At 60.2% G+C, this 57,671-nt stretch carries 52 protein-coding genes and 1 tRNA gene (1 of these 53 cut by a window edge); 31 read left to right on the top strand and 22 right to left on the bottom strand.

Annotated elements, in window-relative coordinates:
• Positions 1-1,279: 1,279 nt before the first annotated feature.
• On the bottom strand, positions 1,280-3,067 hold the full coding sequence (locus MPN23_RS07740) for a dipeptidase (RefSeq protein ID WP_243547121.1): 1,788 nt from the start codon (positions 3,065-3,067) through the stop codon (positions 1,280-1,282).
• 146 nt (positions 3,068-3,213) lie between these two features.
• Here MPN23_RS07740 and mnmA point away from each other — a divergent pair, with 146 nt between their 5' ends.
• The gene (gene mnmA, locus MPN23_RS07735; RefSeq protein ID WP_243547120.1) at positions 3,214-4,245 is read left to right on the top strand and encodes a tRNA 2-thiouridine(34) synthase MnmA; all 1,032 of its coding nucleotides are present in this window, start codon (positions 3,214-3,216) and stop codon (positions 4,243-4,245) included.
• 133 nt (positions 4,246-4,378) lie between these two features.
• On the opposite strand, the gene MPN23_RS07730 is transcribed toward mnmA, so the two are convergent.
• Both MPN23_RS07730 and MPN23_RS07725 read right to left on the bottom strand, forming a co-directional pair.
• On the bottom strand, positions 4,379-4,900 hold the full coding sequence (locus MPN23_RS07730; RefSeq protein ID WP_243547119.1) for a tetratricopeptide repeat protein: 522 nt from the start codon (positions 4,898-4,900) through the stop codon (positions 4,379-4,381).
• 54 nt (positions 4,901-4,954) lie between these two features.
• Positions 4,955-5,458: a tetratricopeptide repeat protein gene (locus MPN23_RS07725; RefSeq protein WP_243547118.1), complete on the bottom strand. Its 504-nt coding sequence runs from the start codon at positions 5,456-5,458 to the stop codon at positions 4,955-4,957.
• 58 nt (positions 5,459-5,516) lie between these two features.
• Here MPN23_RS07725 and MPN23_RS07720 point away from each other — a divergent pair, with 58 nt between their 5' ends.
• From MPN23_RS07720 to MPN23_RS07625, 20 genes are all read left to right on the top strand, one after another.
• A complete protein-coding gene (locus MPN23_RS07720; protein WP_243547117.1) occupies positions 5,517-6,818 on the top strand; it encodes a MiaB/RimO family radical SAM methylthiotransferase in 1,302 nt (433 codons plus the stop codon).
• Entirely contained in the window at positions 6,815-7,351 is a 537-nt protein-coding gene (locus tag MPN23_RS07715) for a DUF4416 family protein (protein WP_243547116.1), read from the top strand. Before MPN23_RS07720 ends, MPN23_RS07715 begins: the two co-directional genes overlap by 4 nt.
• A 3-nt stretch (positions 7,352-7,354) precedes the next feature.
• Positions 7,355-8,236 carry a YicC/YloC family endoribonuclease gene (locus tag MPN23_RS07710; RefSeq protein WP_243547115.1) on the top strand — a complete coding sequence of 294 codons (882 nt, stop codon included), beginning with the start codon at positions 7,355-7,357 and terminating at the stop codon, positions 8,234-8,236.
• 58 nt (positions 8,237-8,294) lie between these two features.
• Positions 8,295-8,561 (top strand): DUF370 domain-containing protein, encoded by a 267-nt coding sequence (locus tag MPN23_RS07705; protein ID WP_243547114.1) that lies wholly within the window; start codon positions 8,295-8,297, stop codon positions 8,559-8,561.
• A 35-nt stretch (positions 8,562-8,596) separates the two neighbouring features.
• A complete protein-coding gene (gene gmk, locus MPN23_RS07700) occupies positions 8,597-9,205 on the top strand; it encodes a guanylate kinase (RefSeq protein WP_243547365.1) in 609 nt (202 codons plus the stop codon).
• On the top strand, positions 9,198-9,899 hold the full coding sequence (pyrF, locus tag MPN23_RS07695; protein WP_243547113.1) for an orotidine-5'-phosphate decarboxylase: 702 nt from the start codon (positions 9,198-9,200) through the stop codon (positions 9,897-9,899). The genes gmk and pyrF overlap by 8 nt, the downstream gene beginning before the upstream one ends.
• Positions 9,900-9,910: 11 nt before the next feature.
• Entirely contained in the window at positions 9,911-10,726 is an 816-nt protein-coding gene (locus MPN23_RS07690; protein ID WP_243547112.1) for a tetratricopeptide repeat protein, read from the top strand.
• Positions 10,727-10,780: 54 nt separating this feature from the next.
• Positions 10,781-11,641: an HDOD domain-containing protein gene (locus MPN23_RS07685; protein ID WP_243547111.1), complete on the top strand. Its 861-nt coding sequence runs from the start codon at positions 10,781-10,783 to the stop codon at positions 11,639-11,641.
• A gap of 314 nt (positions 11,642-11,955) precedes the next feature.
• Positions 11,956-13,665 (top strand): single-stranded-DNA-specific exonuclease RecJ, encoded by a 1,710-nt coding sequence (recJ, locus tag MPN23_RS07680; protein ID WP_243547110.1) that lies wholly within the window; start codon positions 11,956-11,958, stop codon positions 13,663-13,665.
• A gap of 210 nt (positions 13,666-13,875) precedes the next feature.
• Positions 13,876-13,950 (top strand) — tRNA-Val (locus MPN23_RS07675).
• A gap of 89 nt (positions 13,951-14,039) precedes the next feature.
• Entirely contained in the window at positions 14,040-15,971 is a 1,932-nt protein-coding gene (thrS, locus tag MPN23_RS07670; RefSeq protein ID WP_243547364.1) for a threonine--tRNA ligase, read from the top strand.
• Complete coding sequence (infC, locus tag MPN23_RS07665; RefSeq protein WP_243547363.1) at positions 15,961-16,512, top strand: translation initiation factor IF-3; 552 nt, start codon at positions 15,961-15,963, stop codon at positions 16,510-16,512. Before thrS ends, infC begins: the two co-directional genes overlap by 11 nt.
• A 41-nt stretch (positions 16,513-16,553) precedes the next feature.
• A complete protein-coding gene (gene rpmI, locus MPN23_RS07660) occupies positions 16,554-16,751 on the top strand; it encodes a 50S ribosomal protein L35 (RefSeq protein WP_243547109.1) in 198 nt (65 codons plus the stop codon).
• A 91-nt stretch (positions 16,752-16,842) separates the two neighbouring features.
• Positions 16,843-17,196, top strand: coding sequence for a 50S ribosomal protein L20 (gene rplT / locus MPN23_RS07655; protein ID WP_243547108.1), 354 nt, complete (start codon positions 16,843-16,845; stop codon positions 17,194-17,196).
• A gap of 26 nt (positions 17,197-17,222) precedes the next feature.
• Positions 17,223-18,248, top strand: coding sequence for a phenylalanine--tRNA ligase subunit alpha (gene pheS / locus MPN23_RS07650; RefSeq protein ID WP_243547362.1), 1,026 nt, complete (start codon positions 17,223-17,225; stop codon positions 18,246-18,248).
• A gap of 78 nt (positions 18,249-18,326) precedes the next feature.
• Positions 18,327-20,726, top strand: a complete 2,400-nt coding sequence (pheT, locus tag MPN23_RS07645; RefSeq protein WP_243547107.1) for a phenylalanine--tRNA ligase subunit beta — start codon at positions 18,327-18,329, stop codon at positions 20,724-20,726.
• Between the two features lie 148 nt (positions 20,727-20,874).
• Entirely contained in the window at positions 20,875-21,606 is a 732-nt protein-coding gene (locus MPN23_RS07640) for a lysophospholipid acyltransferase family protein (RefSeq protein WP_243547106.1), read from the top strand.
• Positions 21,607-23,256, top strand: coding sequence for a ribonuclease J (locus MPN23_RS07635; RefSeq protein WP_243547105.1), 1,650 nt, complete (start codon positions 21,607-21,609; stop codon positions 23,254-23,256).
• A gap of 107 nt (positions 23,257-23,363) precedes the next feature.
• Positions 23,364-23,828, top strand: coding sequence for a hypothetical protein (locus MPN23_RS07630; RefSeq protein ID WP_243547104.1), 465 nt, complete (start codon positions 23,364-23,366; stop codon positions 23,826-23,828).
• 87 nt (positions 23,829-23,915) lie between these two features.
• Positions 23,916-24,383 carry a hypothetical protein gene (locus MPN23_RS07625; protein WP_243547103.1) on the top strand — a complete coding sequence of 156 codons (468 nt, stop codon included), beginning with the start codon at positions 23,916-23,918 and terminating at the stop codon, positions 24,381-24,383.
• A gap of 78 nt (positions 24,384-24,461) precedes the next feature.
• On the opposite strand, the gene MPN23_RS07620 is transcribed toward MPN23_RS07625, so the two are convergent.
• Positions 24,462-25,781, bottom strand: a complete 1,320-nt coding sequence (locus MPN23_RS07620) for an L-cysteine desulfidase family protein (RefSeq protein ID WP_243547102.1) — start codon at positions 25,779-25,781, stop codon at positions 24,462-24,464.
• A 3-nt stretch (positions 25,782-25,784) separates the two neighbouring features.
• On the bottom strand, positions 25,785-26,303 hold the full coding sequence (locus MPN23_RS07615) for a hypothetical protein (RefSeq protein WP_243547101.1): 519 nt from the start codon (positions 26,301-26,303) through the stop codon (positions 25,785-25,787).
• Positions 26,304-26,623: 320 nt separating this feature from the next.
• Between MPN23_RS07615 and MPN23_RS07610 the strand changes: the two genes are divergently transcribed.
• Positions 26,624-28,387 carry a chloride channel protein gene (locus MPN23_RS07610; protein ID WP_243547100.1) on the top strand — a complete coding sequence of 588 codons (1,764 nt, stop codon included), beginning with the start codon at positions 26,624-26,626 and terminating at the stop codon, positions 28,385-28,387.
• A gap of 71 nt (positions 28,388-28,458) precedes the next feature.
• On the opposite strand, the gene MPN23_RS07605 is transcribed toward MPN23_RS07610, so the two are convergent.
• The 7 genes from MPN23_RS07605 to gcvH form a co-directional block, all read right to left on the bottom strand.
• A complete protein-coding gene (locus MPN23_RS07605) occupies positions 28,459-29,973 on the bottom strand; it encodes an aryl-sulfate sulfotransferase (protein WP_243547099.1) in 1,515 nt (504 codons plus the stop codon).
• Positions 29,974-30,199: 226 nt separating this feature from the next.
• The gene (locus tag MPN23_RS07600) at positions 30,200-31,591 is read right to left on the bottom strand and encodes a sugar porter family MFS transporter (RefSeq protein ID WP_243547098.1); all 1,392 of its coding nucleotides are present in this window, start codon (positions 31,589-31,591) and stop codon (positions 30,200-30,202) included.
• Positions 31,592-31,672: 81 nt separating this feature from the next.
• Positions 31,673-32,146, bottom strand: coding sequence for an HAD family hydrolase (locus MPN23_RS07595; RefSeq protein ID WP_243547097.1), 474 nt, complete (start codon positions 32,144-32,146; stop codon positions 31,673-31,675).
• A gap of 71 nt (positions 32,147-32,217) precedes the next feature.
• Positions 32,218-33,564 (bottom strand): dihydrolipoyl dehydrogenase family protein, encoded by a 1,347-nt coding sequence (locus MPN23_RS07590; protein ID WP_243547096.1) that lies wholly within the window; start codon positions 33,562-33,564, stop codon positions 32,218-32,220.
• Positions 33,554-34,996, bottom strand: a complete 1,443-nt coding sequence (gcvPB, locus tag MPN23_RS07585; RefSeq protein WP_243547095.1) for an aminomethyl-transferring glycine dehydrogenase subunit GcvPB — start codon at positions 34,994-34,996, stop codon at positions 33,554-33,556. The genes MPN23_RS07590 and gcvPB overlap by 11 nt, the downstream gene beginning before the upstream one ends.
• A complete protein-coding gene (gene gcvPA, locus MPN23_RS07580; RefSeq protein ID WP_243547094.1) occupies positions 34,993-36,327 on the bottom strand; it encodes an aminomethyl-transferring glycine dehydrogenase subunit GcvPA in 1,335 nt (444 codons plus the stop codon). The genes gcvPB and gcvPA overlap by 4 nt, the downstream gene beginning before the upstream one ends.
• Positions 36,328-36,496: 169 nt before the next feature.
• Positions 36,497-36,877 carry a glycine cleavage system protein GcvH gene (gene gcvH / locus MPN23_RS07575; protein ID WP_243547093.1) on the bottom strand — a complete coding sequence of 127 codons (381 nt, stop codon included), beginning with the start codon at positions 36,875-36,877 and terminating at the stop codon, positions 36,497-36,499.
• Between the two features lie 315 nt (positions 36,878-37,192).
• On the opposite strand from gcvH, the gene MPN23_RS07570 reads away from it, so the two are divergent.
• From MPN23_RS07570 to MPN23_RS07530, 9 genes are all read left to right on the top strand, one after another.
• Positions 37,193-37,897 carry a class I SAM-dependent methyltransferase gene (locus MPN23_RS07570; protein WP_243547092.1) on the top strand — a complete coding sequence of 235 codons (705 nt, stop codon included), beginning with the start codon at positions 37,193-37,195 and terminating at the stop codon, positions 37,895-37,897.
• Positions 37,898-37,943: 46 nt separating this feature from the next.
• Positions 37,944-38,363, top strand: a complete 420-nt coding sequence (gene nikR / locus MPN23_RS07565) for a nickel-responsive transcriptional regulator NikR (protein WP_243547091.1) — start codon at positions 37,944-37,946, stop codon at positions 38,361-38,363.
• Between the two features lie 51 nt (positions 38,364-38,414).
• A complete protein-coding gene (gene folE2 / locus MPN23_RS07560; protein WP_243547090.1) occupies positions 38,415-39,191 on the top strand; it encodes a GTP cyclohydrolase FolE2 in 777 nt (258 codons plus the stop codon).
• A 148-nt stretch (positions 39,192-39,339) separates the two neighbouring features.
• Positions 39,340-39,669: a flagellar basal body rod C-terminal domain-containing protein gene (locus MPN23_RS07555; RefSeq protein WP_243547089.1), complete on the top strand. Its 330-nt coding sequence runs from the start codon at positions 39,340-39,342 to the stop codon at positions 39,667-39,669.
• Between the two features lie 105 nt (positions 39,670-39,774).
• Positions 39,775-41,175: an NAD(P)/FAD-dependent oxidoreductase gene (locus MPN23_RS07550; protein ID WP_243547088.1), complete on the top strand. Its 1,401-nt coding sequence runs from the start codon at positions 39,775-39,777 to the stop codon at positions 41,173-41,175.
• Between the two features lie 283 nt (positions 41,176-41,458).
• The gene (locus MPN23_RS07545; RefSeq protein WP_243547087.1) at positions 41,459-42,487 is read left to right on the top strand and encodes a sigma-54 interaction domain-containing protein; all 1,029 of its coding nucleotides are present in this window, start codon (positions 41,459-41,461) and stop codon (positions 42,485-42,487) included.
• Positions 42,488-42,544: 57 nt separating this feature from the next.
• Complete coding sequence (locus tag MPN23_RS07540; protein WP_243547086.1) at positions 42,545-45,916, top strand: tetratricopeptide repeat protein; 3,372 nt, start codon at positions 42,545-42,547, stop codon at positions 45,914-45,916.
• 7 nt (positions 45,917-45,923) lie between these two features.
• Positions 45,924-46,733 (top strand): AmmeMemoRadiSam system protein B, encoded by an 810-nt coding sequence (gene amrB / locus MPN23_RS07535; protein ID WP_243547085.1) that lies wholly within the window; start codon positions 45,924-45,926, stop codon positions 46,731-46,733.
• A 219-nt stretch (positions 46,734-46,952) separates the two neighbouring features.
• On the top strand, positions 46,953-47,567 hold the full coding sequence (locus MPN23_RS07530; RefSeq protein ID WP_243547084.1) for a CatB-related O-acetyltransferase: 615 nt from the start codon (positions 46,953-46,955) through the stop codon (positions 47,565-47,567).
• 422 nt (positions 47,568-47,989) lie between these two features.
• On the opposite strand, the gene uxx1 is transcribed toward MPN23_RS07530, so the two are convergent.
• From uxx1 to nusA, 10 genes are all read right to left on the bottom strand, one after another.
• Positions 47,990-48,196: a UXX-star selenoprotein family 1 gene (gene uxx1, locus MPN23_RS07525; protein WP_243547083.1), complete on the bottom strand. Its 207-nt coding sequence runs from the start codon at positions 48,194-48,196 to the stop codon at positions 47,990-47,992.
• A gap of 126 nt (positions 48,197-48,322) precedes the next feature.
• Positions 48,323-50,545, bottom strand: coding sequence for a polyribonucleotide nucleotidyltransferase (pnp, locus tag MPN23_RS07520; RefSeq protein WP_243547082.1), 2,223 nt, complete (start codon positions 50,543-50,545; stop codon positions 48,323-48,325).
• 217 nt (positions 50,546-50,762) lie between these two features.
• Entirely contained in the window at positions 50,763-51,026 is a 264-nt protein-coding gene (rpsO, locus tag MPN23_RS07515) for a 30S ribosomal protein S15 (protein ID WP_424450067.1), read from the bottom strand.
• A gap of 61 nt (positions 51,027-51,087) precedes the next feature.
• Entirely contained in the window at positions 51,088-52,035 is a 948-nt protein-coding gene (truB, locus tag MPN23_RS07510) for a tRNA pseudouridine(55) synthase TruB (protein WP_243547080.1), read from the bottom strand.
• A complete protein-coding gene (locus MPN23_RS07505; RefSeq protein ID WP_243547079.1) occupies positions 52,035-53,006 on the bottom strand; it encodes a DHH family phosphoesterase in 972 nt (323 codons plus the stop codon). The genes truB and MPN23_RS07505 overlap by 1 nt, the downstream gene beginning before the upstream one ends.
• Positions 52,981-53,319, bottom strand: a complete 339-nt coding sequence (gene rbfA, locus MPN23_RS07500; RefSeq protein WP_243547078.1) for a 30S ribosome-binding factor RbfA — start codon at positions 53,317-53,319, stop codon at positions 52,981-52,983. The genes MPN23_RS07505 and rbfA overlap by 26 nt, the downstream gene beginning before the upstream one ends.
• 11 nt (positions 53,320-53,330) lie before the next feature.
• Positions 53,331-53,636 carry a DUF503 domain-containing protein gene (locus MPN23_RS07495; protein ID WP_243547077.1) on the bottom strand — a complete coding sequence of 102 codons (306 nt, stop codon included), beginning with the start codon at positions 53,634-53,636 and terminating at the stop codon, positions 53,331-53,333.
• Between the two features lie 62 nt (positions 53,637-53,698).
• Positions 53,699-56,647, bottom strand: coding sequence for a translation initiation factor IF-2 (infB, locus tag MPN23_RS07490; RefSeq protein WP_243547076.1), 2,949 nt, complete (start codon positions 56,645-56,647; stop codon positions 53,699-53,701).
• On the bottom strand, positions 56,644-56,862 hold the full coding sequence (locus MPN23_RS07485; protein ID WP_341540110.1) for a YlxR family protein: 219 nt from the start codon (positions 56,860-56,862) through the stop codon (positions 56,644-56,646). Before MPN23_RS07485 ends, infB begins: the two co-directional genes overlap by 4 nt.
• A gap of 51 nt (positions 56,863-56,913) precedes the next feature.
• Positions 56,914-57,671 carry the 3' portion of a transcription termination factor NusA gene (nusA, locus tag MPN23_RS07480; RefSeq protein ID WP_243547074.1) on the bottom strand. The gene runs 550 nt beyond the window's last position, so only the last 758 of its 1,308 coding nucleotides appear in the window; its start codon lies off the right edge, out of view; it ends in the stop codon at positions 56,914-56,916.

Here is a 57,671-nt window from a genome sequence, read left to right as displayed (position 1 = left end):
CGTTTATTTTTTTGCCTCAACAAAAAAATGAACTCGCCCGGAGAAGGGCGAAATCCTTACCTTGCAGGATGGCACGGCAAAGGCGGCGCGGCTACGCGCCTTGAAGAGGTGGGGCTGTGCCGGGCGAAGCAATTCGCCGTATGCGCTTTACCATCTTGTTTGGTGGGGATTTCGCCCTTCCCGGGCGACCAACTTTTACGCCAAGGCGGGTAAAAGTTGGCAAAAGCCGCCTTTTGGGACCGCCACAGCCGTGCGCGTTTCCTACTTGATCAAGGCTGGTCTGCCGTGCGTCCGCCGCAGGAACGGGTGCCTTGATCAAAGGGAAACGGTGGAAGGTTGGTTGGGCCGAGGGAGCCTGGTAGGGATGAGGCGACCTCTCACGCTCGGAACAGTATTCCTTACTCAGATCGGATTTCGGCTCGCGAGGGCTTGGAACCAGTCGAAGCGACCGAAGCCGGGGCGATGCGGTTTCCGGAGGAAACGTCGCAATCGCCCGGCGGGAGGGCGTTACTGGTTCCTGCCCGAGGGAGTCGGGAGCACAGTGCGTAGAGGCTTTTTTTTCGTTTATTTTTTTGCCTCAACAAAAAAATGAACTCGCCCGGGAAGGGCGAAATCCTTACCTTGCAGGATGGCACGGCAAAGGCGGCGCGGCTACGCGCCTTGAAGAGGTGGGGCTGTGCCGGGCGAAGCAATTCGCCGTATGCGCTTTACCATCTTGTTTGGTGGGGATTTCGCCCTTCCCGGGCGAATTACTTTTATTCCAAGGCGGATAAAAGTAATCAAAAGCCGCCTTTTGGGACCGCCACAGCCGTGCGCGTTTCCTACTTGATCAAGGCTGTTCTGTCGTGCGTTCGCTACTGGGACGGATGCCTTGATCAAAGGGAAACGGTGGGAGGTTGGCAAGGCCGGGGGAGCTCGTCACGCCCGGAACACTGTCTCTTACTGTGATCGAATTTCGGCTCGCGAGGGCTTGGAACCAGTCGAAGCGACCGAAGCCGGGGCGATGCGGTTTCCGGAGGAAACGTCGCAATCGCCCGGCGGGAGGGCGTTACTGGTTCCTGCCCGAGGGAGTCGGGAGCACAGTGCAAAGGGGCTTTTTTTCGTTTATTTTTTTGCCCCAACAAAAAAATGAACTCGCCCGGGAAGGGCGAAACCCTCCCCTAGCAGGATGTTGTGGCGAAAACGGCGCGGCTACGCGCCCTGAAGAAGTGGGGCTGTCCTTCTTTTTTCCCTTTTTCTCGAAGAAAAAGGCCCGGATCGCTCCGGGCCTTCATTGCTGCTACTTCATGTCGTAACTTGTTGGACCGTTTCGATAATCGGTCTTGTCCAGCCATGTGGAGGGGTAGCCGATCATGCGGACCTTTTCGCCTTCGGAAAGGGGCGGGGTGGCGTAGGTCCGGCCGTCGGGCAGGTCGGGCAGGTTGATGTAGCCGTCCGAATACTTGGCGAACAGCGTGTAGGTCAGGTCCTGCCAGCGGGCCAGCACCTGCATGGCGTTGCTGGCGCCGAATTCCGTGATCAGGGTGCGGGCGTTGGCCGGGGACTGGTTTTCGACCAGCTTGTCCAGCTTCTGGATTTCGGCTTCGGCCTTGCGCTCAAGCTTCTGCTGCACGGGCTGGATGTCCACTCTGGTCATGCGCTCGAAGTTGAGGCGCGACCAGTTGGCGAGCAGGTTGAATCGCCACCACGCTGCGGCCGGGTCGTATTTCTGGGGCGAGCCTGTCTGATAGGCTCCGGCCAGAGCCGAGGCCTTGGCAAAGAACGGCGTGAAGCAGGTGGTGTAGGACACGTCCGGGCCGAACCAGACCAGTCCGCGCGTGAACTCGGGAGCCTTGGGACGGGTCTGGCACACGAAGGTGTACCCCTGATAAAAGACCGAGATGGCCCGTTCCCATGCGCCGTAATACTTCTTGTCCTCGGTCACGTCGTTCTGATTGCCGTCGTAGGGACCGACAAAACGGTGCGGATCACCATAGGGACCGGCGGCAACGCCCTTGGTCATGTCGAACTGCGTGCCTTCGTAATGGTCGCGGTACAGGCCGAATACATCGTGCGGGGTCAGTTTGGCCTTGGGCCGGACGGCAAAGGGGTAGGCTTTGGTGAAGTCGTCCTCGACCCATGGGGAAAGGCCCAGATCGGGATTGACCCGATCCAGCACGCGCCATACGCGGCGCAGGGAATAGTAGGGGTGATTGTATTCGCCCGGGCTGACCGCGCGCAACCAGTCGATGGGGCCGTCCTTTTTTTCGTTCCACCAGCCCAGTTTCTTCAGGCCGGGGATCAGGTGCTCGGAGTAGAGGAAGTTGTCGGGATCGTCCCTGATGACCGTGCGAATGCGGAATTCGTTGGCAGCCACGAAGAAATGGCCGTCCGGAACGCGCTTGGCAACCCATGCGGAATGGTGCGTGGCATCGGGCAGGGCGCACATCTCGAACACCCATGCCTCGTCCTGATCCGCCACAAGCAGGGTCTCGCCCGTGGAATAGTAGCCGTACTCGTCGAGCAGGCCGCCCATGAGCGTGACAGCTTCGCGTGCGGTTTTGCAGTTTTCCAGTGCGATGCGGGAAAGCTCCGAGCTGTAGAAGATGCGGCGCGGATTATTGCCGTTTTTCTTCGGGTTGGATTTCGGTTCGTACTTTGCGCCGTTGGTGCACTCGCCCATCATCAGGTTGTGCTCGTTCATGATGCCGTAGTTGCCGTCGTAATAGGCATAGGACTGCGGCACTTCATGACCGAGGATTTTCCAGATGGCCTTGTAGGGGAGTTCGTACACCGGGACCGTGGGGGCAAAGCCGGGCGTGTTGTAGGCCGGCCCGCGATCATCGGTCACAAAGCGGGGGTAGCGGTACTTTTCATGGAAGATTTTCCGTTTGCCTTCCTGTTTTCTGCCGGGGACGAGAATGAGCCGCTGGTCTCCGAGCTCGTCGTCGTCCGAATGGGCCACCATCATGGAGCCGTCCGCGCTGGCTCCCCTGGTGACGATCATTGTGGTACAGGCCCATGCCGAGGCCGCAGCCGCGAGCATGAGCAGGCCGATTGCCGTGGCTATGATGCAGGTGCGTTTCATGGTGCTCTCCTTTATGGGGCTTTTCATATCCCGTAGCACATCACGTCCGGGATGGCTTGGGAAACTTCACTTTCCCTACCACCGCGGATAGGGTATGCCGTGGGCGACCGAGAGTCTGAATTTCGAATTTGTATGGAGACGGATACATGAGCATAGCGGTTGCCGTGAGCGGCGGCATGGACAGTCTGCTTTCCCTTGTCCTGCTCAAGGAGCAGGGACTGGACGTTTTTGCGGTGCACGGCCATTTTCTGCCGCCCGGTCCGGACTGGGAACGGGTGACGCAGGGGATGGGCGAGGCGTGCGCCAGACTGGGCGTGCCGTTTCATGCGCTGGACCTGCATCGGGAGTTTCATGACCGCGTGATTGCGCCGTTCGTGTCCGCCTATGCCCGGGGGCTGACCCCGAATCCGTGCGCTGCGTGCAATCCGTCCATGAAATTCGGCGTGCTGTTCGAACGGGCCGAGGCTCTGGGCGCGGACAGTCTGGCCACCGGTCATTATGTGCGCATCGAGGAACGGCCCGGCCTTGGCCGGATGCTGGTTCGGGGCGCTGATCTGTCCAAGGATCAGAGCTATTTTCTTTCGCTGGTTCCCATCGAGCGGCTCAGGCGTGCGCATTTTCCACTGGCCGACAAGTTCAAGCGTGATACCATGGAGACCCTTGCCAGACACGGCCTTGAACCGCCTCTGCCGTCCGAGAGTCAGGAAATCTGTTTTGTGCCCGGGGACGACTATCAGGCGTTTCTCATGGAAAGGGGCAGGCTGCCGGGCGGCGGTCCCATCGTGCTGGAGGATGGCACCGAAGTGGGGCGGCATCAGGGCCTGTGGCGGCATACGCAGGGCCAGCGGCGCGGGCTGGGCATTGCGTGGAAGGAGCCGCTGTACGTGCTGGACAAGGACGTGAAACGCAATGCCCTGATTGTTGGACCCAAGATCGCATTGGCCGCGCCGGGCTGTCGTGTCCGGGACGTGAATCTGCTGACTTCGTCGGAAAACTGGCCGGAAACCGTGCTGGTTCAGACCCGCTACCGCCAGCAGGCCAAGCCGAGTCGCTACCATTTCGAAGGGGATGCTCTGGTTCTGGATTTCATCGAGCCGCATACCCGGCCCACGCCCGGACAGGTGGCTGCACTCTACACCGAAGACGGCGCAGTTCTGGCAGGCGGCATCATCCAATAGGTTGAAAATTGTCTCTTCCCTGCGCCGTCAAACCATCCCGACAAGCTCCCTTTTCCCTGCAGGCGGCGCAGATATAAAAAGTTTAGGATTCTCAAACCCTTTTCAAAGGGTTTGAGCCGCCGGAGGCCTCTTCCTACCCTTCCGGAAACAACCGCCGCCGCTCCTGCTCCTCCTGCCTGTCGCGTTCGAAGCCTTCGCCGCGCGCCTTGCGCATGGTGTTGATGATTTCGTCCGGGGTCATCTGCGGCTTTCTGCGGCAATAGTCGGCCCACCAGCGCACTTCCTGCGTCACGCGAACCTTGAAGGGATCGCGAAACAGGTCGAGCATGGCATAGCCTGCCTCGCGTCTTTCCCGGGCTATGAGTGTCAGGCCGAGATAGAAGGTGGCATCCGGGTTGCCGGGATGGCGTTCCAGCGTGCGGCGGAAGAGCTTTTCCGCGGTGTCCCAGTCGAGTTCCAGAAAGAATTGCATGGCTTCGCGATTGGTGGAATAGGCATCGGACGGCCCGCTGTACAGAAAGTCGCCGTATCCGCTGACGCGCATGCCCATGCCGCCCGATGAGGCCCCCACGCTCCATGTCTGGCAGCCAGCGCAGAATGCGGCCAGAATCAGGGCGACAATGGTCATGCCCGAAAGGGTGAATCCCGGTTTCATGCGTTGACCCCCGGTGTGTTTTGGATTAGGCCAAGGGCGCCCGTGCCGACCCGACTATTTCCGGTATCGCCACGCGTTTTCCTGCTCCAGACCTTCGTCCCAGGCGCGGAACATGGCGGCCGTGATCGCGTCGTCGGACTCATCCGGCCAGCCCTGCATGGTGACGGCGGTTTCCCGGATTTCCCCGGTCAGATAGACCTTGCCCGGGTAGCGGAATTCCGCGAGACGGGCGAGCCCGGCCTGACGCTGTCCCCGGGCGATCTGAATGACGCCGATGTAGAATTCGGCCTGCGGATACCCTGGCTGTACGTCCAGCACATGCTGGAATGCACTCAGGGCTTCGGTGTACTCTTCGAGCCGGTAATGGGCCTGTCCCAGTCGGACAAGCACGTTGACGGAATCCGGGTTTTCGCGCAGTTCCGCCTGATAGGCGGCAACGGCATCCCGGTAGTTGCCAAGGGTCATGGCGTAGTTGCCCTCGTATCGCTTGGGCGCATTGCAGGCCGCGAGTGTGGTGAGCAGGGCAAGGCAGAAAAGGATAACAAGCGGTTTTCTCATGGCGACCGAATCTGTTACGGGTTGAGAACTCATGGCATAGCCGCGACTGCGAGTATATATGATTACATTCTACACCGCCACCCTCGGGTGCAAGATCAACCAGTACGAGACCCGCTCCATTGCCGAGGCCTGGGCCGGACCGGGCGTGGATGCCGTGGAGACCGAGGACGCCCTGAGCGCGGACGTGATTCTGGTCAATTCCTGTGCGGTCACGGCCAATGCGGTCAGCGACCTGCGACAGACCGTGCGGCGGCTGCATCGGGACAATCCCGGGGCGCGCATCGTGGTCACGGGGTGCGCGGCTCAGGTGTTGCCCGAAGAGCTGGCCGACCTGCCCGGCGTGGTCCGGGTGGTGAAGCAGGAGGAAAAGGGCGGACTGCTGGCCGGGCCGGATGCGCCGCTTGAGCCGGTCAAGCCCGGATTTGCGCCGTTTTCCATCAGCGGATACAGCCGGGCGCGAGCCGTGGTCAAGGTGCAGGACGGGTGTTCGCACCGCTGCACCTACTGCATCGTGCCCATCACGCGCGGACCTTCCGTGAGCCGACCCGTCGACGAGATTGTCGCGGAGGCAAGGCGATTGTTTTCGACCGGGTTTCGGGAACTGATCCTCAGCGGCGTGAACCTGCGCCATTTCGGTCGCGATCTGGATGGCAAGCCGGATTTCTGGGATCTGGTGGCGCGGCTGGAAAACGAATTTTCCCCGGAATACGGGGGCAGGGCGCGGCTGCGCATTTCCTCGGTGGAGCCGGGGCAGCTCACGGACAAGGCGCTTGACGTGCTGTCTGCATCGCGCATGGTTGCTCCGCAATTGCACATTTCCCTTCAGAGCGGGGATCGGGCCGTGCTCAGACGCATGGGCAGGGGGCATTATGATCCGGCTCAGGCTCTGGATTTTCTGAAAAAACTGTCCGAGGCATGGCCCGTGCTCGGACTCGGGGCCGACCTGCTGGTGGGATTCCCGGGCGAGACCGATCAGGAGTTCGAGAACACCATGCAGTTCTGCAGGGAGCTGCCTCTGACCTACGGGCATGTCTTTCCCTATTCCATCAGGCCGGGCACGGCTGCCGCCCGCATGGACGGCCAGCTTGAAAAGGCCGTGAAAAAGGAACGTGCCGCGCGGCTTCGCGCTCTGGTGCGGGAAAAGAAGAAGCGGTTCATCAAACGGCTTCTGGATTTGCCGCATCTGGACGTGCTGATGCAGGACAACGAGGGACAGGGCGTGAGTGAATTCTATGCGGCCTGCCGATTGACCGAGGTGCCGGACTGGGCCAGACCGCGCGATCTGGTGCGTGTGCGTCCGGTCGGACTGGACCGGACCGTGATTCTGTGCGAACCCCTGAGTCGGGAGGAACAGCCGTGAGCACGCCGATCATTCCGGCCCCGGGCCTGCTGATCATTTCCGTGCTCAGCGCCAAATGGGACGAGTGCTGGCCCGGGTTGCTGCATGAACTGGAAGGGAAGTTCGGATGCGCCGAACACGTGTCCGAGGAAATTCCCTTTGACCAGACCGAGTATTACGACGCGGAACTGGGCACGCCCATCTCCCGCAGGCTGCTGGCCTTCGAGGAGTTGCGGCCCCTTGATGAACTGGCCGGAATCAAGCTGTTCACCAACAGCGTGGAGCAGGCCCGTTCCCGTGACGGAAAACGTATTTTCAATCTGGACCCCGGGTTCGTGACCCTGGAGCGTCTGGTGCTGGCCACGGGCAAGAACTACTCGCACCGCATCTATCTGGGCAGCGGCATCTGGGCCGACCTGACCCTGATGTGGCAGAAGCGGCAGTGGCAGGTGTTTCCGTGGACGTTCCCGGATTACGCAGGCGAGGAAATGAAATCGCGGCTGACAAAATTGCGCCAGTCGTATAAGAGCAAGCTCAAGAAAATCGAGGATTGACATATGCCAGCAAGCATGACCGGCTACGGCCGATGCGAAACGCGAGAAGACAACTGGTCCCACGTGTGGGAAATCCGCAGCGTGAACGGCAGATTTCTGGACGTGAAGTGGCGGATTCCCAATTCCCTGCGCAGCCTTGAGGCCGGGTGGGAAAAGCAGGTGCGCAAGCATGCGTCCCGCGGCCGCGTGGATATCTTTCTGAACATGGAGCTGCTCAGGGCCGACCTGCTGGACGTGACCCTGAACAAGCCCTTGGCCGAAGCCATGATCGACCAGCTTCAGGGGCTTGCCGAAAAGCGCGGCGCGTCCTTCGAGCCGGACCTGAACAAGATCTTCGGCATGTCCTCCCTGTGGCGCGACAACAACAGCGAGCCTGACGAAGGACTGGCCAGAAGCCTGTCCGAAGGGCTGGAAGGCGCATTGCGCGACTGGATCGGTGCACGGCGCGGCGAAGGCGAGATCATGGCTCGGGACATCAAGGAACGCCTCGTGTTCCTGCGCGACGTTGCGCAGAAGATCGGGGAACGCGTGCCTGTGGTTCTGGAGGAAAAGAAGGCCGGACTGGAACAGCGCATCCGCGAGATGCTGGACAAGGTCGGAGCCGATCTGAACGAGGACCGCATGCTTCAGGAAGTCGCCTACCTGACCGACAAGCTGGACGTGTCCGAAGAGTTGACGCGACTGGCCGCGCATCTGGATCGGCTGGACGAGGTCGTCCTGTCCGACAAGGAAGTGGGCAAGAAGCTCGATTTCCTGATTCAGGAAACCTTTCGGGAAATCAATACCTGCGGCAACAAGGCTCAGGACACCGAGGTCAGCCGACTTGTCGTGGATTTCAAGGCGGAACTGGAAAAGTGCCGCGAACAGGTGCAGAACATCGAATAATCCGCAGCCGCGTCCGGGCGAGTCCTTGCGGTTCGCCCGGTCCGGCAGGGAAACCGTCATGCAGAATCAGAATCACAAGCAGAAGCTGTTGAACGTGGGATTCGGCAATTTCGTGGTCACGAACCGGGTGGTGGGCATCGTGAATCCCACCTCCGCGCCCATGCGCCGCCTGCGCGAGGATGCACGTCAGGAAGGCCGACTCGTCGATGCGACTCAGGGCCGCAAGACCCGCGCCATCATCATCACGGATTCCAATCATGTCATTCTTTCGGCCATTCAGGCCGAGACCATAGGCCAACGTTTCACCGCCGAGGAGGGCGAGTAGTGGGAAACCAGGGCGGTCCGGCCCGCAAGGGGCTGATGCTGGTCATCTGCGCACCGAGCGGCACCGGAAAGAGCACTCTCATATCCAAGCTGAGGCAGGAATTCCCGGATTTCGGATTTTCGGTTTCCTATACCACCCGTGATCCCCGTGAAGGGGAAGAGGACGGGGTGCACTACAATTTCGTGTCCCGTGACAGGTTCGTGGCCATGCGTTCCAAGGGCGAATTCTGCGAATGGGCCGAGGTGCACGGCAACTTCTACGGCACGGCCACGACTCCGGTCCGAAAGATGCTGGACGCCGGACAGGACGTGCTGTTCGACATCGACGTACAGGGTGCGAGTCAGCTCAGGAAGGTCTTTCCCGAAGGCGTGTTCGTGTTTCTGCTGCCACCTTCCCGCGAGGAGCTGCTCAGCCGCCTTTCCGGGCGTGGTACGGATTCCGAGGACTCCATTGCCCGGCGCATGAAGAATGCCGAGGGCGAGCTGCGCGAGGCGCACTGGTTCGACTACTGGGTCGTCAACGATGATCTGGACGAGGCATACCGCGAACTGCGGGCCGTGTATCTTGCCGGTCTCACTTTGCCTGCGTTGCGGCCCGGCCTGCTGGAATCCGTTCTCGACACCTGGGAGGAAGATCGTGGCTGAACTTGTCGTTGCGCTTGATTTCAAGGATGCGAAGTCCGCACTGGACATGGCCGGTCGGCTTCGGGGAACCGCCTCGTGGATGAAGGTGGGCATGGAGTTGTTCTCGGCCGAGGGACCGTCCGTGGTGGCCGGACTCAAGGGCATGGGCTTCAAGGTTTTTCTGGACCTCAAGTTCTTCGACATTCCCAATACCGTGCAGGGCGCGATCCGTTCTTCCGTCGCCTTGGGCGTGGACATGGTCAACATCCACATTCTGGGCGGCAGGCGCATGGCCGAGGCTGCCATGCAGGGCTGTCTGGAAGGTACTCCTGTCGGGGCCGAACCTCCTCTGGTGCTGGGCGTGACCATGCTCACCAGCATGGAAGAGGGCGACCTGCCCGTGCGCCATGCCCCTGCTCCCGGGGAGATGGTGCTTGACCTGGCTGTGAAAGCCAAGCAATATGGCTTGAATGGGGTGGTTTGTTCCGGGCTGGAGGCTCGGAAGATCAAGGCATCCTGTGGTCCGGGCTTCATCTGCCTGACCCCGGGCATCCGGCCTGCCGGGCACGATCGCGGAGATCAGCGGCGCGTTGTCACGCCTGCGGAAGCGATTCGGCTGGGATCGGATTTTCTGGTTGTCGGACGGCCCGTGACCGGTGCCGAGTCGCCGGAGGTGGCGGCCCGGGCCATATTGGAGGAAATGCAGTCGGCGTAAGGGGGCGGCCAATGGCTGAAGGCGATGCCCAGACTCCCGGACACGAGGTCGTCGGTCTCGGTCGGGAAAAGATCAAGGGCGTGTTTTCCACCCAGTCCGTTGCCAAGGTAGGCACGGGCACCACGCAACGTCGCACGATCCAGAAGACCTACTGGAGCGTGGAAGAGCTTCCGGGCGACAAGGTGTCGGTGCAACCCCTGAATCGCAATTATGTCCCTTCCGGCCCCAGGCGCGACATCCCCAAGGACGAGTTTCTGTCCAAGTTCAATCCCGAACCCGAATTCTACATGACCACGGTGTTTCCGGCCATCCGCGAGATGGACGATGCCGTGGTGCGCGGGGAGAAGAACCGCGAACGCGGAGCCGCGTATTCCGCGGAGTTCGAATTCAAGCGCGCCACCTCGATCGACGAGGAAAACGTGCGCGCCAACTTCGGCCTTGGCCTGACCTATCTGGATCGCGGGGATCAGGTGAAGGCCAATGACATCTTCGAGCGGCTCGTGACCCTTGAGGCCGCATTCCAAAGCGAGCACAAGCATCTGTTCAACGATTTCGGCATCAACATGCGCAAGAACAGGATGTATGATCAGGCGCTCAAGTATTACCTTCGGGCCGAGGAACTGGTCCAGAATGACGAGCATCTTTTCCATAACATCGCCCGGTGCTACTTTGAAAAGGGCGATATCGCGAATTGCAGGAAGTACCTGAAAAAGAGTCTTGAAGTGAATCCGGAACTGAAAGAGAGCAAACTGTTTCTGGAGTATCTCCGCAAACAGGGGCATCTTGGTCCGAATGGAGCCGAAAACGGTTCGCTGAACCTTGATTAGACTTCCGGCGCGATCGGCCCTTGCAAGGCCGCCCGTCCGGCGGAGGGGCACTGCATGAATCAGGAAAGTGTACAGGCGTTGTTGCGCGAGATTCCCAGAATGCGCGAGGACCTTCCGTTTTCTCCGGAAATGCTGAAGCGGCTTTTCGAACAGACCGGCGGAAATTCCATGGCCTCCCTAGAGGAAGTCGGGTCCACCCTGAGCCGGGATCAGGGCCTGACCACCCGCATCCTGAGCATGGCCAATTCCGCGTATTACGGGCTTCAGGCCGAGGTCACGTCCGTGAACCGGGCCGCAGCCGTGCTGGGCATGAAGGAAATTCGGAACATCGTGCTTGCTCTGGGCGTACGGGAATTGACCGGAAAGCATGGCCTGCCCGAGGAATTCGATCTTCAGGCCTACTGGACGCATCAGTTCTTCGTGGCCATGGTCTGCCGCGAACTGTCCCGGCTCATCGATGTCGGTGTTCCCGACAACCTTTTCACCGCAGGCATGCTGCATGACATCGGCAAGCTCATCATCGCCATGAAGCGGCCCGGGGACTGGTCAGTGATACAGAGCCTGACCGAGGAACAGGAACTGACCGATGCCGAGGCCGAAGACGAGCACTGGGGAATGGATCATGCCGTGATCGGCGCGCTCGTGCTCAGGACATGGGACCTGCCGCCCGATCTCGTGGAGCCCGTGAACTGGCATCATGCCCCGGATTTGTCTCCGGCACACTCCTCCGAATCCGGCCTGTTGTGTCTGGCCGATTGCGCTGCCCATGCCGCGGCCGACCCGGAAAGCCCGTATGCGGTGCGCATGGAGAGCCTGTGTCCGGATGTCGGCGTGGAACCGCAGGAAATTGCGGAACTGGCCGAGGACCTGCTGGATTCCGAGGATATAGAGCAGTTCGCATCCCTTCTCGCATGACAGGCTGTCCAGAAACGGCGATCTGCTGCGTTGCTTCGCAAATGCCACCCCCTCGCGTATTACGTATACGCGTCGGCCTTGGCATTTCCTTGCGCCTTGCATCTCACCATTCCTGAACAGCCCGGGAATGGGAGGGGGGGGAAACGGCAGCTTGATTTGGTGTTGCAATAATTTCAATGTGTTGTGTGCTGATTGTGCAGGACGGTCTTGGAATTTTCTTGCGCCTAGCGGGTTTTTCCTTTTGAATCATCCCCTGTTTCCGTGAATGACTGTTTGCGTGCCCACCATCAAAATCGAATAATTGGAGGCGGCTTTTGCCCTGTATCTGGAAACCTCGCGGCGAAAAGCCGCCTGCGTCGATCGCCACTGTTGCCGAAGATCTGTCCATATCTCCACTCGTAGCTGAAATTCTCTGGACGCGCGGTCTGCGCAATGCCGAGGAAATGGATCGTTTCCTGTCCCCCATGCTGCGGCACATGGCTCCGCCGGACTGCATTCCGGGCCTGATCGAGGCTGCGGACGTGATTGCCAAGGCTGTTGCCGATGGTGGCAGGATTGCCGTGTGGGGCGACTACGACGTGGATGGCATCACCTCCACGGCTTTGCTCAAGGATTTCTTCGCGCGTCGGGGCATGGATATCCTCTATCACCTGCCCAACCGGCTTGAGGAGGGCTACGGCATGAACGTGGAGGGCGTGGGAGCCCTGCGCGAGCAGGGGGCCGACATTCTTCTGACCGTGGACTGCGGCATTTCCGATATCGCGCCTGTGGCGCGCGCCCGGGAACTGGGCATGACCGTGGTGGTCACGGACCATCATCTGCCCGGCGAGACCCTGCCGGACGCACATGCCGTCTGCGACCCCAGACTCGGACCGGACGATTCCCCGTGCGCAGACCTTGCCGGGGTCGGCGTGGCCTTCATGCTGGCCGCGGCCCTGAATTCGCGTCTGCCGGGCGACCGCATCGATATTCGTTGCCTGCTGGATTTCGTGGCGCTCGGCACCATTGCGGACGTGGTCCGGCTCACGAATCAGAATCGCATTCTGGTCAAGAACGGGCTGCTGCTCATCAAGGAGGCCAAACGGCCCGGCATTGCCGCACTCAAGCTGGTCAGCGACTATGACCGGCATGCCGAACTCGGGGCAGGGCAGATCGGCTTCAATCTGGCTCCGCGCATCAATGCGGCGGGGCGCATGGGCGACCCGGGCAAGGCGCTGGACCTGCTTCTTGCCGAGGACATGGAGACCGCCATGCCCATTGCCGAGGAACTGAACCGGGTCAATGCCGAGCGGCGGTTGCAGGAGCAGGTCATCACGACCGAGGCGCTGGGACAGGCCAAAAAAATGCGCGACAGGGCCGGGCTGGTCCTGTTTGCGGAGCACTGGCATCCCGGCATCATCGGCATCGTGGCCTCCCGTGTGGTGGAAAAGCACTACAAGCCCACGCTCATGCTCTGCGCTCCGGAAAACGGCAACGGCCTGATCAAGGGGTCGGGCCGGAGCATCAGCGAGTTCGACCTGTTCGGCGGATTGAATGCCGTATCCGATCTGCTGGCCGGATTCGGCGGGCACAAGCTTGCGGCAGGGCTTTCCATGGAGCCGGACAATCTGGAGGCATTGCGGGACGCCTTTGACAAGGCCGTGACCGACGAGATCGGGCCGCATCCCCTGACGCCTACCCTGAAACTGGACCGGGAACTGCCGTTCTCCCTGATCGACAACACCCTGCTCAGGGAACTGGAACTGCTTCAGCCGTTCGGCATGGGCAATCCCGAGCCCGTGTTTGCCTCGGCTCCGGTCAAGGTGGCCGAGTACCGGGTCTTCGGCAGGGAGCGGGAACACCTCAAGCTGGTGCTTGCGGATGCGGAGACCGGGGCACGGCTTCCGGCCAAGCTCTGGCGCATGGCCGGGGAATTGCCTTCGGATGTTCTGGGCGAGACCATGCGGTTTGCATTCACCCCGAAAATCGATCGGTACAATGGCATTCCCAGCATTGATTTGCGGATTCGGGACTGGTTGACCTGATTTGGAGAAGCGTTTTCTGATAGGGAATGAAAGAACAAGTATTGTAGTCGGTTCGGTATCGTTGTTTTGAAAAGCGAGGTGTGGCGTGGCTTCCCGGACGGTTTTGTCATGATCGGCCAAACCGGGCTGGTGGGAAAAGAAAAAAAAAGTGAAAAACCTGCTTGACAACCAGGCGGCTCACGTTTAGTTTCCACCTCGCTTCGACAGCAAAGGCGCGTAGCTCAGGGGGAGAGCACTTGCTTGACGCGCAAGGGGTCAGGAGTTCAAATCTCCTCGCGCCTACCAGAAATCCCCTGAAGGGAGGCCCTGTGCCTCCCTTCTTTTTTTGTATTGAACTGGCGCCGGGGACGCTTCCGGCGAAGGAGTTAATGAAAGTGCGCATCCACGTTTCTGGAGAGGAGATGGAAATCGCTGACGGTGCATCCTGCGCCGAGGCCCTGCAACAGGGGCTTTCCAAAAAACAGTTCAAGAAGGTCGTGGCCGCCCGCTGCGGCGAGACCCTGCTTGATCTGAGCACTCCTGTCTCTCCCGGATGCACAACTCTCGAGCCTGTCTTCGGAGATTCCGAGGATGGGCTGGAAATCATTCGTCACTCCACGGCCCATCTGATGGCGGAAGCCGTCAAACACCTGTATCCTTCGGCCAAGGTGACCATCGGTCCCGCCGTTGAAAACGGGTTCTATTACGATTTCGATTTCGAACGTCCCTTCACTCCCGAGGATCTCGAGGCCATCGAGGTGGAGATGAACCGCTCCGTGGGCGCGAACAGGGAATTTTCGCGCCGCGAGGTCTCGGCAGACGAGGCCCGCAAGTTCTTTGCCGATCTGGGCGAGGACTACAAGCTGGAGCTCATCGACGATCTGGGCGAGGAGACGTATTCCATTTATCAGCACGGCGACTTCGCGGACCTGTGCCGCGGACCTCACGTGCCCCGGACCGGCGTGCTCAACGCCTTCAAGTTGCTCAAGGTTGCCGGCGCGTACTGGCGCGGCGACGAGAAGAACAAGCAGCTTCAGCGCATCTACGGCACTGCCTGGGCCGATCCCAAGGCGCTCAAGAAGCATCTGCATCAGCTTGAGGAAGCCAAGAAGCGCGACCATCGCAAGCTCGGTACCCTGCTTGATCTGTTCAGCTTTCAGGAAGCTGGCGGCGCGGGCATGGCCTACTGGCACCCCAAGGGCGCTCTGGTTCGCACCATTCTCGAGGATTTCGTCACCAAGGAGCAGCTCAAGCGCGGCTACGAACTTGTGCGCGGTCCCCAGATTCTGAAACGCGAACTCTGGGAAACCTCGGGCCATTACGAAAATTACCGTGAAAACATGTATTTCACGGAGATTGATGAGCAGGCCTACGGCGTGAAGCCCATGAACTGCCTGGCCCACATGCTCATCTACAACCGGAAGCTCATGAGCTACCGGGAACTTCCCCAACGGTATTTCGAGCTGGGCGTGGTGCATCGGCACGAAAAATCGGGCGTGCTGCACGGCCTGATGCGTGTGCGGTGCTTCACTCAGGACGACGCGCACATCATCTGTCGTCCGGACCAGCTTCAGGACGAGATCAAGGGCGTGATCAAATGGGTGCAGGACCTCATGGGCCTGTTCGATCTGGAATGCAGCATGGAGCTCAGCACCCGTCCGGAAAAGTCCATCGGCTCGGACGAGGCGTGGGAACTGGCTACCACTTCCCTGGAAGAGGCCATGAAATCCCTTGATCTGCCCTACGATGTCAATGAAGGCGACGGGGCGTTCTACGGCCCCAAGATCGACGTCAAGGTGCGGGACTGCCTGGGTCGCGAATGGCAGTGCTCCACCGTGCAGGTCGATTTTACCTTGCCTGAACGTTTTGACTTGAGTTACATCGGTGAGGATGGTAACCGCCATCGCCCGGTCATGGTTCACCGTGCCATCATGGGGTCTGTCGAGCGTTTTCTCGGCATTCTCATCGAGCACTACGCGGGCGCGTTCCCCACTTGGTTCGCCCCGGTGCAGGCCAGAATCCTGACCGTGACCGACGCCCAGAACGAGTTTGCCCGCCAAGTCTTGCAATTGCTGCGAGATAAGGGTATTCGCGTCGAGGCAGACCTTCGAAACGAGAAGTTGGGCTACAAGGTACGGGAGGCCCAGGTCGAAAAGATCCCGTACATGTTGGTGGTCGGTGATAAAGAGGTTGAGGCCGGGTCGGTCAACGTCCGCTCCCGCGACGGTGATGATCCCGGGATGCAGTCTTTGGAAGACGCTGTGCAGTTGATCCTTGACGACGCGCAGGCGCCGTTCAAACGTGGAGGAATGAGCTATAGCTTTTAAGCGCAGAGCCTCTAACCGGGGGGGCCGCAAGGAAGATCCGGTAAGGCGTAACGAGAGAATCCGCATCCCCAAGGTGCGGGTTGTGGATGAACAGGGGGAACAGCTCGGGGTGATTGCCACCCGCGAGGCCCTGCAGATTGCCCGGGAACGGGGGTACGATCTTGTCGAGGTCGCGCCCAATGCCGACCCGCCGGTCTGCAAGATCATGGATTACGGCAAGTTCAAGTATGAACAGCAGAAGCGTCAGCAGGAAGCCAAGAAGAAGCAGACCGTAATCAAGATCAAGGAAGTCAAATTTCGCCCCAAGACCGACGAGCACGATTACCAGACCAAGCTCAAGAAGATTCTCACGTTTCTTGAGGGCGGTGATCGCTGCAAGGTCACCATCTTTTTCAGGGGCCGCGAAATCGTCCACAAGGACCGCGGCCTGATGGTCCTGGACCGTGTTGTCGAGGACACTCAGGAGATCGCAAAGGTGGAAAGCAAGCCGGCATCGGAAGGACGGACCATGACCATGCTGCTTTCCCCGTTTAAAAAATAAGCGACATCCCAGGGGCCATGTGCCCCGTCAAGGAGGATAATATGCCGAAGATCAAGACCAGAAGGGCTGCTGCCAAGCGCTTCAGCCGGACCGGCAGCGGCGAATTCAAACGCCGCAGGAAGAACCTCAGGCACATCCTGACCAAGAAGAACGCCAAGAGAAGGCGTCGTCTGGGTCAGACCACTACCGTGGACGGTGCCAACAAGAAGGCCGTCCGCCGCATGCTGCCCAACGGCTAGCAGCGGTCATCAAGAAAGCAACCATTAACCTGATCCGCCCCGCCGGGGGAGTCCGTCCGGCCCGGGGGGTAGTAAGAGATGGAGGTTTGACATGAGAGTCAAGCGTGGAGTGGCCGCCAAGAGGCGCCACAACAAGTATCTGAAGCTGGCCAAAGGCTACCGTGGCGCCGGCAGCCGCCTGTACCGCACCGCTCGCGAGCGTGTTGAAAAGGCCCTTGCAAAGGCCTACCGTGATCGCAAGCGCAAGAAGCGCGAGTTCAGGAAGCTCTGGATCATGCGCATCAACGCTGCTGCCCGTGTGCACGGCCTGTCCTACAGCCGATTCATGAGTGGTCTGAAGAAGGCCGGCATCGAGCTGAACAGGAAAGTCCTGGCCGACATGGCGGTCCGCGACAAGGAAGTGTTCGCCAAGATCGCCGAGGCCGCAAAAGCCAAGGTTAAGTAGCTGTGAACAATGAACTCAAGTCCTTCATGGAAGGGCTGGACAGCCTGGTCCGCGACTGTGAAGGTCGCGGCCAGGCTTGTTCGTTAAAGGAACTGGATGAGATCCGGATCGAATTCCTCGGGCGAAAGGGCAAGCTGGCCCAGTCCATGAGCCTTCTCGGCAAGCTGGACAATTCGGACAAGCCTGCTGCCGGGAAGAAGGCCAACGAGGTAAAGACGTTCATTACCGACCTGCTGGACAAGTGGCAGGCCGGTCTTCTGGCTGCGGAAAAGAGCCAGACTCTGGAACGCTTCGATCCCACCATGCCGGGCCGCAAACCCTGGGCCGGTTCCCTTCACCCCGTGACTCTGGTCATGGACGAGATTTGCGAAGTGCTGACCGGCCTCGGTTTCGAGCACGCCGCAGGTCCGGAAGTGGAAAACGACTGGCACAATTTCGAGGCCCTCAACATTCCCCCCGAGCACCCGGCTCGGGACATGCAGGACACCCTCTACGTCTCGGACAAGATCGTGCTGCGGACCCATACTTCGGGCATGCAGATCAGAAGCATGCTCGGCCGCAAGCCGCCCCTGGCCATCATCGCCCCGGGCAAGGTCTACCGCCGGGATTCCGACCTGACCCACACCCCCATGTTTCACCAGATCGAGGGACTGCTCGTGGACACCAACGTGTCCATGGCCGACCTGCGCGGCACGTTGACCGTGTTCGTGCGCCAGTTGTTCGGTCAGGGCACCGAAGTTCGGTTCCGCCCCAGTTTCTTTCCGTTCACCGAGCCCAGCGCCGAAGTGGACATCTCCTGCGTGATGTGCGGCGGCAAGGGCGAGATTCACGGCGAGACCTGCCGTGTCTGCAAGGGCACCGGCTGGGTCGAGATTCTCGGCTGCGGGATGATCGATCCGAACGTGTTCAAGTCCGTGGGCTATGATTCGGAGCTGTACACCGGCTTCGCGTTCGGTCTCGGCGTGGAGCGCGTGGCCATGCTCAAGTACGGCATCGGCGACCTGCGCATGTTCTTCGAAAACGACGTCCGTTTTCTGGAACAGTTCGCCTAGACGGAGATTTTACGGCCGGAACGTCCCGAACAGGGGCGTTCCGCGCCTTTTTGCAACTTTTGACTTAGCGGTAGTGCGATGCTCATCAGTTTCGATTGGTTGCGTGAATTCGTTCCTTTCGAAGGCGAGGCTCAGGAGTTGGGCGACAGGCTGACCATGCTCGGCCTGGAACTGGACTCCATCGAGGACCCCTTTGAAAAGGTCAAGGATATCGTGGTCGGCCACGTCGTGGAATGCGGCCGCCACCCCGAAGCGGAAAAACTGTCCGTGTGCAAGGTGGACGTTGGAGACGAGGTTCTGGACATCGTCTGCGGCGCGCCCAACGTTGGTCAGGGCCAGAAGGTGCCCGTGGCCAAGGTTGGCACGGTCATGCCCGGCGGCCTCAAGATCAAGAAGGCCAAGCTGCGTGGTCTGCCTTCCCACGGCATGATCTGCTCCGAGCGCGAATTGGAGTTTTCCGATAATCACGACGGAATCTGGGTCCTGCCCGAGGACCTGAAGCCCGGCGAAAAACTGGTGGACGCGCTCAAGCTCGAACGCACGGTTCTGGATTTCGACATCACTCCGAACCGCGCGGATTGTCTTTCCCATCTGGGTTTTGCCCGTGAAGCTGCGCTGGCCTTTGATCTGCCCCTGACCATGCCCAAGCTGGCCCTGACCGAATCCGGCGGGGATGCGGCTGGCGAGATCAAGGTGGTCATCGACGATCCGGCCCTGTGCCCGCTGTACAGCGCGCGCATCATCCGTGACGTGCAGCAGAAGGCTTCTCCGGAATGGATGCGCATGCGCCTTCTCGCGGTTGGTCAGCGTCCCATCAGCAATATCGTGGACGTGACCAACTACATCATGTTCGAACTGGGCCAGCCCCTGCATGCGTTCGACATGGATCGCATCGAAAAGGCCACCATTCGTGTTGCTCCGGCCGAAGACGGCATGAAGTTCACCACCCTTGACGAGGTGGAGCGCACCCTGACCCCGGCCGATCTGCTGATCTGGGACGGCGTCAAGCCCGTTGCCCTTGCCGGCGTCATGGGCGGCCTGAATTCCGAGATGACCGGAGATAGCCGCAACGTGCTTCTGGAGTCCGCGGTATTCCGGCCCGGCACCATCCGCAAGACCGCTCGCAGGCTGGCTCTGCCCAGTGATGCGTCCTATCGTTTCGAGCGCGGCGTGGATCAGGTGCTGAATCGTTTCTGTCTGGATCGCGCTGCCCAGCTCATGTCCGAGATCGCGGGCGGCTCCGTGGTTTCCGGCGTGGCCGTGAACGAGCCGACTCCGTGGCAGGACCGCGTGCACGGCTATCGTCACGATCGCTGCATGCGGCTGCTCGGTCTTGATCTGGAGCCCGGATTCGCCAAGAAGGTTTTTACTCTTGAAGGGTGTCAGGTGGATGATTCCGATCCTGACAACTGGAAGGTTTCCTCCCCGTCCCATCGCCTTGATCTGGAGCGCGAGGTGGACCTGTACGAGGAAGTGGGCCGTGTCTATGGTCTGGATCGCATCCCGGCGGTACTGCCCCGGGTCAAGAAGAACATGGACGGCGAGGTCACATCCGACACCCCCTACGGCTTCATCCGCCGGATCAAGCTCTGGGGCGCTGGCGCGGGCCTGTCCGAAGCCGTGAACTACAGCTTTGTGGGCACGGATGATCTGGACCGCCTGAACATGGCTCCCGAAGGCCGCGTGATCATTGCCAATCCCCTGTCCGAAGAGCAGAATGTCATGCGCACGGATTTGACTCCGGGTCTGCTCAATACCCTGAAGCACAATCTGGCTCAGGGCAACAACCATGTGCGTGTGTTCGAGGTCGCCAAGCGGTTCGTGGCCGATGCCGAGTCCGAGACCGAGACCCGCGAGCATACCCGACTGGGCATTCTGCTCTATGGCTCCCGTCACGCTCAGGAGTGGCCGTGGCCGCATGCCGATGCCGATTACCTTGACATCAAGGGCCATGTGGAGCACCTGCTGTCCGATTCCCTCAAGCTGGAGGAAGCGGAATTCGCGCTGGTTGCCGATCACGCCTATCTTGAACCCTGCGTGTCCGTGAGCGTGTATGGCAAGCCTGTCGGTTTCATGGGCATGGTCCGGCCGGAGATGGCGGACTACTATCACGCCAGAAAGGACGTGTGGGTCGCTGATCTGGACGTGGAAATGCTCCGCGACCTGACCCGCGAACACAGTATCCAGTTTGCGAATCTGCCCGTGTTTCCGCCGTCCCGTCGCGACGTGACCGTGATCGGTTCCATGACGTTGCAGGCCGGAGCCGTGGTTGCCGCCATTCGGGACATGAACATCAAGATTCTCGAATCCGTGGAGCTGGTGGCCGAATACATTCCCGAGGGGCAGGAGGAAGAGCGCAATCTCTCTTTCCGCCTGACCTACCGTCACCCGGCCAAGACGCTCAAGGACAAGGAAGTGGACAAGCAGCACAAGCGCGTTCTCAACGAACTTTCCAGCAAGCTGCCGGTCCGTTTCTAGCGCCCGATTTCCAAGGAATGACAAGGGAGCCTCGGTCCGAGGCTCCCTTTTTTTGTTGGGGTCCGCAGCTCGGGGGCCAAATTCGTCCCCTTGTTTCACGACCGGAATTGGTTTACTCAATTTCAAACAAAAACAATCAGGAATGCCAATGCTTCACAGAATTCTGTTTTCGCTGCTGCTGATTCCGGTAACCATTTACTACAGTATCAAGATGCTGCTTGTGGATTCGGCCCGGTCCACTCAGGAGCAGGAGGACGCTCCGGCCCTGCAATGGGGAAGACAGCTCATTCGCCTCGGCGGTCTCAGGATCGACGCGGACCTCAGTTCCATTGAACCGGGCGGGCATTACGTACTCATCGGCAATCATCAGAGCAATCTGGACATTCCCATTCTGGACGCGGTGTTTCTGGAAAAGGATGTGCATATCCGGTTCGTGGCCAAGCAGTCCCTGTTCGACATCCCCCTGTTCGGCAAGGCCATGGCCCGTGCCGGGCACATTTCCATCGACAGGGGCAACAGAAGGGCGGCCATGAAGAGTCTTGCCGCAGCCGTGGATCAGATCAAGGGCGGCATCAGCCCGGTGATCTTTCCCGAGGGCACGCGCAACACCAACCTTGATGAATTTCTGGAATTCAAGTCCGGCGGGGTGATCCTCGCGCTCAAGTCCGGCCTGCCCGTGGTGCCGTTCGTCATGGTCAACACCGGCAGGGTCATGCCCAAGGGCGGACGATTTCTGGACAACAGACATACCATTCGCATCAAAACGCTTCCCGTGATAGATTCTTCCGCATATACTCTGAAGGAACGTGACAAATTCAAGGACGACCTTCGGGAAATGATGATGACCGCCTACCGGGAAATGAGGAACGAGGAGAAATAGATGGCTTCCCCACTGACGCTGTATCCGCTGGGCGGACTCGGTGAAATCGGCATGAACTGTATGCTTTACGCCACGGAAACCTCCATGGTGATGGTGGACTGCGGCCTGATGTTTCCCGAGGATTATTTGTTCGGGGTGGACGTGGTGATCCCGTGTTTCGACATGGTGATGGACAATCGGGACAAGCTCAAGGGCATTGTTCTGACCCACGGGCATGAGGATCATATCGGCGCGCTGCCGTGGCTGCTCAAGAGCGTGGACGTGCCCGTGTACGGGTCGAAATTCACTCTCGGCCTTGTGGAAAGCAAGCTGAAGGAACGTGATCTGGACCGCTGGGCCGATCTGCGCGTGGTCAAGCCCGGAGAACGGATCGAACTGGGCGACATGGCCTTCAACTTCATCCCGGTCTGTCATTCCATCATTGACGGCTACGGTCTGGGCATCGAAACCCCGGCCGGGCGGGTGGTGCATACCGGGGATTTCAAGATCGACCGCAATCCGCTGGACGGTCATGCCACGGACATGCAGGCGTTCAAGAGCTTTGCGGAACCCGGGGCAACCCTGCTGCTGTCGGATTCCACCAATGTGGAGCGCGACGGCTTTGCCCTGACCGAACGGGAGATCAAATCCAGCCTGCGCGAGATTTTCAGCACGGCCAAGGGCCGCATTCTGGTTTCCCTGTTTTCCAGTCACATCCAGCGCATTCAGGAAGTGTTCGATCTGGCCGAGGCCGAAGGTCGCAAGGTTGCCATCTCCGGCCGCAGCCTGATGCGGAACATCGAGTTGGCCCGGGAACAGGGGCATCTGCGCGTGCCTGCGGATACCTTCATCGAGGTGGAACAGACCGGGAGCTATGCCGAGAATCAGATAGTGCTGCTGGTGACCGGGTCACAGGGCGAACCCCTTGCTGCGCTGTCCCGGATTTCCGAGGGCGAACACCGCCAGCTCGCGGTTCGGCCCGGCGATCTGGTGATCCTGTCCTCGCGTTTCATTCCGGGCAATGTCAAGGCCATCACCAAGGTCATCAACAATCTGTACCGGCTGGGCGCGGAAGTGCTCTACGAACGGGTGCAGGGCATTCACGCCTCCGGTCATGCGCACAGCGAGGAGCTGCGGCTCATGCTGGAAACGGTCAAGCCGAAGTATTTCATTCCGGTGCACGGCGAATATCGGCATTTGGTCAAGCACCAGCGACTGGCCGTGGAGTCCGGCGTTGCCCCGGAACGGGCTCTGGTCATCGAGAACGGCCAGCCCGTGACCTTTCACGAGGACGGCATCCGTTTCGAGGACGAGGTCCCTGCTGCCCGGATTCTGGTGGATGGCAAGGGCGTGGGCGACGTTGGGCAGACCGTGCTCAAGGAGCGCATGCTGCTGGCCGGGGAAGGCATGGTCATCGTGCTGCTCGTGGTGGACGAGGATACCGGGGAAATCTCGGTCGGCCCGGACATCGTGTCCAAGGGGTTCGTGTTCGAGCAGCAGTACATGCATGTGCTGGACGATGCCAAGTGCATCGTGCTGGACGTGCACGAGAACATTGCGCCCGGAGACACGGAAAAGCTCAAGGAGCGCATCCGGTCCGCATTGCGCCGCTTCTTCCGCAAGGTGCTGGAGCGTGATCCCGTGGTGGTCCCGCTGGTCATCTATATCTGATCCTGTCGGGAACTTCGTCCAGCCTGTGGACTTCATCCTGTGCATGCGGTAAGAAATCGTGAGCGTTGCTACGTGCGTTCTGTGAACAAGACCAAACGGAGATGGTGATGAAACGGATATTGATGCTTGCTGTATGCACAGTGCTGACCATGGGGCTGCTCGGGTGCGGTACCCACATCACGGATCTGGACCGGGGCGCGAAACTGCGCAAGCAGGGGGATTGTGCCGGGGCCATGGAATATTTCGATGCAACGATTGCCAATACCAAGGTTGCGCTCGATCTTGCCTATGCCGAGTATCTCAAGGCGCAATGTCTGGAGGAGAGCGGCGATCATGTCGGCGCGTACCGCAGCTTTTTCACGGCCCGTGAGGTGATCTGCTGGCAGATCGTCCACAATGATGCAAGGTCGTCGAACAATGCCATTGCCCGGTCGGAATATTGTCAGGTCATCATTCCGGAACGTCTCAAGGCTCTTGAGCCTTCGGTGGGCAAGGAAAAGGCCGCGGCGATTCGCAAGGAAGTGGATGACGCCCTGTACCGGAAATACATGGATACGTTTTTCAGGAAGTAGCTGTTCCGACGCCCCGCTTTGCGGGGCGTTTTTTTCTGTTGCGTTTCCCGAACGGGATGCGCCGGACTTCTGCCCGGAGGCGGAAACATGCCGCTCAAGGACTACACTGCCAATCTCGACAGGCTGCAAAAGGGGCTGGGGCGGGCCTTTGCCGATGAACCATGGCTGCTCAACGTGCCCGGCAGGTCCGTGGCCTGCAAGATCGATCATCTCTATTATCTTGCGGTGATGCCGGCCTTTGGGGAGAGTCTGGGCCGTTGGGCCGGGATGTTTCCGGAGCAGGCCGTGGAGACTCTGGTGCGGACCGGCAATCTCATAACCCGTGCCCCGGAGCGCGATCCGCTGCTGCGGTTGCATGTGGGATGGGGGGGCAGGGTCTACGAGATCAAGGCCGCGTTCGTGGATGCGGATTTCATGGATCGTGCACTCAAGACCTATGGTGGGCTGCCTTCGGTGCTCAATGTCTCGGACCTGAAGATCAGTTCCGCGGATCGTCCTGCGGTTGAAGCCTTTTTTGCGGACAAGACGCCTCCCCAGAAGCTCGTGTATTTCTGATCCCGTCCTTTGGGAAAACGACAAGGCCCGGAACCGTGCATTGCGGTTCCGGGCCTTGTCGTTTGGTTGTCGGGAAGTCTACTGCACGTCGCTGAACCGTTTGCTCAGCATGATGTCCAGTATGGTGCGGTCGGTTTCCACCATGCCGTCAGTGGCCAGCGTGCCCACGTTGCGCATGGTGTCCTCCGGGGAAAGGCCGATGATGCCGTCCGTATGGTGCACGTTCACGCCCTGAAGCGAGAACAGGGCGGCCTGAACCGCATTGCCTGCCGCGGTGGAGAGCTTGAGCGCACAGCCTGCCTTGGCTCCGTCGCAGATCACTCCGGCCAGATCTTCCATGAGATTCTTGATGGCTCCGGCAATGTGCCGGGCATCCCCGCCCAGCAGATAGGTCACGCCTGCGGTGGCCCCGGCCCCGGCGGCCACGGAGCAGCCGCAGATGGCGGAAAGCCTTCCGGTGTGCGCCTTGACATAGGCCGTGATCATGTGGCTCAGGGCGATGGCTTCGAGCACCTGCCTTTCGTCCACGTTGTCCACATAGTCCTTGACCGCCCAGATGGGCAGAATGGCGGTCAGGCCGTGGTTGCCGGACCCGGCGGAACTCATGGCGGGCAGGGAGGCCCCGGCCATGCGCGCGTCGGCCGCACTGGATGTGAGAATGCGGGCGGCCAGAAGCATGTCCCGGCGCATCAGGCCCTGTCTGGCCAGTCGTTCCAGCGTCTTGCCCACGCCCAGCCCCATGCCGAACTTGAGTCCCTGTTCGGCCAGACGCATGTTCACGTCCACGCCTTCCCGGAGAAACGCGACGTCCTCGTCGTTCAACTGGTCGGTCAGGGCGATGAGATCGTTCAGGGTCAGGGATTTGAGCCACAGTTCCATGGCGGAAACCGGGCTTTTGCCTTCGGCGGTACGCGGACGGACAAGCGGGCTTTCCACCAGTTCGCCGTCCAGCGCCATGAAGGAAATGTTGTCGTGCAGGCCTTCGATGATGGCCTCGGCCCTGTGCCCGTTGCCCGAGACCTCGCAGCGAACGAACAGGCCGCGCTTGTCCTTGAGCAGGTTGACCTTGATTCGGTCCTGTTTCAGCGCGGCCCGGGCCTTTTCAACAACCTTTTCATCGATGGTGCGCAGGACCTCCAGACGCAGGGAGGGATCGCCTCCGTATGCGCCGAGCGCGGCGGCCATGTCCAGTCCGGACAGTCCGCCGGTGCCGGGTATGGTCACGGCCAGTCCGTTCTTGTACACATTGGGGTCCAGCCAAACCTCCGCGGAATCGAAATCCTCGCCGGGAATCAGGGACCGGGCCGCAGCCGCGCACAGGGCGATGGCAACGGGTTCGGTGCATCCCAGAGCCGGGGCCACCTGTGCGTTCAGAACGTCCTTGACCGTGTACGTCATGCGTCAGCTCCTGACTGTGCTTTTGGGACAGGTTTCACTCATGTAGCAGATTTCGCAGCCGCCATTGTAGGGGTAGGGGGTGAGCACCGCGTACTTGCGGTTCACCGTGCCTTCGTCGTTCCACGTCAGCCCCAGTTCCGCGAATGCGTCCAGAATTCCCTTGCCCGGGCGCGGCAGCGGGGCGCAATGGCCGCTGGCCAGTTCGGGGATCAGGTCCTGGGCCGCGGTCATGACCATGGTGATGGCCAGACTGTGAAAAAGCAGACCGTGGGTCGGGCTGTCCTGCCAGATGCCCTCGATCTCGTCCTCCACTTCCTCTTCCAGAAAGAGCAGGGCAAAGCTGCCTTCGCCTTGGGTGTTTTCGAGGTGATACGCCCTGCAATGGTTCAGCCATTTGTCCCAGCGAGGCTCGAATTCTTCCATCAGGTCCTGATCGAGCCGGGTTTCCTGGGCGATCTCCATGAAATACATCATGTCGAAGGCGGGCATGGGAGTCAGTTCCTTTATGCTGTATTTGGCCATGGTTGTCTCCTTTATTCGACTGTCCGCAGAAGATTGGTGCAAAAAAAAGCCGGAACCGCGCGTACGATCGGTTCGCGTCGGTTTCGGCCTGTGGTCGCCCCTGTTCCGTTTTTCTTCGGGCTGTCAGTCATTGTTTGGTTGCATCGGGCTGTCCGGCGCAATCATGCGCCGTATGTTCGGGAAGCTTTGATTACCTGTTTTCCTCGGGCTGCACAAGTTTTCGAGGGCGGGTCGTTGCACGCTCTGCGGATGCACGGTACAAGAAAAGTACCGGGAATGTCCGGCGCGTGTCGCCGCAGGATAATCAGGACGGAGGGTTCATGCCGCAAGCACAGGTCCCGCCATTCATGCATCGTCTGAAAAAGCCGTTCGCGGCCCGCAGGGCGCTGCACCTCATGCTCGCCATCCTCATCGGGGTGGGAGCCGGTTATGGAGCCATTCTCTTCAAGTTTCTGCTCAAGTTCATGCAATGGGTCTTCTATCAGGACTCCGGGGAATTCCTGTCCTTTGCCGGACAGGTGCCGGTGTGGATGAAGCTGACCATGCCCATTCTGGGTGGTGTGATCGTGGGGCTCGTAGTCAGCTATTTCGCTTCCGAGGCCAAGGGGCATGGCGTGCCCGAGGTCATGCAGGCCATTGCCCTGCGCGACGGGCGCATCCGCAAGCGCGTGGCCGGGGCCAAGATATTCGCGTCCGCCGTGACCATCGGGTCGGGCGGGTCCGTGGGTCGGGAAGGCCCCATGGTCCAGATAGGCGCGTCCATCGGCTCCACAGTGGGGCAGCTGTTCAAGGTGCCCACGGCCTACATGCGCACCATGGTCGGGTGCGGAGCCGCTGCAGGCATTGCGGCCACGTTCAACGCGCCCATTGCGGGCGTGCTGTTCGCTCTGGAGATCATCATCGGGGATTTCGGGGTGATGCAGTTTTCACCAGTGGTGTTGTCCTCGGTTACGGCAACGGCCATTTCCCGTCATTATTTCGGTGATTTTCCCGCGTTCGTCATTCCGGAATACACCATTGTCTCGCATTGGGAATTCCTGTTCTATCTGGTGCTGGGCGTGGTGACCGGGCTGGTTGCCCTGAGTTTCACCACGCTCCTGTACAAGCTGGAGGATGGATTCGACGCGATGAAGTGGCTGCCGGACTGGATCAAGCCCGCCATTGGCGGCGGACTGCTCGGCGTGCTCATCGTGTTCGTGCCCGAGATTTTCGGGGTGGGCTACGGAGCCATGAATCTGTCCCTGACCAACGACATGGGCTTTTGGCTGCTGTTCGGTCTGATCTGGGCCAAGATTCTGGCCTCGTCCATCACGCTGGGATCAGGGAGTTCCGGTGGCATTTTCGCGCCGTCCCTGTTCATCGGCGCCATGACCGGGGGCGCGTTCGGCTGGCTGGTCCATGCCGCGTTTCCGGGCATAACCGCTTCGCCCGGGGCCTATGCTCTGGTGGCCATGGGCGGATTGGTGGCCGGAACCACCTATGCGCCCATCACCGCAATTCTGATCATCTTCGAGATGACCATGGACTATTCCATCATCCTGCCCCTGATGCTGACGTGCATCACGGCCACGGTCATGAATTCCACCATCCGCAAGGCGTCCATATACACCACCAAGCTGCTCAGGCGCGGCATCGATCTCGAGGGCGGACGCGTGCGCAACGTGCTTCAGCGGGAACTGGTCAGGGACCACATGAATTCCAAGGTGGTGACCATTCCGGAAACCATGACGCTGGAGCGGATCATCTGGACCTTCAAGACCGAGAACGCCTCGTATCTGCACGTGGTGCAGGATGGGCGTCTCACCGGGGTTATCTCGTTTCGGGACATTCGGCCCCTGCTGCATGAGGAGGGACTGCTCAAGCTGGTCATTGCCAACGACATTGCCACGCGCGATCTGGCCACCGTGACCACCGGGGATACGCTTCAGGATGCATTGGACCGGATCACGGAATATGGAGTGTCCCAGCTCCCGGTTCTGTCCTCGGGCAGCAGCGGCAGGCTGGTCGGCTTTCTGACCGAGTCCGCCATCAACGCGGCCTATTCCCAGGCCATTGTGCGTGACGAGATTGCGGGCGAGGAGTGATTCTGCGGATTCAAAAGAAAGCGGCCCCGGACCTTCCGGTCCGGGGCGTGCCTGTTTGTCGTCGTTCGGTCCTAGTAGACGGGCATGGTGTTGACTTCCTCGTCCGGCTCCTCGGCGTCCTCGCTCATGGAGACGTTCGAAAGCCTGCTGCCGCCGGTCAGCTTGCCGACATTGGGCAGTTCGCCGTTGTCGTTGGGCAACTGGAAGCTGCCGTTGGCCGGAGGCGTGACTCCGACCTCGGGAGCGTGAACCCCCTTGGGCGCCCACTCGTAGGGAACGCGGTAGGCGCGGTACACATAGTTGGTGCCCGGAATGTTGCCGGGATACGGAGAGATGTATTCCCAGACGATTTCCCCTTCACGGGTCACTTCGATGAACCGGCCGCTCGCACCCTCGCAGATCAGGGTATTGCCGTTGGGCAGACGTTGGGCCGAGCTGATGAACGGGCTGAACACGGTGTGTCCGAAGAGTTTCCACGGCTTTCTGTGACTCTTGATGGAGTATTCCCAGACCACTTCCCTGGTCATGGGATCGATTTCCACCACGCGGGAATAGAAGCGATGCACCGTGGCAATGCCGTCGGGGCCCATGGCATTGGGCTCGCCGTATCCGGCCTGACCTCCATTGTCATAGACCATGACGTGGCCTTCGCCGGGCAGGCCGCGCGGGATCATGTGCGTGTTGTGGGGGCCGATGATCTGGCCGACCTTGGCATCCTCGCCGTGGACATAGTCCGGGCCGAGACGCCAGACCACCTTGCCGGTGCGCTTGCTGATGATGCAGAGAACGTTGGCCTCGCGGGAATCCAGAATGATGTTGTCGGGATGGAAGCGCTGGTCGCCCCTGTCGTACCACGGGTTGGGGCCGAGATAGGTGGCGCAGTTCTGATGCCACCAGTCGAAGCCATTCTTTTCCGCGCCGGGCTTGGGCTCCCATCCGCGGATGGCCTTGCGGGCGGCCTGGTCGAAACCGAATTCGTCGAAGTGGTCCGAGGCGGTCCACTGCCACAGAATTCTGCCGTTTTCATCGATTTCGAAGATCGCGTCGTCCATGAGCAGGTGGTCGCTGAGCTTTCTGTTGACGTGCCACTTGTGTCCCAGAATCAGGGTCTTGCCATTGTGCTTCTGGTATTTGTGGTCCGGCACGTAGTAGACCGGATTGCCCTTGTGCTGCAGGTCGTGATGCTGGGTGGAAATCCACATCTTGCCCAGAGACGGATTGCCGGGGTCCTTGTCCACCTTCAGATTCTTTCGATATTCCCAGACGATATTGTTGTCCCAGTCAAGCTGCTTCACGGAGATGCCGTCATCGATGTAGCCCTGCCAGCGTTCTCCCGTGGTCAGAATCTGGCCGCCGGGGAGCATTTTGGCCGGGAACCCGTTGGCTCCGGTCCACGCATGGACCAGATTGCCGTTCATGTCCACGAGACGGGGCATTCCGCCGCCGATCAGGGTGTAACCATTGAAACATTTGTCGGGCTGGTACTGGACCGTTCCCGTGGGATAAACCGTGGTGGTGGCATTGGCCGTCACGGCCAGAGCCGTGATGGCCAGAGCCAGCACCATGGCGCGCACAGATATCTTCATCCTTTTCTCCTTTGGATGGAAGCGGTTGTCACGATTTGTGACATTTGTGAGTATCAAGATTCGTACCGGGGAAAGACAAGGGTTGAGGATGGTGTAAGTATCTGGAATTTTGATGGTAAAAAGGAATTGGGGGGCAGTCTTGTCTATTGCCGGTGTGCGGCTGGTGAAACAGGTGTGCGGTTCCCCGTACAGGCCGGAAGGATGGGTAGGAAGGAAAATCCTGTTATTATAGTGAGTTGCCCGTGCCCAGATTGCGGGCCGGGACGCCTGCCCTGAGATCGGACTCCAGTCGTTCCAGAGGTACGCCTTTGGTCTCGGGAACCCATGTCCGGCAGAAGAACCAGCCCAGTGTGCCGACTCCGGCATAGAGCCAGAATGCGCCTGCCTTGCCCAGCGAGTCCACGATGGTCAGGAAGGTGGAGGCAATGGCGAAGTTGAAGACCCAGTTGCACAGGGTGGCGAGGCTCATGGCAAGTCCCCGGATGTGCAGAGGATAGATTTCCGCAATGAGCAGCCAAGCAATGGGGCCGAGGCTGACCGCGAACGAGCCGATGTAGGCGAACAGCGCGGCCACGGTCACCCATTTGAGTTCCGTGCCCATGGCGGATTCGAACTGGAAGGCAAGGGCCAGAACAACAAGGCTGACAATCATGCCCAGAAGGCCGGCCGAGAGCAGAGGTCTTCGGCCCAGTCTGTCCACCAGCCGGATGGACACCACGGTCATGAACACGTTGACCAGCCCCACGCCCACGGTCGCGGTGATGGCGGTTGTTGCCGAGGTGAATCCCGCCATTTCGAAGATGGTGGGCGCGTAGTAGATCACGGTGTTGATGCCCGTGGTCTGTTGCACGAACATGATGCCCGCGCCGATGACGACCACGGGCCGCATCCACGGAGCCAGCAGGTCGCGCAGTGTGCCGTGTTCACCCCGGGCAAGGGAGTCGCGTATTGCAGCGAGTTCGGTTTCGGCTTCCTCGCGGGGCAGGAGTTTGCCCAGCACGGCCCGCGCCCTGTCCTCCTGATCGTGCTCCATGAGCCAGCGCGGCGTTTCCGGCAGAAGGAGCATGCCGGTACCGAGAATGATTGCGGGAACGACTCCGGCAAGGAACATGTACCGCCATGGCTGGGCTGCGCCTGCGAACAGGTCGTCCACCAGATACGAGGCCACGATGCCAATGGTGATGAGAAGTTGGTTCAGGGAGACGAGTGCGCCGCGGTGGGCCGGTGGCGAGATTTCCGAGATGTACAGGGGCACGGCGAACGAGGCCACGCCGATGGCCAGCCCGATGACCACGCGTCCGGCAATGAGCAGGGGAATCGATGTGGCAGCCGAGGTCCAGATCGATCCTGCGGCGAACAGCACGGCCGTGGCAATGATGACCTTTCTGCGGCCCAGCGTGTCCGCGATCCTGCCGCTTGTCGCGGCCCCGGCTATGCAGCCCAGCAGCACGGCGCTGACCACCCATTCCTGAGCAGTCGGTCCAAGGGAGAAATCCTGCCTGATGAAGAGAAGGGCACCCGAGATCACGCCGGTGTCGAATCCGAACAGCAGGCCACCAGTGGCCGCGATGCCCGCAATGGTCACGAGCAGGGTCTTGCTTGGGTCCCGAGTTGTCATGGCGTATTCCCCCGATTGTCCGCCAGAATGGCACAGGACGCGTTTTTTTGCAAAACGTGGGGGATACGCCGCAGGAAAAAATCAGTTGCGCAGGGTGGCGATAAGTCGGTTGGTCTTGCGCAGGCTGTTCAGGGCGTCGAGGATGGACGGGAATATTGCGTCCGCGTCCAGCAGGGTGGCGGGAAACGCGCCTTCGGCCTGAAGCACGGCCATGCCCAGAGCGGCTTCCCGGAGCATGAGCCGGTCGTTTCTGCCATTGCCGATGCAGGCGCAGCTTGTTGCGCCGAGCTGCTTCACGAAATCGAGTTTGGCCTGATCCTGATCATTGTCCGGAATTCTGGTGAACGTGCAGTCGATTCCGGCCAGTTCCGTGCGGGCATGACCGTTGGTGTCCGCCGTGATCACGTGAATGGTCAGGTGTCTGGCGCAACGCGCAAGAAGTTCGCGTACGCCCGGAATGATTTGGCCGTCGCAGGCAATGGTGCCGTTGAAGTCCAGAACGAGATGGTCGATTTCCAGAGGCGATTCTTGGCCGGGGATGTTCAGGGTTATCATGTCGGATTGACTTGGAATTGTTGTAAAAGGATTGGAAAAAAGGCGGGGAAGTTGTCTTCCCCGCCCGAACATCATTTCTGTTCCGCCTTGAGCGCGCCCATCAGGGCTTCGTCCAGGGACGGGTGCGGGAAGACAATACGGTGAATGTCGTCGCGCGTCCAGCTCGCATGCACGATCATGGTCGATGGTGTGGTGAGCCGGGATACATCATGCCCGACCGCCGTGATGCCCACGACCCGGCCTTCGGACCAGATTACCTTGACGAATCCCTGCGTGGCGGCATGGGCCTGCGCCATGGGATTGGCCGCAAGCATGAAGGTGGAGACCTTGCAGTCGGAGCCTTTCAGATCGCTTGGCATCCTGCCCACGCGCATGGCCTCGGGGGCGCCGTACAATACGGAGGGCACCGGGCCGGACGCATAGGGCTCGTCGGTCCTGCCCGCCGCGTGCATGGCCGCGTAATGCGCCTGATGGCTCGCTGCATGGGCGAGCTGGATCATGCCGTTCACGTCGCCAATGGCATAGATGTCGTCCGTGGCGCGCAGCTGCCCGTCCACCTTGATGAATCCGCGTTCCAGCGTTACCCCGGCCTGTTCCAGACCGATGGAGTCGGACACCGGGCCGCGTCCCACGGCCACCAGCGCCTTTTCCGCCTCGATCACGTCGCCGGAATCCAGCGTGAGCACGGCCTTGCCGTCCACGGTCTTGACCGAGGCCACGCGAACGCCGGTGCGCACGTCCCATTTCCAGCGTTTGAACATGGATTGGAGCGCCTTGGACACCTCGGGGTGCTCGGCCGGAGCCACACGGTCCATGGCGTCCACCACATGGATCTTCGCGCCGAACCGATGCGCGGCCTGAGCCATTTCCAGCCCGATGAAGCCTGCGCCGATCACCACAAGGGATTCGGGCATTGCTTCAAGGTCGAGGAACATGTTCGAGTCCAGCACGGCCTTTCCGTCCGGTTCCATGCCCGGAAAGAAGATGGGTCTGGAGCCCGTTGCCACCACCAGCTTGCGGTAGTGCAGGGTTTCGTCGCCCACTTCGGTGCGGACCTCCACGGCTCCGGGCGAAACGATTCGGCCCGGGCCTTCCACGTACTCCACGCCAAGGAAACCGAGCCGCTGGATCATGGCCTTGCGTGTGCCTGCCAGCAGCTTTTCCTTGCGTTTCTGGAGGGCTGCGAAATCCACCCTGATCTCGCCGGATGCGACCTTGATTCTGGCCTGTCCGGCCAGCTCTTCCACGGCATGGGTGGCGCCGAGAAAGAGCTTGGTGGGAACGCAGCCCCAATTCAGGCAGGTGCCGCCCACTTTGTCCTTTTCGACAAGGGCGACCTTGAGGCCGAGTTCCGCGGCTTCGCACGCGCAATCGTATCCGCCCGGGCCTGCGCCCAGCACCACGAGATCATAGGTCATCGGTCAACTCCATTGCCCGGGCCGCATGGGTTTCGTCCAGACGGGACACCGGCAGATTCACCGGCGCGGCCTGCACGGCCTCGGGATCGGTTTCCGCCAGTTCGGCAATGGCGATGAGGTCGTCCACGAACTTGTCGAGGGTGGCCTTGTTTTCGGTTTCGGTCGGCTCGATCATCAGGCATTCCTTGACGATGAGCGGAAAGTAGATGGTCGGGGCGTGGTAGCCCATGTCGAGCAGGGCCTTGGCCACGTCAAGGGCGCGCACGCCGTTTTCCGCCTGTTTGACTGCGGACATGACGAATTCGTGCATGCAGATGCGGTTGTAGGGAACCTCGAAATGGTCCTCCAGCCGTTTGCGCATGTAGTTGGCGGCCAGCACCGCGTGTTCCGAGGCGCGGCGCAGACCGGTGCCGCCAAGGCGCAGCATGTAGGCGTAGGCCTTCAGGTAGACCGCGAAGTTGCCGTAGAACGGAGCCACGTACCCGATGGATTTGGGATGGTCGTAGCTCAGGAAGAACTGGCCGTCCTCCAGCTTTTCCACGCGGGACACGGGCAGGAACGGTTCCACGCGTTCGGACACGCCCACTGCACCGGAACCGGGACCACCACCGCCGTGCGGGGTGCCCAGCGTCTTGTGCAGGTTCAGATGCACGATGTCGAAGCCCACGTCGCCCACGCGCATCTTGCCCATGATGGCGTTCATGTTCGCGCCGTCGTAGTAGAGCAGGGCGTCCACTTCGCGCAGCATTTTCACGATTTCCGGCAGGTGCTTTTCAAACAGGCCCAAGGTGTTGGGGCAGGTCATCATCACGCCGGCCACTTCGTCGTCAAGCACTTTGCGCAGGGCCTCGGGATCGACGATGCCGTCCCGGGACTCGATGGAAACGATGTCGAATCCGGCAGCGTGCGCAGAGGCCGGGTTGGTGCCGTGCGCCGAGTCGGGCACGATGACCTTGGTCTTTTTGTTGCCCTTGTCGCGGTGGTAGGCGGCCATGAGCATCACGCCGGTCAGCTCGCCGTGCGCTCCGGCCATGGGATGCATGGTGAAGGCATGCATGCCCGTGAGTTCGCAGAGCAGACGTTCGGATTCGTATACGACTTCAAGCGCACCCTGACAGAATCCGCCCGCGCCCTTGAGCTGGGGCAGGACCGGATGCAGCCGGGTGAAGCCGGGCAGGTTCGCGGCCACTTCCATGAACTTGGGGTTGTACTTCATGGTGCACGACCCCAGCGGATAGAAGTTGGAGTCCACACCGTAGTTCTTCTGGGACAGGCGGGTGAAGTGGCGCACCACGTCCAGTTCGGACGCGGACGGCAGTCCGATGTTGCCGTCTCTCAGCAGTTCCTTGGGGATGTATGCTTCCTCGGCCATGCCTTCGCAGGGCCAGCAGCCTTCGCGGCCGGGAACGGATTGTTCGAATATGGTCTTCATCTGAGCGCCCCCTTGAGCATCTCGGCGAAGATGCCGATCTGTTCCTCGGTTGTTTTTTCGGTGCAGGCCACGAGCAGGCCGTTTTCCAGATCCGTGTAGTACCGGCTGAGAGGAAAGCCCGCGATGTAGCCGCGTTCGGCCAGTCGGGCCACGGCCTCGTAGGCATTCACGGGCAGGGTCACGGCAAATTCGTTGCCGAACGGGCCTTCGGTGAGCAGGGATACTCCGTCGATGGCAGTGAGTCGGTCCGCGCACATGTGGGCGCGCTCGATGGACAGGCGTGCGGCGCGCTTGACGCCCATTTCGCCAAGGGCGCAGACATGCACCAGGGCGCGCAGGGCGCACAGGGACTGGTTGGAGCAGATGTTGGACGTGGCCTTCTGGCGGCGGATGTGCTGTTCGCGCGCCTGAAGCGTGAGCACGTAGCCGGTGCGGCCCTCGGTGTCCTGCGTGCGGCCCACGATGCGGCCGGGCATCTGGCGCACCATTTTCTTGGTGCAGGTCATCACGCCGAGGTACGGGCCGCCGAAGGACAGGGGCAGGCCAAGGGACTGGCCCTCTGCCGTGGCAATGTCAGCGCCCATTTCGCCGGGCGTTTTCAGTACGGTCTGCATCACGGGATAGGCGGACATGATGGTCACGGCCTTTTTCTCGTGCGCAGCAGCGAACAGCTCGGTGAAGTCGTTGATGGAGCCGAAGAAGTTCGGATTCTGCACGATGAGTGCGGCGGTTTCGTCGTCAATGGCGGCCTTGAGGCCCTCCACGTCGGTACGGCCGTTTTTGTGCGGCACGGTGACCAGCTCGATGTGCAGGTTCGTGGTGTAGGATTCCAGCATGACCCGATAGATGGGGTTCAGGGCTTCGGAAACCACGGCCTTGCGTTTGCGGGTCTTGCGCACGGCCATCATCAGGGCCTCGTAGAGTGCGGTGCCGCCGTCGTAGACCGAGGCATTGGCGCATTCCATGCCCAGCAGCCGCGTCATGGCGGTCTGATATTCGAAGATGGCCTGAAGCGTGCCCTGGCTGGCCTCGGGCTGGTACGGGGTGTAGGCGGTGTAGAACTCTCCGCGCATGGTCAGGGCATCCACTGCGGCCGGGATGTAGTGGTCATAGAAACCCGCGCCCAGAAAGCTCACCCGGTCGGTGACGTTCTTGGCGGCCATGGCTTCCAGCCGGGAGAGCACTTCCATCTCGCTGAGGCCCTCGGGCAGGTCGAAACTTCTGGGCTGCATGTCCTCCGTGATTTCCGCGAACAGATCGTCAATGGAGTTCACGCCGATGGTTGCCAGCATCTCCCGAACCTCGTCCGGGGTGTGGGGAACGAAAGGCATAGGCGATTCCTTGTCTCGGGCCGATCCTCGGGGCACAGGGCGGGAATACGTGAAAGGGGGGACGCGCATGCATGCGGTCCCGGTCGTTGTTTCCTGTCTTGCATCCCCCGGACAGCCAGGATGATGGTAAAGAAAAGGTCCGGCGTCGGGCCGGACCTCGGAAAAAAAACTAGTGAGCTTCGGCCTCGGTCACTTTCTGGTAGGCGGCGGCGTCGAGCAGTCCCTCGGGCTGGGCCGACAGCTTGACCTTGACCATCCAGCCCGCGCCGAACGGGTCTTCATTGACCTTTTCCGGAGCGTCTTCGAGGTCTTCGTTGATCTCGACGATTTCGCCGGAAACCGGGCAGTAGATTTCGCTTGCCGCCTTGACGGATTCCACGGAGCCCATTTCGTCACCGGCGTTGAACGAGTCGCCGACAGCAGGCATCTCCACGAACGTCAGGTCGCCGAGCTGTTCCTGGGCAAAGGAAGTGATGCCGACAATGGCGATATCGCCTTCGATCTTGGCCCATTCATGGGACTTGGCGTACAGGATATCCTCGGGAAACATCGGTACCTCCTGGATTATGGTGAATGCTGATTTTTTTTGCCGAATTGCGCCTGTGTGTAGCATGGAGCACACAACTTGGAAACTGTAAATAAAATGACGTTTTTCCGTTTGTAACCGCATGGGGCTGGTTGGGTAAGTATAAATGCCAAAATCCTGACATCTGATGGAGGTGTCGCTTTGCGTTTTTTTGCTGAAATATGCGTTTAATCACTTCCATTATATTTATTGTGTGTGGTATTGTGATGAGAAAGCGTATTTCGTAGTACGAATCATGTTGACAATAGCACTGACAGGCTCGTAACTTGTGCGCCGCGTATGATTAATCAGGAAAAAAAAGATGCTTCCGTATGCAGCGACCCTGATCTGCATCCCGGCCAGCGAGTCGAGGTGGAAATGGGGGGGCGCGTCTGGCCTCTGGATCGGGCTGCCGATCTCGAAGCTCTCTGGGAACAGATGGGCGAGAACGATTTCGGGGACGACGAGCGGTTGCCGTACTGGGTCGAGGTCTGGCCGGCCAGCGTGCTGCTCGGTTCCTGGATTCTTCGCAACAGGGACGCTTTGGCCGGGAAGAACTGTCTGGACCTCGGTTGCGGCATCGGCCTGACAGGAATTGCGGCCGCGTCCGTTGGCGCGCACGTGGTGGCGTTCGACTACGAATGGCCCGCGCTCAGGTTCGCTCGGCACAATGCGCGGCTGAACAACGTTCCCCAACCTCTGTGGACCTGCATGGATTGGCGTGAACCCGCAGTGAAGCCCGGTGCCTTCCAATACATATGGGGCGGCGACGTACTATATGAAAAACGGTTTTTCGAGCCGATCATATCCCTGTTCCGCCATGCACTGGCTCCGGGCGGGAAGATATGGATCGGCGAACCCGTGCGCACCGTGTCCCGGCCCGTGTGGGACGAACTGCGTTCCCGGGGATTTCATGCGCAAAAGGTAACGGTGGAAAAGGTTGCCCTGTGCGGCCAGCATCCCACCGTGAATCTGTGGGAAGTCACGGTGCCGGACGCGGCGTGATCCTGCAGCCGGATTGAAGACAAATGGATAGAGCAAGGAGATAGCCATGGGAAAGACCATCCGATTCGGTGTGTCACTGGATTCCGACCTGCTGGAAAAATTCGACTCCCTGTGCGAGGAACGAAGCTATCAGACCCGGTCCGAGGCCATTCGCGATCTGATTCGCAAAATGCTTGTGGAGCGGGAATGGGAAGAGGCCGAAGGCGATCTGGCCGGAACCCTGACCCTGGTCTATGACCATCACAAGAGCGGACTTTCCCAGCGGCTGACGGAAATTCAGCATGATTCCCACGAGGTTATCCAGTCCTCGCTGCATGTGCATCTGGACCACCACAATTGTCTCGAGGTGATCATTCTCAAGGGCGATCCGGTCACCATCAAGAAGCTCGGACAGAAACTCATTTCCACCAAGGGAGTGAAGCACGGGAATTTGGCTTTGACCACCACGGGCAAAGACCTTATCTAGTCCCGGACCGGACGCGGCTTGCGTGCGGCAGATCATTTCAAGGAGACGAAGATGGAAGACGTGCAGAGCGGGGTAGCCAAAATCCCCATGCCCATCGAACGGGTGGGAGTGAAGGGAATCCGGCTGCCCATCGTGGTCCGGGACAGGGAGTCCGGGATTCAGCATACCGTGGCCCGCGTTGATCTGGCCGTGAACCTGCCCGCGGAATTCAAGGGCACGCACATGAGCCGGTTTGTCGAGGCCCTGGAAAACTGGTCCGGCGATCTGGACTACAATTCCTTTGTCACGCTTCTGGACGACGTGGTGGAGCGGCTCAATGCCCGCAGCGCGCACGTGCGGTTCGTGTTCCCCTTCTTTCTGCACCAGAGTTCGCCCAAGAGTGGTGCCAAGGGATACATGGATTACGAGTGCCGCGTGGATGGCATGTGGAAGGACAACAGGCTGACCTTCACCCTTGGTGCGGACATCCCGGTCATGACCGTGTGTCCGTGCTCTCTGGCCATCAGTGACAACGGTGCGCACAGCCAGCGCGCCATGGTACGCATCCGTACGCGGTTCACCGGTTTTCTCTGGCTCGAGGACCTCATCGAGATAGGGGAACAGGCCGGTTCATGCCGTCTGTACTCCCTGCTCAAGCGCGAGGATGAAAAGTTCGTGACCGAAACCGCGTTTGCCAATCCCACCTTCGTGGAGGACGTGGTGCGTCATGCTGCCCACGGTCTGGCGGAGCATCCTCAGGTTTCCTGGTATCGCGTGGAAGTGGAGTCGTTCGAATCCATTCACAACCACTCCGCGTTTGCGGTGATGGAGAGCCCGGAAGAGGAATGATTTCCATGGGCTTTTGCCCTGTCGCTCGAAGAAAGCCGAAAAGCCTGCCGAAAATTCCGGCAGGCTTTTTGGCTTTCGGCGGTATGGAATACTTGTCAGGCACATTTCCGATGCGTATTCTCAATACAGGCTATCGGAGGGAAAGAGCATGAACGTGGAAAACAGTCTTTCCGCATTGAACGCACTGGGCACGACCCAGCAGGTGAGCGCAAACAACGTGGCCAACGTGAATACGGACGAGTTTTCGGCCTCGCGAGTTGCCTTGGAAACCGGGCCGGAAGGGCAGGGCGTGCGCGTGGGCGCGATACTGCGCGACAAATCCCCGGGACCTCTGGTGGACGGAGTGCGCGGCAGCAATACCGACATGACCACGGAAATGGTGACCATGATGCGGACGCAGACCGCATTCGGGGCCAATGTTGCGGCTGTTCGAGCGCAGGAGGAGCTTACCGGACATGTTCTGAATCTTGTGGCTTGACATATTCATTTTCCTCATCATAAGGTCTATCATGGCCCGTTTGCGCGCGGACCCCTCAGGGAAGTGGCGAGGCGGGCCATACTTGCGTTCAACGGAGAGAGAATCATGACCCCGAAGAAACCGGCCAAGACAAATTACGACGTGATCATCGTGGGCGGCGGTCCTGCCGGACTGTTCGCTTCCTACTATCTGGGCAAGCATACGAATCTGGACGTGCTTGTCATTGAAAAGGGCAAACCGTCCCTGAAGCGCAACTGCCCCATTTCCGGAGATCAGGAGTGCATCCGCTGCCGTCCGTGCAACATCCTGTGCGGCGTTGGCGGCGCGGGCCTGTTCTCCGACGGCAAGCTCAACTACATCCACAAGCTCGGCAAGACCGATCTGACCCAGTTCATGGGCGTTTCCGAGGCGCGAGCCCTGATCGACGAGACAGAGGACATCTTCAATCGGTTCGGCATGGACGGCAAGGTGTACCCCACGGACATGGACAAGGCGCTGGAGGTGCGCAAGGAAGCCCGCAAGCACGGCATCGACCTGCTCGTGATCAAGCAGAAGCATCTGGGCAGCGACAATCTGCCCGGGCATATCGCGGGCATGGCCGACCACATCCAGCAGTCCGGCGTGACCTTTCACCATTCCGAGGAAGTCCGCGACATTGTGGTGGAGAACGGCAATGTTGCCGGAGTGACCACCAGCCGGGGCACCTACAGTGCCGAATACGTGATTCTGGCTCCGGGCCGCGTGGGCGCGGAATGGGTCGGAACCATGGTGAAGAGCCACGGCATCAACGTGTCCCAGCGCGGCATCGAGGTGGGCGTTCGCGTGGAGGTCCACAACGAGATCATGCAGGACCTGTGTTCCGTGATCTACGACCCCACGTTCTTCGTGCGCACCAGCAAGTACGACGACCAGACCCGGACCTTCTGCACCAACTACGGCGGGTTCGTGGCGCTGGAAAACTATCAGGATTTCGTGTGCGTCAACGGCCATGCCCTGATGAACACCAAGTCCGACAACACCAACTTCGCGTTCCTGTCCAAGGTGGTGCTCAACGATCCGGTGGAGGACAATCAGGCCTATGGCGAATCCATAGGCAGGCTGGCCACGCTCATCGGCGGGGGCAAGCCCATTCTTCAGCGGTTCGGCGATCTCAAGCGCGGACGCCGGTCCACGTGGTCGCGCATTCACAACAGCTACATCGAACCCACGCTCAGGAATGTGGTCTGCGGCGACATTGCCATGGCCCTGCCCGAGCGCATCCTGACCAACCTGATCGACGGACTGGAACAGCTCAATCAGGTGGTGCCGGGCGTGTCCAACGACGAAACCCTGCTCTACGCCCCGGAGATCAAGTTCTTTGCCACTCAGGTCGAGACGTCCAATCAGCTTGAAACCTGCATCAACAACCTGTTCGTGGCCGGCGACGGCCCGGGCGTTGCCGGAAACATCGTGTCCGCCTCGGCCACTGCCCTGATTCCGGCCAAGGAAATCGCAAGGCGCAGTTAGAAAACGCAAAATCATCACGCAAGTAACGGAAACGGCAGGGTGACCTGTCGTTTCTTTTTTGTGTTTTGCAATAGCTTGTTTTTTATAGCTCTTGATTAAAAAAAACCATTTCCTGACAAGCCGAAGGGGAAAATGGGACCGTCCGGAGTCTAGAATATTTTTAAAATTTTACCGGGAACCCGTTGACAGAGCGTCATTTGATTGACACTAAAGGTCTATAGTAATGGATGAGGTTCGGGCATTTGTCTGGCGGCCGAACCTTTCATGTGCATACGGAGGATCAATGGCCCTCAATCTCGATGGCATCATCGGCAACAGTCCGGCGCTGGCTGATGTGTTCAGGATTCTGGAAAAAGTCGCGCCCACGGACAGCACCGTGCTCGTTACCGGAGAGTCGGGCACGGGCAAGGAACTTCTTGTCCGCGCCCTGCACCGCAACAGCAGGCGCACGGACAATCCGTTTGTTCCCATCAACTGCGGGGCCATTCCCAAGGAACTCCTTGAATCCGAGCTCTTCGGCCATGAAAAGGGTGCGTTCACCCATGCCATCCGATCCAGACCGGGGCGGTTCGAGCTCGCGGACGGTGGCACGATCTTTCTTGATGAAATCGGGGAGATGGACCTCAGCCTTCAGGTCAAGATTCTTCGCGCACTGCAGGAAAAGGAAATCGAACGCGTGGGCGGCACCCAGATCAAGAAGGTGGACGTGCGCGTGGTTGCGGCCACCAATCGCGATCTTGAGGTCGAGGTGGCCGCCGGACGTTTTCGCGAGGACCTGTTCTACCGTCTCAACGTCATTCCTCTGCATCTGCCACCCCTGCGGGAGCGAAGTGGCGACATCCTGCTTCTGGCCGAACATTTTCTCGGCAGGTTCTGCTCGGACAAGAGCCGGAAACGCCTCAAAATCGCCGGGGAAGCGCAGGAAATGCTGCTGACCTATTCCTGGCCCGGCAATGTGCGCGAGCTGGAAAATTTCATGGAACGCATGTCCATTCTGTGCGACGGCAACGAGATCGTGCCCGAGGACCTGCCTGTGAAAATCTGGGACGATATCGGGGAAAAACCGCGCAGGAAGGTGGAGGACGTGGTGGTTCTCGCTCCGGCTCCGGCCGGATTCGTGTGGCCCGGCCTGCCGGACGTGGAAGAGCATGGCGGCAACCTCAAGGGCTTTCTGGAGGCCATCGAGGATCGCCTGCTGGTCGAGGCGCTGGAAAAGGCGGACGGAGTCAAGAACGCTGCGGCCGAGCTGCTTGGGATCAAGCGCACCACGCTCATCGAAAAGCTCAAGAAACGTCGGCTCATGGAAAAATAGGGAGTTGCCCGAGGCTGTGTTCGACATGATTGCACGGGATTTGCATAAGGTGTCGGCGTGATTGTCAAAAAGGCCGAAAGCATATTCTGGCCCCTTGCGCTGGCCCTGCTGGCGGGATTGCTTCATGCCTCCCCGTGCGCTGCCCTGCGTGTGAATTTCGATTCGCGCGGGGATGTTGATCGTATCACTTTTTCCTTTGATTCCGGAAAAATGCAGCCATACTCCGTTGCCAGAACCGGGGAGCGGGAACTGACCGTCGGATTCGACCCCGGCATCTGGGATGTGGAACCCAAGCCCGGGGGAAAGGATTTCCCAGCCAAACAGGTCGAATCCATCACCACCCGGGGCGATGATGTGATCATTCGTACCCGGAGCAATGCGTTCGGGTATTTTCGCAGCGATGTTCCGGGCAGGCCGCAACTTCTTTTGCAGGTCTATCGCGATCCCATTGGTGCACGCTGGAAACCTCCGGCACCGGAAGTACCAACCCCAGCCCCGGAAGCTACGCCGACACCTGAGCCGCAGCCTGCGACCCGGACCGGGCAGGCCGTCCCTGTTTCCGCACCCGAGGTGCCCGCGGCTGCCATATCTGCTCCGGAAGTCTCTGCGGCCCCAACGCAGTCGGCAACGGTCCGGCCGAGTCCGGAGGATCAGCAGCCGACCCCGCAGACTGCGGATGATCGCAAGCCGTTTTTTTCCGTACCCTATTCCGTGCGAAGCGAAGTGGCTCCTCCGCCCGGTTCGGGCAGTGCCGAGGTGCAGACCGTGAAGCAGGCCGTGGCAGTTCCGGTCCGACCCGAGGAGATTCCGCAGCCTGTTGCGCAGCAACCCGTACCCGAGCCTTCCGCGCCCGAGCCTGTTTCCGCACCGGAAACCGAGACCGGGGACTATCCGCCGTCGAACGAGTTGCGTTTCAAGGCCGTGAATCGCTCTGCCTCGGAAGTGAAGTTCGCGGAACTGGCCGGAGATGACCAGGGGATGACACGGGTTGTCGAGCCTGTTTCGGCCCCGGAATCGCAGGGAGAAGGTGCGGTTTCCGGTGTGGTGGCCCCGCCGCCCGGTGCCACAGTGCAGACCGTGACGCCTTCGGCGAAACCTGTTGCCGAAGAAGCTGTTCCGGTTCAGGCCGGGGGAACCGTGGAGCCGCCCGCGACAGTGGAACAGGTTGTTGCCCGGCCCGAACGGGTTGAAGTTGCCCTGCCTTCCGGTGGTGGGCAGGTGTCCGGTGCCGTTGCTCCGCCGCCCAGCGTGGTGCAGGGGGCGCCGCCTCCGGCTCCCGAGCCGGACGAGGTGGTCGAGGTGCCTGTCACGCCGTCCGAACCGGAACAGGCTGCGCAGACCGAAGCAATCCCGGCTCCCGCGGAAGAGCCCGCCGTGCCGGACCAGCCGGTTTCGGCCGAGGCCCAGCCCGGTGAGGAAGGACAGGCAGCCCAGCCGGAAAAGGAAACCCCGGAGCAGGTCAGGGCGCGCATTCGTGAAGACATTTACGAGGCCCAATCCCTGATGTTCGGGGGTAATCTGCAGGCTGCGCTGGACATTTTCGAGAAGACGATCAAGGAACCGCAGATTGACGACGATGCTCGCGAGGAAGTCCTGTACGCCATCGCGGACATCAAGCGGCAGCTTTACGGCGATGAACTGGCCGCGCATTTCGAGGAAGTGGCGCAAGCCTATCTGGAGGCCATGAACGCGAATCTGCGTTCCAATCGCGTGCCGCGTGCCCTGCTGAATTTGGGGTTGGTCAATCTCAAGGTGGGCAATTTCCCTGAAGCCAAGGCCTATTTCAAGATTCTTCAGGAAAAATACCCGGATGACGACAACATTCCGTCCATCAGCTACTACTGGGGTGAATACTATTACCGCATGGGCGATTACAAGCGGGCTGCGGACCAGTTCCAGTATCTGATTCAGACCTACCCGGAACACGAACTGGTCAAGCAGGCCGCGTTCTATCTGGCGGATTCCCTGAATCGGACCGGATTCACGGAGCAGGCCTTCCAGATCGTGGACTACATCGACAAGCGTTGGCCCGACTACTACATGGAAAACATGGCGTTCCTGACTCTGGCCGGAGACGTGGAAACCCGGCTCGGCATGTGGGAAGCGGCCAAGAATCATTATTTCACCGCGTTCAACCTCAATCCGGACGCGGACGGTGCAGACATCGTGCTGGCCCGGATCGGCGATCTGTATCTGCGGCTCGACCAGACGCGACCGGCCAAGGAAATTTACGAAAAGGCGGTCAAGGAATATCCGGACCGCGAAGGCGGACTTGTCGCAAAGATGCGTCTTGCCGAGGAAGGAATCTACGATGATCCTACCATGGGCCAGATGGTGGACGTGTTTGACCGTCCCTACAATCTGAGGCCTGAAAATGTGTATACCGAGATCGTGGAAAAGTACCCGGACAGTGCGCTTGCTCCAGTGGCGCAGCTCAAGCTGGCCATGTGGTACGCCTTCAACAAGAAGTATTCCGAGGCGCTCGGCGCGGCTCAGGACTTTATCGGGAAGTTTCCGGACAGCCCGCTTGTGCCCAGAGCCCGCAAGCTCGGGGATTCCGTGTTCGCCCTTGCCGTTCCCGGGCTCATGGAGGAAGAGCGGTACGGGCGTGTGGTGCGCTATTGGGAGACCTATGATTTCATCGGCGAAAAGGACACCAAGGTCGACAACGGCACCATCCTGAGCGTGGCCACCAGCTACTGGAAGGCAGGACAGCCGGAAAAGTCGCTGGAACTGATCAAGCCGTTTCTGACGGAAAAGCAGATTCCCCGGTATTCGGACGAGGCGCTGGGGTTGGCCGTGAACATCTATCTGGATCAGCTCGCCTGGCAGGAGATCGCCGATCTCGTGCAGATGGCGCAGCAGAACTGGCAGCTCGGGGAAAAACAGCAGGGCCAGCTCAAATACGCCCGGGCCATGTCGCTTCAGAATCTGGGCGATCCCACGCAGGCTCTGGTGCTGTGGGCTGATCTGGCAAAGAACATGCGCATCGACCCGGCGTTTCGGGCCTATGCCATGTACTACATGGCCAAGTCCTCCATGCAGCGTCAGGATTTGCGCAAGGGATTCGTCTATGCGCAGGAGGCACTTTCCCTGCTGCTCCAGACCAATGGCGATCCGGAAAAGATCAAGGACGCGGTGCTCATGTCCATCTATGCCACGGAGCGTTCCGGCCGGTATGGCGAAGCCCTCAAGTGGGCGCGGGAATACGACCAGTACATTGACGCGGACAACCCGGAGTGGGCCTCCACGCGTTTCAAGCTGGCCCGCATATACCGCAAGGCCGGAGCCATCGATGAATGGAAGCAGCTTCTGCAGGATATCATCGACAAGAAGCCGCAGTCGCTTCAGGCCCAGCTTGCCAAATCCGCGCTGGAAACCTACGATCTGGAACAGCAGACCCAGCAGTACGCCCCGAAAATCCAGTGAGGTGGCTATGGAGAGGAAACCTGTGGTTGCCGGACAATTCTATCCCGGCGACGAAGCGACCTTGAACAAGGCCGTGGATGCCTGTTTGTCCCTTGCCCGTGACAAGGCGCAGGCACCTACGCTTCTGGCCATGGTGCCCCACGCCGGATACGTGTTTTCCGGCGGTGTGTGCGGCAGGACGCTGGCTTCGGCATCGCTTGCCGATACCATTCTGCTTCTCGGGCCCAACCATACCGGCCTTGGTCGGCGTTTCGCGGTCTGGGATAGCGGCGTCTGGAATCTGCCCGGAATCGGGGTACCCATTGATGCCGAGCTTGCCGACTCGGTGCTTGCTTCCAACCCGTTTTTTGCTGCCGACCATGACGCGCATCTGCGTGAACATTCCCTTGAAGTGATCCTGCCCTTTCTGCGTCGGCTCAACCCGGAGGTGACCGTTGTGCCTGTCAGCGTGTCCGAATATTCCCTTGAGCGGCTGGAACAGGCGGGCAGGGCGGTTGGTCGGGCGCTCAAGACGTTTCCCCGACCCGTGTCCATCGTGGTCAGCTCGGACATGAGCCACTACATTTCCCATGATCAGGCCAAGGAACGCGATTCGCTGGCTCTGGACGCTGCCGTGGCACTTGATCCGGAAAACCTGTTTCGTACCGTTACGGACAATGACATTTCCATGTGCGGGGTGCTGCCCATGACGCTGGGATTGTTCGCGGCTCTGGAAATGGGCGCCACGCGCGGTGAACTTGTGGCCTATGCCACGTCCGGAGACGCGTCCGGCGATTATTCGCAGGTTGTTGGCTATGCCGGTGTGCTGGTGAGCTGATTTTCGCAGTCTTGCCTTGCCTGCGGTCGTCTGATAGGTCACGGACATGCCATTTGCCCACCATCTTCAGCATCCGCCGCTTGTTCGGTTGCCGATTCTGGCTCCCCGCCGGATCAAGACTGCTGTCTGACCTTTTCCTGTCGTTCTTCACCCACTCCACTTGCGCTCTTTTTTCAGCGTATTGGTTAACTGTTACACATCCACGACAGGAGTTTCTGCATGTCCGGCAATCCCTTTTCCTCCCCGTTCGAGGGGTATGCAATTCGCGATCACCTGACCAATCCGAATATTTCGGTTGGCAGGCGCACCTATTATTCCGGCTATTACCACGGCTGCCATTTCGAGGAGAACGTCCGGTATCTCGCTCCGGATCGAACCGATGTGGACAAGTTGCGCATCGGTAGCTTCTGCTCCATCGGTTCGGGCGCTGTGTTCATGATGGCCGGGAATCAGGGGCATCGTTTCGATTGGGCCAGCACCTATCCGTTTCACTACATGCCGGATTTCTTCGAGGCGCCGGACGGCTGGGTACCCAAGGGGGACACCGTGGTCGGCAATGATGTCTGGATCGGAACCGAAGCCATGATCATGCCCGGCGTGACCATCGGCGACGGGGCCGTGATCGGCGCGCGCTCACTGGTGACCCGCGATGTCCCGCCTTATGCCATTGTCGGCGGCACGCCTGCCAAGGTCCTGCGATACCGTTTCAGCGACGAGGAAATAACCCTGCTGCTGGAATTCAGATGGTGGGAAAAGGACGACGAATCCATCCGGCGCAATCAACGATTGCTCTGCAGCAGGGATATTCGGCGGCTCGTCAGCGAATGGGAGTAGGAGTCCATCAGCGATCAGAGAACCTCTTTGAGTGCCTCACCCTTCGGACGCTGCAAAGCCAGCGGCCAAATACGCTGTCCTGCTGATTTGTGAAAAGGGGGCTCTGGACTCTTACGTCACCTGTTCGGCTGATTCGGTGGCGTAGTTGGTCATGGGATAGCCCGATTTGCCCTGTCGAGGAACGATTTTCAGGGAAAATTGGCTTAGGGATAAAGAGTTTTTTTTTGGGAGTATCACCCGTCCGGAAAAGACGAAGCGGCCCGGAGAATGTCCCGTCAGGGCATTCTCCGGACCGCTTCGTCTTTTCCGGACAGAATGGGGTCAAGGGGACGTCCGTCCCCTTGCGGGTCCGGGCAGCGCGCCCGGCCCCCCGGGAGGGTCGCCGAAGGCTTCGCCGACGGACCGTCGACGGATCAGACGTGTCAGGAGCCTCTCCTGTACCCGATTTCGACTTCTCCGTTGCGCACGATGACCGGAATGCGCCGTTGTCCTCCGGACAGACGCATCATTTCGCCCAGATCGGCCGGAGAGAGCAGAACGTCGATGAAATGTGCCTGCGGGTAGGCATCAAGTGCCCGGCGTGTGTGCGGGCATGTGGACTTGCCGTAGATGATGATTTGCTCGGACATGACGACGGCTCCTTTTCTCCAATGGTATCACCGGGAAATCGCAGGGGCAAGACGCGGGCGAACTGGATGCGAAAAAGGGCGGCCGCCGAAGCGACCGCCCTTGCTTGCGTTCTGATGTGGAAGTGCCTAGCGGCGACGGCGATCGTCACGGCGTCCACCGCGGCGGTCATCACGACGTCCGCCGCGATCGCCACCCCGGGGAGCGGGGCGCTTGAAGTCGTCCAGATTGACTTCCTGACCGGCTTCTTCCATGAGCCAAGCCTTGCGGGACAGACGGATGCGTCCGCCGGGCTCCAGGGAGATGCACTTGACCCACACTTCCTGACCGAGCTGGAGCAGGTCTTCGACCTTTTCGATGCGCTCCACGTCGAGCTGGGAAATGTGCAGCATGCCTTCCAGACCAGGCAGGATTTCGACCAGTGCGCCGACCTCGAGGATCTTGCGCACCACGCCGAGGTAGTTCTTGCCGGGTTCGGGCTTCTGATCGTAGTAGAGGACCATTTCCTTGGCCTTTTCCATGGCAGCCATGGTCGGGGCGAAGATGGAGACCTTGCCGGAATCCTCGATGTCGATGTCGGCTTCGGTTTCCGCAGTAATGGCCTTGATGTTCTTGCCGCCGGGTCCGATGACGGAGCGAATCTTGTCCGGATCGACGTGGACTTCGCACATCTGCGGGGCCAGTTCGGACAGGCTTTCGCGCGGGGTGGGCAGCACCTGATTCATGTGTTCCAGAATGTGCAGGCGGGCTTCCTTGGCCTGAGCCAGAGCCTTGCGCAGCACATCGTAGGGGATGCCCGTGATCTTGATGTCCATCTGGATGGCGGTGATGCCGTCCTTGGTGCCCGCGACCTTGAAGTCCATGTCGCCAAGGGCGTCCTCGTCACCAAGGATGTCGGTCAGCACGAAGTACTGGTCATCTTCCTTGCACAGGCCCATGGCGATGCCGGCAACCGGCTCGGAAATGGGGATGCCTGCGTCCATCAGGGCCATGGTGCAGCCGCACACGGAGGCCATGGAGGAAGAACCGTTGGACTCCATGATTTCGGAGACCGCACGGATGGTGAACGGGAACTTCTCGGGATCGGGAAGCACCGGGGAGATGGCGCGCTCGGCAAGAGCGCCGTGGCCGATCTCGCGACGGCTGGGGCCGCGCAGCATGCGGGCTTCACCCACGCAGTACGGCGGGAAATTGTAGTGCAGCATGAACCGCTTGGTCACGTCGCCCAGCAGAGAGTCCATGCGCTGCTCGTCACGGGAGGAACCCAGCGTGGCAACGGCCAGGGAGCTGGTTTCGCCGCGGCGGAACAGGCAGGAGCCGTGCGTCATGGGCAGCAGGCCGACTTCGATGGACAGCGGGCGCACCGTGGTGGTGTCGCGGCCGTCGATGCGCAGGCCTTCGTTCACGATGCGGTCGCGCACGATCTTCTTGGTCATGTCGTTGACCACGTCACCGACCTGCTTCTGTTTTTCAAGGTCGTCCGGGAACTTCTCGGCAACCGCTTCCTTGGCTTTGGCCTTGGCAGCGTCCTTGGCCGCGTAGCGGGGCATTTTTTCCGGGGTGGTCAGCGCGGCCTTGAGGTCGTCGGTGATGATTTCGGCCACGTAGGAGGCGACTTCCTCGTCGCGTTCCGGGGGAGTGACTTCCATCTTGGGCACGCCGACCTTTTCACGCAGCTCGTCCTGAATGTCGAACAGGGGCTGCATTTCCTTGTGGCCCCATTCCAGAGCGTCGGCAACCATGTCCTCGCTCACGAACTGGGCGCCGCCCTCGACCATGACCACGGCCTCGCGGGTGGCCGCGAAGATTAGGTTCATGGAGGACTGCTCGCTCATGCCCTTGTAGGTGGGGTAGAGCACGAATTCGTTGTTCACGTAGCCCACGCGCGCACCCACGATGGGGCCGAGGAAGGGCATCTTGGAGATGTGCAGGGCCGCGGAGGCACCAGTCAGTGCCAGCACGTCCGGGTTCACGAATTTGTCTGCGGACAGGACCGTGGCAATGATCTGCACTTCGTCGGCAAAGCCCTTGGCGAACAAGGGGCGGATGGGGCGGTCGATCAGGCGGGAGACCAGGGTCTCGTGCTCGGAGGGACGGCCGATCTCGCGGCGGAAGTAGTTGCCGGGCACACGGCCAGCGGCATAGGCCATTTCCTGATAGTTGCAGGTCAGGGGGAAGAAGCCGCGATCTTCCGCGAGCTTCTGGGTGGTGGCGGTAACCAGCACAACGGTGCCGCCGGACTGTATCCAGACGGCGCCGCTGGCCTGATTGGCCAGACGACCTGCCTCGAGAGTGATCTCGAGATCGCCGACCTTGGTGGTCAGGCGAGTGGCGTCAAAAGGTTTCAACATAGCGATTTCCTACCTTTGATTAGGGTTTCAGGATCGCCATCCTGCGGTTCCCCGTTGTGAGGTTAGCCGGCTTGGGAAGGAGCTTTTATCAGCTCGGCAAAAACGCCTTCCGCAGCCAACTAAGCTATGCGTCGGGGATGGGAAAACCCGCATTCCGCAGGGTGGCGACAACAGCAGGGGGAGGCACAGCCTCCCCCCGAGATTTCAGCTTTGCGGACTACTTGCGCAGGCCCAGGCGGCTGATCAGATCGCGATAGCGCTGGATGTCTTTCTTTCTCAGGTAGTTGAGAAGTTTCCGGCGCTGTCCGACCAGCTTCAGCAGGCCGGTGCGGGAGTGGAAGTCCTTCTTATGGGTCTTGAAGTGTTCGGTCAGATACTTGATCCGCTCGGAGAGCAGGGCAATCTGAACTTCCGGAGACCCGGTGTCACCCTCATGGGTTTTGTATTCCTCGATAATCACGTTCTTGGCTTGTGCATCCATGACCACAGCAATATCCTCCTGTTAATGGTGTGTATCTCGAAGCCGGACGGACTTCGGCAGGTCAGGCGTCGCCCCAGAGGCCGCGCAGAATCGCCCATTTGAGCTGGTTGTCCTGAAGTACGGCTTCGACCAGGGCCAGCGGCGTTCCCTCGGGGGAAAGCAGCATGGCATGGTCGCCGTGGGAACCGTAAAGTGGTTCGCCGGGATTCTCGTTCACCGGCAACCTTGCCCCGTTGCGAACGAGGTTGGCGAGTGGTTCGGTGAGCGTGAATCTGGGCCAGTGGGGAAGGGCTTCCGCAAGGGGAATCATCCATTCCGCCAACTTTTCCGGCTCTTTCAGGACTTCTTCCAGGCTATGCGCCTGGTCCAGCACGAAGGGCGTGCTTGCCTCACGGTTCAGACTTGTCAGCACCGCACCGCATCCCAGTCGTGTCCCCAAGCTGTGGACCAGGGAACGTACGTAGGTGCCTGCGGAACAGCTGACCCTGAAACCCGCGTCGGGTAGGTTCACGTCCAGCGCTTCGGCTTGAGAAATAACAATGGGCTTGATCTTCACCGGTATTTCCTCGCCAGCACGGGCGAGTTCGTACAGGGGTTTGCCCTTGTGTTTGGCTGCGGAATACGCGGGAACCTCTTGCTCTGTCAACTCTTTCCAGGCAACGATCTCGCGTTCCACATCGCCGTTTGAGGCCGTCACTTCGGCCTCGGAAACAATTTCGCCTTGAATATCATAGGTATCAGTCGTGGTACCCAGACGAAACGTTCCAGAATACACTTTTTCCGCTCCAGTCAGGAACGGAGCCAGTTTCGTGGCTTGTCCCAGCAGGACCAGAAGCACGCCGCGAGCCAGTGGATCCAGCGTTCCGGCATGCCCGATCTTGTACTGCCTGAGCTGATGCTTGATATCGTTCAGGCAGTCGGCAGAGGTCGGTCCGGACGGCTTGTTCAGAACCAGAAGGCCGTCCAGTTGTTCCTTGCTCCGCTTGAAATGTCTTCTTCTGCGTCCCATTACTTCAGTCCCAGCGATTGGCCTATTATATCCACGAGCCTCTGTTTGGCTTCAAGCAGATCATTGTCCAGAATAATGCCGCCCGAGGCGTTCTTGTGACCGCCGCCGTGAAGTTGCGCCGCCATTTCCTGAACATTGACCGTGCCATGGGAGCGAAGGCTGAATTTCCAGAATTTCGGTCCTTCCTGACGAAGAATCGCGGCAACGCGAACCGAAGTCAGTCTGCGCAGGATATTGACCAGACTTTCCGTGTCGTCGCGAGTGGTTCCAGTGGCCTCGAACATGTCCGTGGTGATGGTGATCATGCCCAGAGCGCCGTCAAAGAACAGCTCCACCCCGTCCATGGCCTTGCTCCAGAGCTTGAGCCGATTCAGGGACCACTGCTTGGTGATGTTGCGGTTGATGTCGGCCAGATTCAGGCCGTTGCGCAGCATTTCCGCAGCCAGTTCAAGCGATTCCGGGGTCGTGGTTCCGTAGGTGAAAAAGCCCGTGTCCGTGGAAATGGCCAAGTACAGGCATTCGGCCAGAGGGCCGGACATTTCCATGCCCTGTTCCCGGGCGAGCTCGGCGATCATGCTGCCCACGGCGGGCTGGCGATGGTCGACCCAGTTGAATTCACCGTAGTTGGCGTTGCCCAGATGGTGGTCGATGTTCACGACCCGGGTTTCCTTCATTCGATGGTACAGGTCGTCACCGATGCGATGGTCTGCGCCGCAGTCCAGCACAATGGTCCACTCGGGAAGTTTTTCGGGCAATTCCCTGACGATGGGGCCGGGAATGGAAGCCCAGGCATAGCGGTCCGGAAGGCCGGAAGCGTTGTACAGGGTGAACTGCTTGCCGAGAGCGGTCAGGATATGGCCGACAGCTGCTGTACTCCCTATGGCATCGCCATCGGGATTGGCGTGCGAGACAACGAGAAAATCGTTGTTTTCGCGGAGGATGCGACTAATTTCGGCCAGTGGGTTTTCCATACACCACATCCTCGAGAAATTCATCATAAGCAAAGCGCAGCTCGGGAACAAAGCGCAGTTTCAGTCGTTTGCCAAGATTGGAGCGCAGAAAACCAGAGGCTTTTTTCAAGCCCTTCTGAATTTCCTCGCGGTCTTCGCCACTGGCCGCGGAATAGAGAATCTCGGCGACGCGCAGATTCGCGTTCATGCGCACCCCGGTCAGGGTGACGGTCATGAGGCGAGGGTCCTGCACTTCCTCAACGAGCATGGAGCTGACTTCGCGCATGATCTGGTCGCCCAGACGTGCGGCTCGACGGGAATCTGATACCTTCATGGAAATACACCTCAACTTGCGGCGGATTCACCGTCGCTGAAAATTTCTGTCCCGCACCGGACAAGTTCGGCAGGGGATATGGCCTCGATCATGGCCAAGGCCTTTGCAAGACGGCTTTCCACCTTTGCCGTTTCATTGGCCACGGTGACCACACCCAGTTCCAAGGTGTCGTGAACGTCCAGAAAGCCGGTTTCCGCCACGGACACGTTGAACTTGTTTCTGAGTTTCTGCTTCAGACTGTTGGCAACCTGCCGTTTTCCCTTGAGGGAGCGGTTGCCGTGCAGCCGAAAATTCAGGGTCAGGACACCGATTATCATTTTTATAATAAAATGCGGGCGGTCCGTTGGCAACGGGCCGCCCGCACTTTTTTTCGGTTGTGCTAGTCGATGGTGCGGGCGACCTCGCGTTCCTCGAACGCTTCGATGCTGTCGCCGACCTTGACGTCGTTGAACTTGGCGAGTCCCATGCCGCATTCGAAGCCCTTGGCCACTTCCTTGGCGTCATCCTTGAAACGCTTCAGGGATGCAAGTTCGCCGGTGTAGATGACCACGCCCTCGCGCAGGAGGCGGACCTTGGCATTGCGGATGATCTTGCCGTCGGCAACGAAACAGCCGGCCACGGTGCCCACCTTGGGCACGTTGAAGGTGTCGCGCACTTCGGCCTGACCCAGGTACACCTCTTCGATGTCCGGGGTAAGCATGCCGCTCATGGCGTCCTTCACTTCGCTCACCAGCTTGTAGATGATGTCGTAGAAACGGATTTCCACGTTCTCCCGTTCCGCGATCTCCTTGACCTTCAGGTTCGGGCGTACATTGAAGCCGATGATGATGGCGTCGGAAGCGCCGGCCAGCAGGATGTCGGACTCGGTGATGGCACCGGCTCCGCCGTGAACCACGCTGATCTTGACTTCGTCCGTGCTGAGCTTGACCAGAGCCTCGGTAACGGCTTCCAGAGAACCCTGCACGTCCGCCTTGAGCACCAGGTTGAGTTCCTGAGCCTCCTGATCCGGCTTGGAAGCCAGAAAGGACTCGAGGGTCACCTTGGACTTGCCTGCCAGTTCGCGTTCGCGCTGCTTCATCTGGCGGGTCTGGGCGATGCGGCGGGCAACCTTTTCATCGGTCACGACCACGAATTCGTCGCCAGCTTCGGGCAGACCGTCAAAGCCCTGGATTTCCACGGGCATGGCCGGTCCGGCAGTCTTGATCTTCTTGCCCTGGTCATTGAACATGGCCCGGACCTTGCCGAACTGCACGCCGCAAACAAAGCTGTCGCCCTGATTGATGGTGCCTTCGGAGATGAGCATGGTGCCCACCGGGCCGCGGCCCTTGTCCAGCTTGGCCTCGACAATGTGACCACGCGCGGGTTTGTCCGGGTTGGCCTTGAGCTCCAGAACCTCGGCCTGAAGCAGAACCAGTTCCAGCAGGTTGTCCAGTCCGGTCTTCTGCTTGGCGGACACGTTGGCGAAGATGGTCTCGCCGCCCCAATCCTCGGGGATGAGGCCGAGATCGGCCAGCTCGCGCTTGACGTTGTCCGGGTTGGAACCTTCCTTGTCGATCTTGTTCACCGCGACCACGATGGGGACGCCCGCAGCCTTGGAGTGGCTGATGGCCTCGCGGGTCTGATCCATGACGCCGTCGTCGGCGGCCACGACCAGGATGACGATATCCGTGACCTGGGCGCCGCGCATGCGCATGGTGGTGAACGCCTCATGGCCCGGGGTATCGAGGAACACGATCTCGCCGCGTTTGGTGCGCACGTGGTACGCGCCGATGTGCTGGGTGATGCCTCCGGCTTCGCCCGCAGTCACGTTGGTGGCGCGGATGGCGTCCAGCAGCGAGGTCTTGCCGTGGTCGACGTGTCCCATGATGGTGACGACCGGCGGCCTTCCCTTGAGTTCCTCGGGCTTGTCCACCTCGGTGGGCATCAGGAATTCGGTTTCGTCAAAGGAGACGTTCTCGATTTCGTATTCGAATTCCGCAGCCAGCAGGGTGGCGGTGTCGATATCCAGAGCCTGGTTGATGGTGGCCATCACGCCCATGCCGAACAGCACCTTGATCAGGTCCTGAGCCTTGACGCCCATCTGGTGCGCCATGTCCGAAAGACGGATGGCTTCGTCAAACTTGATCTTGCGCTTGGCAGCCTTCATGGGCTGCACCTGACGCGGTTCCGGACGCATGGAACGGCTGTCGCGGCGACCGCCCTTCTTGCGTCGTTTGCCCTTGGCTCCACTGCCGTCGTCGAAAATCTTGGAAGGAGTGTCCTTCTCGCGATCATGCGCGCCGAATTCCACAACCCTGCGATCCTTGCGCTGCTTCTTGCGGCTGCGGCCATCAGGCACGGGCGGAGTAGCAGGACCAGTAGTATTTCTGGGACCAGCTCCATTGCGCGGACCAGCTCCGTTGCGTGGACCGCCACCATTTCTGGGGCCGCCGGGCGCAGCGCCACGGGGCGCACCGCGCCTGTTGTCGCCACGGCCTCCGCCGCGTTTGGGTTGATTCAGCGCCTCGGCTTCCTTGCGCGCCTTGCGTGCCGCGACTTCTTCCGGGTCGGGCATGGAAATGACGCGAACCTTGGGGGCCGCAGGTTCCTTCTTTCTCTTTTTCTTCTTTTTGCCCTCGGATTTTCTGTCTTCCTCGGGGGCGGCTTCCTTGGTCTCGGCCTTTTTCGCAGCCTTGGACTCGGGAGCGGCCTTTGCCGAATCTTCCGCCTTCTTTTCGGGAGCGGGAGTCTCGGCCTTTTCCGGGGCTGCGGGAGCTTTCTGTACGGGCTCTGCAGCCTTGGTTTTCACGGGTTCTTCCACTTCTTTCTCGATTTTGGCGGCTTTTTCCGGCTCGGCGGCGACCGGGGTCTCTTCGACCTCGGGTACGGGGGATTCCTCCGCCTGAACGGGTTTGATGATTTTGACCTGCGGCTTGGTCTTTTTCGGGGCCTTTTTCTGAGCCTTGGGAGCGGGGGCGGCTTCCTCGGCTTCGGCTGCGTCGGGCTTGCTTTCAGACACGGGTTCGGAAGCTGGTCCGGTTTCTGCGACAGGTGCCGCTTCCACTGCCTCCGTATCGGGTTCGGTCTGGGGCGCTTCGGGCTCGGCCTTGGCGCGCCCCTTGCCGCGTCTGCGCCGGACAATGACTCCGGGCTGGACTTCACGCTGAACCATCTCCGCGCCGGAAGTGGTGCTGGAGGTGGTCTCGCGAAGACGCGCCGCATCCTCGGGCTCGACAACGGTCATGTGGCTTTTGGCCTGGACCCCGAGTTCCCGCAGGTGCTGTATTATATCCTTGTTTGTTAGCCCAAGTTCCTGGGCCAGGTCTTTGACCCTCAGCTTGTCCGTCATAGAGCTTCCCCCTTGCATTTCTTTTTCAGGCCGCGCGCAACCTTTTCAAATTTGGCCCGACATTCGGGCCTGCCGCATATATAAAAACCTCGCCCAGGCAATTTCTGCCCGGGATCGGGAACCAAGCCGCCGGTTCCCGTTTCTTCCGGAGTCAGTGGGCAGACGTGCCGGAGCAGTTCCTCCTTGGGGAACCGCCCCCGGCAGACGACGCACATGCGTTCGGGCCGATGCCCGGCCTTGTTCGGCATGACGCCCCTTCGCCCCTGTTATTCCTGCTCGCCGCCCAGGGCGGGAGCTTCGGGTTCATCCGCTGCTGCTTCGGGAGTCTCGGATTCCTCCGGGGCCTCCATGGGTGCAAGCATGTTGATGGCGGCGCGGATGTCGCCGATTTTGCGTTCGTTCAGTCCGGGAACCGCAAGCAGGGCCTCGTCATCGGCGATCCTGATGGATTCCAGGGTTTCGAAGCCCGCATTGTAGAAGGCTTCGGGGTTCATTTCGGCCACGCTGGCGATCTGATCCATTCCGGCCCGGCCCGCGTTGGCTTCCGCGTATCGGGTTTCCGTGAGGATGTCTATCCTCCAGCCCAGAAGCCGGGAGGCCAGCTTGACGTTCTGCCCCTTGCGGCCAATGGCCAGAGTGAGCTGATCGTCGGGCACCACCACTTCCAGAGTCTCGTCCTCTTCGTCCACGGTGATCCGGGTGATCACGGCCGGGGACAGGGCGTGCTGGGCATACATGGCGATATCCGGGCTCCAGACAACGATGTCGATGCGTTCGCCCTTGAGCTCCTGCACCACGTTCTGGATGCGGGAACCGCGGATGCCCACGCAGGCGCCCACCGGGTCCACGTCGCGATCGCGGGACATGACGGCCACCTTGGCCCTGAGGCCCGGGTCGCGTGCAACGCCCATGATCTTGACCGTGCTGTCGGAAACTTCCGGGACTTCGCGGCGGAAGAGTTCGATCATGTAGTCCGGGTGGGACCGGGAAACCACGACCTGCGGGCCGCGGGATTCCTTGAGCA

This window comes from Pseudodesulfovibrio tunisiensis (assembly GCF_022809775.1).
Lineage (GTDB): Bacteria > Desulfobacterota > Desulfovibrionia > Desulfovibrionales > Desulfovibrionaceae > Pseudodesulfovibrio > Pseudodesulfovibrio tunisiensis.
This window is presented reverse-complemented; position numbering and strand designations above follow the sequence as displayed.

Bases quoted from the DNA above. Each gene is read 5' to 3' on its own strand.
- MPN23_RS07595 (WP_243547097.1), bottom strand. From the start codon at position 32,146: ATGATAACCCTGAACATCCCCGGCCAAGAATCGCCTCTGGAAATCGAC.
- uxx1 (WP_243547083.1), bottom strand. From the start codon at position 48,196: ATGTCCGAGCAAATCATCATCTACGGCAAGTCCACATGCCCGCACACA.
- MPN23_RS07615 (WP_243547101.1), bottom strand. From the start codon at position 26,303: ATGGCCAAATACAGCATAAAGGAACTGACTCCCATGCCCGCCTTCGAC.
- MPN23_RS07630 (WP_243547104.1), top strand. From the start codon at position 23,364: ATGAAACGGATATTGATGCTTGCTGTATGCACAGTGCTGACCATGGGG.
- MPN23_RS07685 (WP_243547111.1), top strand. From the start codon at position 10,781: ATGAATCAGGAAAGTGTACAGGCGTTGTTGCGCGAGATTCCCAGAATG.
- rbfA (WP_243547078.1), bottom strand. From the start codon at position 53,319: ATGAAGGTATCAGATTCCCGTCGAGCCGCACGTCTGGGCGACCAGATC.
- MPN23_RS07625 (WP_243547103.1), top strand. From the start codon at position 23,916: ATGCCGCTCAAGGACTACACTGCCAATCTCGACAGGCTGCAAAAGGGG.
- MPN23_RS07705 (WP_243547114.1), top strand. From the start codon at position 8,295: ATGCAGAATCAGAATCACAAGCAGAAGCTGTTGAACGTGGGATTCGGC.
- pnp (WP_243547082.1), bottom strand. From the start codon at position 50,545: ATGTTGAAACCTTTTGACGCCACTCGCCTGACCACCAAGGTCGGCGAT.
- MPN23_RS07635 (WP_243547105.1), top strand. From the start codon at position 21,607: ATGGCTTCCCCACTGACGCTGTATCCGCTGGGCGGACTCGGTGAAATC.
- MPN23_RS07570 (WP_243547092.1), top strand. From the start codon at position 37,193: ATGATTAATCAGGAAAAAAAAGATGCTTCCGTATGCAGCGACCCTGAT.
- MPN23_RS07725 (WP_243547118.1), bottom strand. From the start codon at position 5,458: ATGAGAAAACCGCTTGTTATCCTTTTCTGCCTTGCCCTGCTCACCACA.
- MPN23_RS07485 (WP_341540110.1), bottom strand. From the start codon at position 56,862: ATGTGCGTCGTCTGCCGGGGGCGGTTCCCCAAGGAGGAACTGCTCCGG.
- amrB (WP_243547085.1), top strand. From the start codon at position 45,924: ATGGAGAGGAAACCTGTGGTTGCCGGACAATTCTATCCCGGCGACGAA.
- MPN23_RS07545 (WP_243547087.1), top strand. From the start codon at position 41,459: ATGGCCCTCAATCTCGATGGCATCATCGGCAACAGTCCGGCGCTGGCT.
- gmk (WP_243547365.1), top strand. From the start codon at position 8,597: ATGCTGGTCATCTGCGCACCGAGCGGCACCGGAAAGAGCACTCTCATA.
- folE2 (WP_243547090.1), top strand. From the start codon at position 38,415: ATGGAAGACGTGCAGAGCGGGGTAGCCAAAATCCCCATGCCCATCGAA.
- mnmA (WP_243547120.1), top strand. From the start codon at position 3,214: ATGAGCATAGCGGTTGCCGTGAGCGGCGGCATGGACAGTCTGCTTTCC.
- rpsO (WP_424450067.1), bottom strand. From the start codon at position 51,026: ATGGATGCACAAGCCAAGAACGTGATTATCGAGGAATACAAAACCCAT.
- infB (WP_243547076.1), bottom strand. From the start codon at position 56,647: ATGACGGACAAGCTGAGGGTCAAAGACCTGGCCCAGGAACTTGGGCTA.
- MPN23_RS07720 (WP_243547117.1), top strand. From the start codon at position 5,517: ATGATTACATTCTACACCGCCACCCTCGGGTGCAAGATCAACCAGTAC.
- MPN23_RS07590 (WP_243547096.1), bottom strand. From the start codon at position 33,564: ATGACCTATGATCTCGTGGTGCTGGGCGCAGGCCCGGGCGGATACGAT.
- MPN23_RS07620 (WP_243547102.1), bottom strand. From the start codon at position 25,781: ATGACGTACACGGTCAAGGACGTTCTGAACGCACAGGTGGCCCCGGCT.
- gcvPB (WP_243547095.1), bottom strand. From the start codon at position 34,996: ATGAAGACCATATTCGAACAATCCGTTCCCGGCCGCGAAGGCTGCTGG.
- pheS (WP_243547362.1), top strand. From the start codon at position 17,223: ATGGAAGGGCTGGACAGCCTGGTCCGCGACTGTGAAGGTCGCGGCCAG.
- MPN23_RS07690 (WP_243547112.1), top strand. From the start codon at position 9,911: ATGGCTGAAGGCGATGCCCAGACTCCCGGACACGAGGTCGTCGGTCTC.
- MPN23_RS07555 (WP_243547089.1), top strand. From the start codon at position 39,340: ATGAACGTGGAAAACAGTCTTTCCGCATTGAACGCACTGGGCACGACC.
- MPN23_RS07710 (WP_243547115.1), top strand. From the start codon at position 7,355: ATGCCAGCAAGCATGACCGGCTACGGCCGATGCGAAACGCGAGAAGAC.
- gcvH (WP_243547093.1), bottom strand. From the start codon at position 36,877: ATGTTTCCCGAGGATATCCTGTACGCCAAGTCCCATGAATGGGCCAAG.
- MPN23_RS07610 (WP_243547100.1), top strand. From the start codon at position 26,624: ATGCCGCAAGCACAGGTCCCGCCATTCATGCATCGTCTGAAAAAGCCG.
- MPN23_RS07505 (WP_243547079.1), bottom strand. From the start codon at position 53,006: ATGGAAAACCCACTGGCCGAAATTAGTCGCATCCTCCGCGAAAACAAC.
- nikR (WP_243547091.1), top strand. From the start codon at position 37,944: ATGGGAAAGACCATCCGATTCGGTGTGTCACTGGATTCCGACCTGCTG.
- pheT (WP_243547107.1), top strand. From the start codon at position 18,327: ATGCTCATCAGTTTCGATTGGTTGCGTGAATTCGTTCCTTTCGAAGGC.
- MPN23_RS07740 (WP_243547121.1), bottom strand. From the start codon at position 3,067: ATGAAACGCACCTGCATCATAGCCACGGCAATCGGCCTGCTCATGCTC.
- MPN23_RS07550 (WP_243547088.1), top strand. From the start codon at position 39,775: ATGACCCCGAAGAAACCGGCCAAGACAAATTACGACGTGATCATCGTG.
- MPN23_RS07605 (WP_243547099.1), bottom strand. From the start codon at position 29,973: ATGAAGATATCTGTGCGCGCCATGGTGCTGGCTCTGGCCATCACGGCT.
- gcvPA (WP_243547094.1), bottom strand. From the start codon at position 36,327: ATGCCTTTCGTTCCCCACACCCCGGACGAGGTTCGGGAGATGCTGGCA.
- MPN23_RS07730 (WP_243547119.1), bottom strand. From the start codon at position 4,900: ATGAAACCGGGATTCACCCTTTCGGGCATGACCATTGTCGCCCTGATT.
- truB (WP_243547080.1), bottom strand. From the start codon at position 52,035: ATGGGACGCAGAAGAAGACATTTCAAGCGGAGCAAGGAACAACTGGAC.
- rpmI (WP_243547109.1), top strand. From the start codon at position 16,554: ATGCCGAAGATCAAGACCAGAAGGGCTGCTGCCAAGCGCTTCAGCCGG.
- MPN23_RS07600 (WP_243547098.1), bottom strand. From the start codon at position 31,591: ATGACAACTCGGGACCCAAGCAAGACCCTGCTCGTGACCATTGCGGGC.
- MPN23_RS07640 (WP_243547106.1), top strand. From the start codon at position 20,875: ATGCTTCACAGAATTCTGTTTTCGCTGCTGCTGATTCCGGTAACCATT.
- rplT (WP_243547108.1), top strand. From the start codon at position 16,843: ATGAGAGTCAAGCGTGGAGTGGCCGCCAAGAGGCGCCACAACAAGTAT.
- MPN23_RS07530 (WP_243547084.1), top strand. From the start codon at position 46,953: ATGTCCGGCAATCCCTTTTCCTCCCCGTTCGAGGGGTATGCAATTCGC.
- MPN23_RS07495 (WP_243547077.1), bottom strand. From the start codon at position 53,636: ATGATAATCGGTGTCCTGACCCTGAATTTTCGGCTGCACGGCAACCGC.